This window comes from Caryophanon latum (assembly GCF_001700325.1).
In the GTDB taxonomy this organism is placed as follows: Bacteria; Bacillota; Bacilli; order Bacillales_A; family Planococcaceae; genus Caryophanon; species Caryophanon latum.
In genome coordinates this window covers 1-55,465 of sequence record NZ_MATO01000013.1, presented here as the reverse complement: position 1 = coordinate 55,465, position 55,465 = coordinate 1, and the positions used below count along the sequence as shown (strand labels likewise).

Sequence of the window (55,465 nt, the reverse complement as noted above, 5' to 3'; positions counted from 1 at the left end):
GCTAGCTCTTTTTCAAAATGTCCTTTACAAAGGGTACACTTTAAGCCTCAAATGGTTTTTAAATTAAAAGCGTAAACGCGCAATCATGCCTTCTTCATCATCAATATCCAGCTCAATGCCTGCTGATGAAGCGTTGCGCTGTAATACTTCATCAATGTATAAACGAATCGCCGCGATAAACGTTGGCGTGTTAAAGTAATCCGTTTGTCCTGCTACTTCCGCCTCTGCACCATAGCCTGTCGCATCGTCATACGTAAGCTCAACCGTTACGTTCGCTGGCTGCACGTTTTTATAGCGCGCATGAAAGCGACAAATGGCGTTTACTAAATCTTGCTCGAGTAATGTTACTTGCTCCATTCGTCTGCCTCTTTCGGTTGTTGTTTTTTGCGACCGATTAGCTTTTTCACGATGAAGACGATGATGCCAATTACAGCTACAATCGCAATTGCATTAATCATGAAGCCTAAAATTGAACCAATTACGCCTAAGTCACCGAATAAGCCGCCAAATAGTAAACCAGCTAAACCACCGATCATTAAGCCTTTCATTAATCCGCTTGACATGAAGCCACCTTTTTTCTCCTCGGGTGCTTTTTGAGCAGGTGTGCTATTTGTGTTGTTCGTCGTTGCGTTGTTGTTTGGCGTGCTGTTGTTGTTATTGTTTACAGCGCCGTTTGGATTCGTATCGTTATTTTGTGAATTGTCTTGTGTGTTGTTATTTCCGTTATAGTTTTTCTTTCCTGATTTGTATGACTTCGCCTCTACTTGAGACACATCATCAAACGTTAAAAAGCTTCCGACACTTGAGAAGATTAACGTCATCGCAAATAATGCCGCGATTAATTTTTTCATAATAGTTCCCTCCGACAAAAAGTAATAGTTACTTTTTCAGTATATCATCGTCGTCATGAAAAACAAAATAAATACAAAGCGCAAAAAACGAACGCCATCGTGCTGCGTTCGTTTCTTTTTAAGCGATACAACGTTACACTTTATCCGTTTCTGTCGTTTGCTGCTTCGCCTGCTCGTATTTCGCTAAAATGTCTTGCTGCAATGCGGCGATCGAATTAAAAACACCTGTAAAGTTGCTTGAAGCTGCAAACTTCGTGCTGTTCGTCAACGTGTTTTGCACATAGTTTTCAAGCGCTGATGCATTCGTGTTTAACTTCGCGATCCGCTCTTCTACTGCGCTCGTTTGCTCGCCTTGCTGTAAGCTTGCGATTTGCTCTTTATATTTGTTTTGTGCCGTTTGAATCGTTTGCATTTGCTTTGCCTCATACGTCGCCATTAGTACGTTCGCAAGCGTATTTGATGACGACGTATTTGATTGTCCACCGAACATTGACGTAATGTCCGCTTTATCGTTCGCGTTGTCTGATTGTGCTAAATATGTTTGCATCGCTTCTGTGCCTGTGCCGTTGCTGCCGCTTAACATCGAATTTAAATAGTACGAATACGTTGAGTTTGTGCCGAGTAAATTAGCAACGCCTGTTGACGACGTCGTATCGAGCCCCGCAATTAATTCATCTACATTTGAAGATGATGATTGCTGTAAATAGCTACTTAGTATGTCGTTAAAGTTCGTAGACGAAGATGTCGCTGTTTGTGATGTATTGCTGCCGCTTAGTAACGACAATAAATCCATTGAATAATTTGTATTAATCATGTAGTCACGTCCTTTGTTAAAATGTCACGCTACTTACATTATCGGTAAGAAGCTTTACACATGAAATAAAAAAAGCATGCGCTAGAAAATCTAACGCATGCTACCAATTATACGCGTACTAAATCGACTACAACGCCTGAGCGTGCGTCAGCTGTAAATTCAAATGCTTCCGTTTCACCTTCAACAACACGTGAAATACCACCACGATATACTGGTAATTCCCCTACTGTATGTTGAATTGTTTCTGGTTTAGAGTAAATCCACGTCGCATCAATCGGCGCTTCTTTACGGAACTCTTCTTTAATGCTTTGTAACACACGATCTGAAGACATGTATGGAGATACACGGTTCGTCGTTTCATTTACTAATACTGATACAGCAACACCTGTCGCCACGCCTAAAAGAAAATCACGTAAGTTCATTGTTTACGTCCCCCTTAACTCAATATACGTTCATTGTATCATATTAAAAATATTCTAAAAAGAACAAAGAATTTCGAATGACGAAATGACTATGATATAATGAGGCATACTATTGTGAAAAAGAGAGGCGACCGTCTTGAACGAGCAAACATTACAATTATTTAAAACATTAACGGAACTACCAGGCGCTCCTGGACAAGAGCATGCAGTGCGAGCGTTTATGCGCAGCGAACTTGAAAAATATTCAGATGAAATCGTGCAAGATAATTTAGGTGGCATTTTCGGCGTGCGTAAAGCAAAAGATGCCGACGCTCCAAAAATTTTAGTTGCAGGTCATATGGACGAGGTCGGCTTTATGGTAACGTCGATTACGAACAACGGCATGATTCGCTTCCAACCACTTGGCGGCTGGTGGAACCAAGTAATGCTTGCACAGCGCGTCACAGTTTATACGAAAAATGGTGAAATTCCAGGTGTCATCGCATCAATTCCGCCGCACTTATTATCAGATGCAGAACGCGCGAAACCGATGAATATGAAAAACATGCTCATCGACGTTGGTGCAGATTCAAAAGAGGACGCACAGCAAATGGGCATTCGTCCTGGTCAGCAAATTATTCCGATTTGCCCATTCACACCGATGGCAAACCCGAACAAAATTATGGCAAAAGCGTGGGATAACCGCTACGGCTGCGGCTTAGCGATTGAGCTGCTGCAAGAGCTACATGGCAAGGACGTATCATCACACATTTACTCTGGTGCAAATGTCATGGAGGAAGTCGGCTTACGTGGTGCACAAACGTCAGCGAACATGATTCAACCAGACATTTTCTTCGCGCTTGATGCCTCCCCTGCCAACGATACGTCAGGTGATGCGACACAGTTCGGTCAGCTTGGCAAAGGTCCGTTGCTGCGCATTTTCGACCGCACGATGGTAACACACCGCGGCATGCGTGAGTTCATTTTAGATACGGCGGAATCAAACAACATTCCGTACCAATATTTCGTTTCACCTGGTGGTACAGATGCAGGTCGCGTGCATACAGCAAACGACGGCATTCCATCAGCAGTAATTGGCATTTGCTCACGCTACATTCACACAGCCGCGTCAATTATTCACGTAGACGATTACGCAGCAGCAAAAGAGCTACTCGTGAAACTTGTAACGTCTTGTGACAAAACGACGATTGATTCGATTAAAGCGAACGTGTAACATTGCTGTTCGCGGGCGTGGAGGATAACACGATGTTCGTCATGAAGATGATGCTACATGGACGTGGCGTTTATCATCTTCCTTGAGCCTCCTCACTTCATTGCGGGATCTCACGCTTTTTCCGCAGGAGTCCGCCTAGCTGCTACGATCAATAAAACGCGTACGTACAAAATGGTAGAGCAACGAAAACTTGTCTCTACCATTTATTTTGTCTATTTTAAGGAGGAACATATATGAACATCGCAATTGGCACGACGAACCGCGCAAAAGTTGGCGCAGTCATTGATGCATTAACACCGCTTTATCCAGATGCAAACTTCATTCCAATACAAGTGGACTCAAACGTTGCGGACCAGCCATTTTCAGACGAGGAAACACGTCTCGGCGCGATGAACCGTGCGCGCGCAGCGAAGGAGCAAACGGGCGCAAACATCGCATTCGGCTTAGAAGGTGGCGTACGCGAACTTGACGGCATATTGTACTGCTGCAACTGGGGCGCAGTCGCAACCGACACAACCGTTTACGCAAGCAGCGGCGCACAATTTATGCTGCCAAATGAAGTTGCTGACGCCGTTCGAGCTGGCACGGAGCTTGGCCCAGTGATGGACGCGTACACGAAGCAGCACGACACGCGTCACCATTCGGGCGCAATCGGTATATTTACAGACGGCTTAATTGACCGAAAAGACATGTTCGTCCACATCGTTACGCTATTAATTGGACAAGTGCGTTACTATGAAGGCAAGTAGTTTGCATACGCCGCCGTCGATTGCGTACAATACATATAGCAGATGAACGGAGGATTACAATGGATTCAAAACAAATGGTACAGCAATTACAAACAAAGCTTGGTGACAATTTCACATACACATTTGATGAAAAATACGACAAGCTACGCCTTGAACATAAAACGCTTCAAAAAGGAATGGATATTTTAATTGGAGATTTAGTCGCAAAATACGAGCAAAAAAAAGAAGCGGCAATCAACGAAGTCATTTACACAGTTGAGCAAACATTTTTAGCGATGGAAAAGGAAGCAGCAAGTGGCTTTGGAGGCTTAACGAACGTTTACCCGGTCGTACGCTCGACATCGTTCCCGAAGGCATCAAAGGAAGGTCATGCGTTTGTGACGACGAAGCATACGGCCGAAACACGCATTTATTACGCACTTGACCTTGGCACGACGTATCGCTTAATCGATGAGGATATGCTACAAAAATTAAATGTTACAGCTACTCAAGTAACCGAAGCTGCAAAATTCCGCGCAAAAAGCTTATCGACGACGTACAAACAAGACGAAGTAGCCGGCAACGTGTTTTATTTCGTAAACGCAAACGACGGCTACGATGCTTCGCGCATTTTAAACGAGCCGTTTTTAGCGGACATGGAAGCACGTGTGGAAGGCGAAATGACGGTGTCGGTGCCGCATCAGGACGTTTTAATTATTGGGGATATTCGCAATGAAGTTGGGTATGATATACTAGCACAGATGACGATGCACTTCTTCACAGTCGGTATGGTGCCAATTACCTCGTTATCATTCGTCTACGAAGAAGGCAAACTCGAACCGATTTTCATTTTGGCCAAAAACAAAGTACAAGAGGAGCAAAAAAAATGATCGTATCATACAATAAAGCGCATGTTGGGGACGTATTACTTGTCAACTTCACGACAGAGCGTACAGCAACAGTTGAAATCGAACGCAAAGGTGACGTCGTATTATTACGCGAAGCTGGCACGACAGAAGTAAAAGGTTTCAATTTATTTAACGCAAGCAACTACATCGAGCTAGACGTTGCAGGTAACGTTGACGTAACGAAAGAAGTTGCTGAAAAATTAGAAGCAGCACTTGCTAAAAACAACGCAGACGTAAAGCTTGCAGTCGACTTCTCACCAAAATTCGTAGTCGGCTACGTAGAACAAAAAGAAAAGCACCCAAACGCGGATAAACTAAGCGTATGTCAAGTAAACGTAGGCGATGAAACGCTTCAAATCGTTTGTGGCGCACCGAACGTTGACGCCGGTCAAAAAGTAGTCGTTGCAAAAATCGGCGCAGTTATGCCATCAGGTTTAGTAATCAAAGCAGGTAACTTACGCGGTGAAGATTCATTCGGTATGCTTTGTGCAGCGCGCGAGTTAGATATTCCGAACGCACCACAAGAAAAAGGGATTTTAGTGTTAGAGGAAGATGCGGTAGTCGGCTCAGAGTTTATCGTGCCGAAGAACTAAATGATTCACCATCGATGAACCGCTTCATTCGGCTCGCGTTCCTGGGGCTCGGCTCAAGCCTCCGCACCGCTCCTACGTCGCGGCTTACGGGGTCTTGAGGCACGAGCTGTCCCCCTAGGAGTCTCGCCGATTACGCGGTCATCATCGAGCGTATTTAACACTAGTCAAATAGTTAAAGGGAAGTACAAAAGTCGCGCTGACTTTCGTACTTCCCTTTATTGTTTATCGTGCAACCGCGACTTCCTTCGAGCGTGGTAGCGAGTCGATTACTTCTTTACCTGTCGCGTCCCATTGCATCATGCGGAAATATGCGTCGTGGTAAAAGATGAAGCGGTAGCCATTTTCGTACGCTTCCTTCATAAGGCGATCTTTCGTAAACACCGACGTCATCGGATAGTCATCATACGCCATTACCCATAGCGGATTTTGGTGCGCGTGCGTTGGCATAATGTCCGCCATATGTAGTAGCACTTCATCTTGCTGCGTAATTTTAATGACCGCATGCCCGTCACTATGCCCACCTGTATGAATCATTTCGATGCCTGGTGCTACTTCAAGACGCTCGTCAAACGTGACAACTTGCGATTGAATTGGCTCCCAGTTTTCTTTCCAATACGTGTTTTTTGAGCGCATATTCGGATTACGCATTTCATCCCACTCTTTTTGTGACACGTAAATGTTCGCATTCGGGAATACTGAAATTAACTCGTCTCCCTCATAGCGCGTTAAGCCACCAGCGTGATCAAAGTGCAGATGCGTACATAACACACCGTCAATGTCCGCTGTTGATAAGCCAAGCTCTTCTAAGCTACCTTCTACGTTTCCTTCTTCCGTTACGCCGAAGTTACGCAGCTGCTTTTCTGTGAGCTTGCCATGCCCTACACCTGAATCGATGATGTAGTTTTTGCCTTCGAATTGAATTAAAATCGGCTCTGTCGACAGCTCGATTTGATTCGCCTCGTTTGCAGGATACTTACGTTGCCATAAAGGTTTTGGTACAACACCAAACATCGCACCACCATCGAGTGATGTTACCCCTCCGTTTAACCACGTAAGCGTCATGTCGTGAAATACATACTTGTCCATTCTACTTCTCCCCTTTTCGAATTGACTATTTTGTCACAAATTGTGACTCTAGACGGTAGATCGGTTGCCCTTTTGCCGAGAACTTCTCTTCATACTCCGTCATAATATTATTTTCCGGCATTTCGGCGTGTAAGTCTAGTGAAACATATTTTAATTTCATACCATATTCATTCATGCTCACTAAAGAAAACTCAAATAAGCCACGATTGTCCGTTTTGAAGTGAATTTCACCGTTGTCCGGTAAAAGACGCTCGTAAATCGATAAAAATGATGCGTGCGTTAAGCGGCGTTTTGCGTGACGCTTCTTCGGCCACGGATCTGAGAAGTTTAAGTAGACGCGGTCAATTTCGCCCTTCTCAAAATAGTTTTCTAGCTCTGCACCGTCCACTTTTAATAAACGTAAATTTTTTGGCGTTTCCGCTGCTAACACTTTTTCCACCGCACATACGATAACGCTTGGAAATAGCTCAATGCCGATGTAGTTAATGTCTGGATTTTGCAGTGCCATCCCTGTGATGAACTGTCCTTTCCCTGTACCTACCTCGATGTGTAACGGGTTGTCGTTACCAAATAACGCAGCCCATTTTCCTTTTTGCTCTTCCGGGTTCGGTACAACGATGTGTGCGTTTTCTGTAATAAATTCCTCTGCCCAAGGTTTATGTCGTAATCTCAATTTCATATCCTCATTTCTATTAGTTGTGTGCATTTTGCCAGCTACGATGCTGCGAATTGACATGCACATGCGATTGTTTCATTATAAATGCTTCACCGTCAACGTGACAATGCATCGGCTCATGCGTCGTAACTGTAAACGACTCACCTTGTAGCTGCGTCACTTCACGAAAGCGCGTATGCCCACCCCAAAAAACAGTGACAAATAACGCGAGTAGCTTTATACGTGATAGCTGATACACAATTGTACATTCTAACATACCATCGTCCGTTTTGGAATGTGGAGACAGCTTCATGCCGCCACCAAAATACGGCTGATTCGACATCGTTACAAACCATACGCGCTCATACGTTTGCTCATTTACTTCAACTGTAGTCGTCCTATATGTCAGTAAACCTTTCACTAAAAAATATACGTAGCTTAGCTTGCCTAAATGGATGCGATTGAGCCATTTTTTCAACTTCGAGCGATTGGCCAAATCAACCACGTACGCATCAAAGCCAAGCCCTGCATTGTTCATAAAGAAATGCTCGCCGTTAACGACGCCAATATCATGTGCTGACTTCCGTTCATGCGCTTGCCACGCTTTAATGTCAGCAACGCTCGTAAATGCTACATACGAACGTGCAAAATCATTGCCAGAGCCTGCACGGAACGCCGCAACGATTAAATGTCGCTGTCCGACCGCTCCTTGTACTACTTCATGAATTGTGCCATCCCCACCAACTGCAACGATGCATATCGGTTCATGTTCTTTAGCGAGCTGCTGGACGATTTCTGTCGCATGATGCGGATATTTCGTCTTGTATACATCGTACGTGCCGCAATATGTTCGTTCAAGCGATGCCCATGCCGTTTTCCCGTGACCAGATGCCTCGTTTACAATGAAGACGATTCGCATTTATTCACCCTTCTCATCTTCGTCTTTTTGTTGTAGCGGTTGGTCACTTAACTCCTGCGCTGCCGCATGCTCTGCCGCTTCCTCCTCCGACTTCCATAAATCACGCTGGAAGCTCGTCGTTTCCGTATGCTCAAGCAATACTGCTGCTGCTTTAATTTGCATATGCTTCATTGGTGATTTTGCACGCTTTAGCTGTAAAAACCATTGCTCGAACTTTCGCTTGTCGATAAATTGCGTATTAAATGATGCACCTGGATAATCGATGTAGCCGTTGCGAGACAGCACGATGCGTTTTACCGGCAGCTCAATATCGTTGTAATGCATCAAACTTGAAACGATCGTCTCCATACGGTTAAGCTGAATCATCGGACTTAAAATCTTTTTGCTCGACTTATCGATTTTTTGCGTCCAAAAACGTTCACCGTCTGCTACGTATACAGCTTGCTCTTGCACTTCCAGCGGCGTAATGCATAACACTTCTGTCGGCGTAATTAAAATAATGTCTACTTCAATCGGTGCCTTTTTCACTTGAAACACAGGGAAATAAAGCAAAAAGTAATTATCTGGTAACCCTTGCATAAACGTTCGTAGTAGCGTATCGCGCATGTAACGTGGATCGACATATGATTTATCTAACAATGTCGAGCTTGCCCATTTAATTTGAAAATGGAAAAACTGATCCAAGTACATACGCTTTAATTCTTCGATTGTTTTTGGCTCAAATACAATTTTTGACTCAAAATGCAGCGTTGACGTCTCCTCAGGAATGACCTCTTCCTCATCAAGCTCACTTTCTACCGATAATTCTTCTAAATCCATTTCCTCTTCCTCATCCTTCTTGCGACCGAACAGACGACGAAGCAACGTTGGTTTTTGTTTTTCTTCCTCCTCCGGCACTTGCATAACGGGCTCCCACGTTTGTGTCGGACCGCCATTTTCCCATTGCTCCTTCACACGCTCCCACTGCACACGCTTCAGTCGAACGTATTGCGTCGGGTATCGATTTAAGTCGATTTGGTAGCGTGAAATATAATCTTGTAATTTTATTAATTGCGCCATGCACTCATCACACTCCATATGTATAAAGTTCGTAATAGTTCATATTTTACATGACTAACTGATAAAAAAGAAGTAGCTCTGCCGTTCAGTCACGCCGATAAAAAGACATATAATCAAAAAACGCACGATGTGAACATTCACATCGTACGTTTTCGTTACAGTATATCGATTATGCTTTTACTGACTTTGGAATTTTCGTTTCGAATTGCGCTTGTAGCTTGCGTGTCCACTCACCTGGTGTACCGTTCCCGATTACTGTACCGTCGATTTCGATACATGGTGTTACTTCAGACGTTGTAGAAGAAATGATCACTTCGTCCATCGTAAGTAATTGCTCCACTGTGAACGCTTCTTCTTTCACTGGTAAACCAATTTCATTTGCACATTGTAAAATAACTGCGCGTGTAATACCGTGTAAAATTAAATTATCTGCTTGATGCGTGTATAATACGCCATCTTTAATACCGAATACGTTTGAAGATGAGCATTCCGTCACTGTGCCATCACGGTGTAAAATCGCTTCGTAGCACCCTTTTTCATACGCTTCTTGTTTTGCAAGTACCGCGCCTAAAAGGTTTAATGATTTAATGTCGCACATTAACCAACGACGGTCTTCTAACACTGTTGCTTTTACGCCTTTTTCGAAGTTTTCTACTGGGCGTGGGTTTTCTTTTACGTTCCCTGTTAATACTGGCAATACATCATCGCCAGGGAAAACGTGGTTACGTGGGCAAGCGCCGCGCGTAATTTGGAAGTATACGTGACCTGTGCCTAAGTTGTTTGCTTCTACTAATTTGTGTAAAAGCTCGTGTAATTTATCTTTTGTATACGGAATTGTTAAGCGGATTTTTTCAGCACTTGCGTAAAAACGATCCACGTGCTCTTCAGCTGTGAATAATTCACCGTCATATACTTTTACAACTTCATAAATGCCGTCACCAAATTGGTAGCCGCGGTCTTCTTTATCAATAATAATTTCTTCATTTTTTACGATTTGGTCATTGTATAAGCAGTAGCTCATGTCTCAACTCATCCTTTTCTCTTATAATTTTTCAAAATGTAAAAAATTACGCTCTACTACTCCATATCCTGCATTTGCGCTAGCCGCACGTTCCGCATGAGCCCGCAAAATGCACGCGGTCTCATTCTTCACGTTCATGCGGCATGCAAGGCGCAAATGCTTTGAATCTGTAGCGTAAACAATCCATTTATCAATCAGCTCGTCAATATGCGGCTCACCATCTAAAATTTCATACCGTAATTAAATCCATTTCATCATTCTCAATTTGCTGCTAAACGTTCAATGGCTGCGGCGTAAATGGCCACTGCTTTCATTAAATTCGCTATATCGACAAATTCATCTTGTTGATGGGCAAGCTCCACTTCTCCGGGAAATAACATCCCGAATGCGACGCCCTTCTTCAACTCTCGTGCGTACGTACCGCCACCTGTTGATAACGGCTTTTGCATGTCACCTGTATACTGACGATAAACGTCGAGCAATGTTGCGACAAGCGCATCGTCTTCAGGCACGTAATGCGGTGGTGAATAATCGGCTACGTCTAGTGCGACATAAAATGGCTGCACAGCTTCATGCACTAATCGCAGCTTGTCGTCAAACGGATACGTCACACTATGACGCATGCTCACCGCAATTTCTGCACGCTTCTCATCATACGTCATGACTCCTGCATTGAGTGTCGTCGGTCCTGATACGTCGTCCTCAAAGTCCAAGCTAAGTGCCGAACCGAATACGTCGTCCTTAAATACTTCGACAATAAACGTTAAAAAAGCTTGCTCGCGCGCACCGTGAAGCTCCTGCTGTAAAAACGTCGCAAGCAGTACGCCCGCATTGACGCCTTTATGCGGCTCCATCGCATGTGCCGATTTGCCTTTCATGTCGATTATATACTGATTACCGTCGATTAATAAAGACCCTATATACTGATTTTTCTGCAAATATGCTTCAAATCGGTGACAAAATGCTTCATCTTGTCCGGCAATGACCGCTGTCGCTCGCTCTGGCACCATATTTGTGCGCGTACCAGCTGTAAACGACACGAGCGATTCATTGCTTGATGCAGCGGTCATACTTGAAAAAATAAGCGTTGCGATGCCCTTTTCCGCGTTAATAAGCGGGAAATCGGCATCTGGCGCAAAGCCAATCGTCGGCATTTCCTCTTTCTCAAAATAACGCTTTACGCAGCGGAAACCACTTTCTTCGTCTGTCCCGATAATCATGCGCACACGTTTGTTGAGCGGAATGCCCGCGTCTTTCACAAGTTTCATCGCCATCCATGCGGCAATCGTCGGTCCTTTATCGTCGATCGTGCCGCGTCCGTACATTTTGCCGTCTACGATACGACCTTCAAATGGTGGATACGTCCAACCTTCTCCTGCTGGCACGACGTCTACGTGACATAAAATGCCGAGCGATTCGTCCCCGTCTCCCATTTCGATGTAGCCAGCCATGTTGTCGATATTTTTCGTGCGCATTCCTTGCTCGTCACCACGCGCAAGCAGCCACTCGAGCGCTTCAAGTGGCTTCTCACCAAATGGCATATCGTCATTGGCCGCTTCCTCATCTAGCACGCTTTCAATTTGAATGAGCTGTTGTAATTCGCTTAACAATTCGTCCTGACGCTTTAACGCTAACTGCTCCCAATTCATCGATGTATCACCTCGAAAATGTAATGTATTGCTATTGTACGCCTTTTTGACTAATTTACAATGCTTTCGGTTACTTCACATTCATGAAAAGGTAACAATGTTCGCTTCGTGCGATCGGATATTCAGTAAGTTACAGCGTGCGAACTGCTCGCAATAAACGATATGCTTTGTTTGTATCGCTATATAATAACTTGCTTCTTTTAGGCTCTTCACTATAACGTAATTTGCTTTTCACGTCGAGGCATGCTTTCCGCCGGTGCGGAGGCAAACACGATGTTTATCATGAAGGTGATGGCTCGTGTAGTGGCGTTGATCACCTTCCTGAAGTCTCCTCGTCGCAAAAGAAACTTTCTCTTTTCCCGCTGGAGTCCTCCTCTTGTTTCAAGCAACTTTTATGCGTCAACCTCAGCTTACGGTGATGAACCTTATTTTGTATTGTATAACAACTGTAAATGTATGTAGGTTATGTGAATTAATAATAAATTCAGCGAAAGTGCTAGAAAAAGTAATTATATTCCGCTATAATATAGGTGTCAGTATTTCACGACTGCTGATAAGTTGATAGATAAGGGAGATGTATGAGGCATAAACTTTTATATAAGCGCAGCCCGCACATCATGTCGTCCGCTAGTCTTTGCCAAGAGAATTAAGATGAAGGAGTGGTTCATTTATGAAACCAACTACTGATCGAATGCTTAATCGTATTAAAGATGTGTACATGTTCATCCTAGATAAAGGAGAGGTTTCTACACAAGATTTAGTCGAAGAGTTCAATATCACTCCTCGCACCATTCAAAGAGATTTGAATGTGTTAGCCTTTAACGATTTGGTTGTAAGTCCAAGTCGAGGCAAATGGACAACGACGAAGAAAAAAGTGAAATTATCTTCTTAATGTCGTACAAAACGGAAAGAATGACCTGTCAAAAGGTCGTTTTTTTCCGAGCATATAGAAAAAAAGAGACAATCACGCGGCATGTGATTGTCTCTTTTTATGCGTTATTCGCCGAGCATTTTTCTAAACTGCTCAAGCGTCGTGTTTTTCGTCACGCTATAGCGCGGCAACGTCATCGCATTGTAACCAATAACAACGTGCTCCGGCTGCTGCGTAAACGCCATCGTAAAGCCATATTCATCGAGTGCATTAATGACCTCTTCAGAATATTGACCAAACGGATACGCAAATGATGTGACCGTGCCGAGCGCTTTTACGAGCTGGCGTAGGTCATCTTTTACAACGCCGACGTCCGCTTGCACAAGAATGCTCTTTTTGCCGATTAATTGATGTAAATTAAACGTCTGTGCTTCGTGATCAAATACGTCTGATGTTTTGTTAATATCCGCAACGGTAATATACTGCTCCTTCGTTTCGTCAAACGTTTGCTCTCCACTTTCTCTCGTTACACGGCTTGCAATTACGTGCTGTACTGCTTTAAAACCGTGCTCCTTTAAAATCGGGTAAGCAAATTTACGAGCTGATAGTAAGCCACCATCAAATGTGATCAGTACAGCTTTTTGTGGGACGACGAAGCTACCTTTAATGTAATCCGCTAAGTTTTCCTTCGTAATCGTCGTATAGCCTTGTGAAGCTAAATACTCCATTTGCTGCTTAAATTGCTCCTCAGTCACAATTGTATGACTCGATTTAAAGCCGCTTGCGACTTCTTTCGGTAGCACGTGCTCATAATGTAGCACTGCAATACCTTTTTGCTGCTCATTTCGCTGTTGCTCAACGAAGCCGATACGTCCACCAATACGGACAATTGCCCAATCTTTCCAATAGCCAATTGTCGTATAGCGCATGCTTGGCTCTAAAATGGCTAGCACGTCTGATTCGACATTTACATCAACATATACAGGTGTGCTCGTCGTCAGCATAAAGCTGCCGACTACCTCTTTTACTAATGTAATGTCGCGTACTTCTACTTCGCCAATCTCCTCTGCATCCTCACGAGTTACGTAAGCCTCTCCTTGCCCAAATGACACGATGTAGTAGTAACGTGTCGTGCCAACAAGTTCCACTGGCTCCTTCGCACGTAATGTACCGATTACATGTCGACGCTGCGCACTATCGAATTGATACAACGGCGTTTCTTTCACCGCTTCAATCGCCTTATGCAGCACCGCCTTTGCTTCCGTTAACGTATATGTTAACGGCACGTAGCCTTCACCGTTTGGCATAATGACTTTTGCCCATTTGCCATCCATTGAACGTGCAATGTAACGTTCGTTTGCTTTGAGTGTCGCGAGTTGCTTGCTCTTTTCATTCTTGTCCTGAAATACGGGTGCTTCTTTTGCAACGCGTAGTGGCTGTGCGCCGACATCCTGTACTGCTTCACGCTCACTTACTTGCTCAAGCGATCCGATATTGTCAGATGCTTGAAACTTCGCTGCGGTTTCTCCCCACGTGATATAACACCAATCATCATCACATGCTTCGTCAAGCCAGATTGTTGTATCATCTGCTAATGTGCCAAGCACTCGTTCGTCCTCTGCTGCAACGACTGTAACCGATTGCGCGAGCGTTAAACGGTGATCTTGCTCTTGTAGACTGATGCCCCACATGACAAATAACAGTACAACGCCGATAAATACGCCGACTATGCGTAGTTTATTCATATGTACCCCACCTTTGATTCCATTCATCGATGCCAATAAAAACACGGCACTCCCTATAATTATATAGAAAGTCCCGTTTGAATACACTCACATTTATACTATTTTCCCTCATTATTTTGTAGCAATTCGAGTTCGTCGCGCGTTAATTCACGATATTCGCCTAGTTTTAGCGCTTTATCAAGCATAAGCGACCCCATTGATAAACGTTTCAAATATGTCACATTTTTGCCGACAGCCTCGAACATCCGCTTTACTTGATGGAATTTGCCCTCTGAAATCGTCAATTCGATCTTAGATGTGTCGCCAGCTTCTAAAATAACTAAATGCCCTGGCTTCGTTTTGTAACCATCATCTAATGTGACACCTTCCTTCATCGCCTCAATATCCGCTTCTGTGACGCAACCGTTAATGTGCGCGAAATACGTTTTTGGCACATGCTTTTTTGGTGACAATAAATTGTGTGCAAGCTGCCCATCATTCGTAATGAGCAGTAGCCCTTCTGTATCTTTATCTAAGCGCCCGACTGGAAACGGCTCAAAGTGCTGATATGTTGGGTCAAGTAAATCGATAACCGTTTGATCGTACTTATCCTCGGTTGCTGAAATGACGCCTGGTGGTTTGTGCATCATTAAATAAATGAACTCCGTATACTCGACGCGCTCGCCAAATACGGTAACGATTTGCTTGTCGACGTCCACTTTCATCGCAGCGTCCTTTACGACGATGTCATCAACGCGCACTGCTTTTTGCTTTAATAGCTGCTTTACTTCTTTTCGTGAGCCGTAGCCCATGTTTGCTAATAGTTTATCTAAACGCATATTTTCCTCCTGAATGATTCATTGACGCTCGTCATTTTGAACTTGTAGTCGTTATAAATTTTAATCACTGTCTATATAGCCGTCTAAACAAAACGAAATGCTAGAGGAAACAACATCGTTTTCTCTAGCATTTCCAATTGCTTATTTCTTGAAACGTAGCTTACGTAGCACGCGGTCTAATCGGTTGCCGAGTAGTTGCTGTGCTAAGCCAAGCTTGTACGATAACAAGCCGTATACGCACAGCCCTACGCAAACGGTTACCGTTAAATGAACGATTGCTTGCAGCTTCGTATCGTGCGCGAGCCAGCCGTTCATTAGGAAACTAGCACCGTACACGCTCAATGCCATCGCAGCTGTTAATATGATAATTGTTGAAATGCGCTTCAATAACTGTGCAGAGCGGTATTGTAGCACGCGAACGATGACGATAAAGTTAATTGTAATCGTCACCGCATAACCGATTGCCGTCGCTAAAATCGCACCATTTACTTCGAACAGTTCGATTAAATACGTGTTCAGTGCAAGCTTCGTTAACACCCCGATAATGAGTGATGACACGATCCACTTTTGGTAATCGATGCCTTGTAACAACGCTGCCGTTACTGAGAACAATGCAAATAAAATCGCTACAGGTGCGTAGTTTGCAAGCACTTGTGCACCCATGTCGCTTTTTGAATATAGCAGGTGATAAATATCGTCTGCTAGTAGCGAAATGCCGACAACAGCCGGTACGGTAATAAATAATAAAATCGACAACGTTTGGTCCATCGACTGGCGCACTTCGTCAAATTTACGCTGCGTATATAGCTTCGTAATAGCCGGCACGAGCGCCATTGAAAAGCCTGTTGCCAGCATGACCGGAATGACAACGATTTTATGCGTTAAAAACGTAAACATACCGAAATACGTATCGGTCACTGCCGCTAAGCCGATTGATGACATCGCCTTGTTAAACGTAAACATATCGACAAGTTGGAACAGCGAAATCGCTAAGCCAACGAACACGATTGGAATCGAGTACGTAATGACTTCTTTGTAAATGCTGCTGTACGACAATTCACCAGACGACACACTCGTTGCACGTAATGCGTCGAACTCCGGCTGATACTTTCGCCAATAAAAATACAGCACGACTAAGCCGCCAATTGCCCCAATCGTTGCCGCAAACACCGCAAAGTTAATCGCGAGTAACGGCTCTTGATCCATCAACACGACAACGACGAACGCACCACCAAGCAGCACGATAATGCGCACAATTTGCTCAATTAGCTGTGACACAGACGTCGGCATATAATGACCATAACCTTGGAAAAAGCCACGCGTTAAGCTCATGAATGGTACGAACAACAGCGCAAAACTTACCCAACGAATGACTTCCGCAATTTGTGCGACCGTGAAAATTTGTTCATCGTCGTTAATGACGATGCTTGCAATCGGTGTTGCCAATAAATACAGTGCGATAAATGATGCAATTCCCGTCACAATCATGACGAGCAAACCAGAGCGCACAAGTCGTCGTCCTGCATCATAATCCCCAAGCGCATTGTATTTCGAGACGAATTTTGACACCGCAATCGGCGCACCCGAAATCGCAATCGACAATAAAATGTTATACGGAATATATGCATATTGGTACAGTACGACATTTTCCTCGCCAACTAATGCGTAAAATGGGAAAATATAAATGAGCCCGAGCGCCTTTGATAAAAACAGCCCGATCGTTAAAATCGCTGTTCCTTTCATTAATGAAGACATAAAACGACCTACCTACTATTTAGTTTTGTGTTAGCTTATACGAACGAATATAAGCTGGAAAGGTTGCGACTTTCTTTTACATACATTGCACATGCGATTTGTTTTAAGCTGAATAAACACTTATGAATGTACCATACTCTATTTGAAAATCGATTTAACATTGTTCTGGCGTGTAGGCGGCGACTTCTGCGGGACAAGCGCTAGCCGAAAATCAAGGAACAAAGGCTAAGTTCGTCGCGTCCTTGCGACAACGCCTTTGTGACCGACATCGTGTCGCCCTCCGCGAAAAGCGTCCGCCGAAACAACAGAACAAACGTCGCAAACAAATTACATATGTACGAAAGCGCAAAAACCTATTCAATAGTTTACCTCTCCTCACCTATTTACTCAAATAATTTTTGCATTTCGTGTATACTAAAGCTTTGAACTAAAGAAAGTGAGCGAAAAAAATTATGTATGATGTCATTATTATTGGCGGCGGTCCTTCAGGGCTCATGGCTTCGATCGCCGCAGCAGAACAAAATAAGCGCGTGCTACTGCTTGAAAAAGGTGGCAAGCTCGGCAAAAAATTAGCGATTTCTGGCGGTGGGCGCTGCAACGTCACAAACCGCCTACCTGTTGAAGAAATCGTGAAGCATATTCCAGGAAACGGGCGCTTCATGTACAGCCCATTTACGGTGTACAACAACGAAGACATTATCGCCTTTTTTGAAGGGCTTGGCGTAAAGCTAAAAGAGGAAGACCACGGGCGCATGTTCCCCGTGTCTGACCGCGCACAAGACGTTGTCGATGCGCTGTTAAAGGAAATGAAACGTCTCGGCGTCGAAACGCGTCTGAACACACCGGTATCAAAGCTTGTCATGGACGAAAATAAAGTATTCGGCGTGCGCTTAGAAAACGGTGCAGAAATTCGTACGAACGCAGTTGTCGTAGCAGTTGGTGGTAAAGCTGTGCCACAAACAGGTTCAACAGGTGACGGCTACCCGTGGGCAGAGCGTGCAGGGCATACAGTAACACCTCTGTACCCTACCGAAGTGCCACTTACATCGAAGGAGGACTTCATTTTAGCACGAGAGCTTCAAGGTCTAGCGCTGCGTGACGTTGCTGTATCGGTATTAAATAAAAAAGGAAAGCCACTTATTACACACCAAATGGACATGCTGTTTACGCATTTTGGTTTAAGCGGTCCTGCCATTTTACGCTGTAGCCAGTTTGCGGTGAAAGAGTTCCGCAAAACGGGCGGCGAACCGATTCAAGTGCGCATTCAAACGCTTGTCGATTACAACGAAGAAACGTGCTTCCAAATGTTAAACAAAACGATTAAAGAAGATCCGAAAAAAGCGGTGAAAAACGTATGGAAGTCGCTGACGCAAGAGCGCTGGCTGCTGTTTTTACTACAGCGTGCAGGCATTGACGCAAGCTTAACGGGCGCAGAGCTATCGCAAGAAAAAATTCGTGCGTTCGCGCAGCAGCTTGTCGGCTTCACGATGCTTATTCACGGCTCACAATCGCTCGATAAAGCGTTCGTCACAGGCGGCGGCGTATCGGTAAAAGAAATCGAACCGAAAACGATGGCGTCGAAGAAAAAAGCAGGATTGTTTTTCTGCGGCGAAATTTTAGATATTCATGGCTACACAGGCGGCTACAACATTACGAGCGCGCTCGTTACTGGACGTATTGCGGGCATGAGTGCAGGTGCGCTGTCTATTTAAGCAAATTTATTCTTAAACGAGTAATGTCGTTCATATGTGAATGTGAAAAGCAGCATTTGAAAATTTCCCTTTCATATGCTGCTTTTTCTGTTGTCCTCACATTAAACTTCTTTTTTCTGTCAATTTAGAAACGCATTCCTTCTAAAACGAATATACTATACATATTAAAGAAGGGAGTTTTCACATTATGAAACAGTTATCAATCCGGTGGAAAATCATCAGCTTGGTTCTTTTTATTATGGTGATTGGCATTGGTGCGTTAACGTTTATTAACACACTGCGCGTAACATCAACGACTGAACATAGTATTATTACACAGACGGAGGCAATATCTGAAGGTGTCGAACAAACGGTGACAACCTTTTTAGAAAGCTACGAACAGCAGCTTCATCTATTATTATCAGAGCCCGCGTTATTACAATACACTGCGACAACTACCGCACAAGGCGACGAACCACAGCAAGCATATCGCCCACGTCTACAAGCTTTTATGAATAAAAATAAGGAAGCGCAAGCTATTTATGTCGCGACTCCTACATCCATTATTATTGAACCTCATACACCAAAAATTACTGAAATCGATTCGACCGAGCGCGTTTGGTATAAAGAAGCAATCGCCTCACCTGGAGAAATTATTTGGACTGCTCCGTATGCCGATAGCGTGACAGGTAATCTTATGGTAACAGGGGCGATTGCGTTACAAGACGGCAAAACGGTCATCGGGGCAGATATTTTATTATCGACGCTCGTTTCAATGATGAACGATTTACCGTTTGGCTACGAAGGATTCCCAATTATTTTTGATAGTACCGAAACGGCGATTGTGCACCCGAGCCGCAGCGGTGAGCAATTAAATGACACATCGTATGCATCGATGATTTTAAACGCCGATGCTGACCACGGCATGATGAACATTACGTATGACGGACAAGACGCCATTACGATTTACAATAAAATGAGCGCGATCGATTGGGTCATTAACATCGTCTATTTTGAAAAGAACATTTACGGTGATGTGTATGTACTGTTAAATTACATACTCGTTTTCACTGCGCTCATTTTAGTTATTATGAGCATCGTGCTGTACTTCGCCATTACGTACATGCTCAAGCCGCTTCATACAGTTGAGCGCTCGATTGCACAAATGGCACAAGGCGACTTAACGCAAGATGTACACATTACGACGAGAGACGAGTTTGCGACGCTCGGCAATTATTACAACGACATGAAGCAGCACGTTAGCCATATGATTGAAACAGCGCGTAACTCCGCAACACAAGTCGAAGCACGTTCGCATCATTTAAACTCGATGGCAGACCAAACAGCCGCTTCTAGTCAAGAAATGCTCGGTGTCATTACAGCTATTTCAACCGATGCGACGACGACAGCTGATACGAGCCGCCAAGCACTGCTTCATACGCAGCAGCTATCGGATCAAATGCTACAAATGAACGAAGCAACTGTCGCAATGCGCAGCTTAACGAGCGATGCGACAGCATTAAATACGCACGGTGAGCATACGATGCACGGCCTACAGCAAACGTTCGAGCAATCGACCACAACGTTAAACGACTTAACGCAAGCAGTCGGTGTGCTATCGACGAAAGTAAATGCCATCGATAGCGTCATGGATACGATTATGAGCATTTCTGCGCAAACGAATTTACTCGCGTTAAATGCATCCATTGAAGCAGCTCGTGCAGGCGAAGCAGGGAAAGGCTTTGCCGTCGTAGCTGACGAAGTGCGTAAATTAGCAGAGCAATCCGCAGCCGCAACTGTTGACGTGCGCGAAACGATTCAGCAATTGCAGCACGAAGCATATGCGGTGACGACGCAAATGACACAAATTGAAGCGGACGTTGCGTCACAGCGTCATGCGGTCGTTGAAACGGAGCACGTGTTCCAGCAAATTTCTGAAGTCATTACATCCATTGATAATCGCTTTTGCGACACTGTGTTAAAGCTTGAAGCAATGCTTACATTTAAAGATGCGATCGTCAAAGAAATTGAACTGACCGTGCAAGCAACTGCTTCGACTGCGGCGGCGTGTGAGGAAATGTCCGCAACGTCTGATGACCAGCTCATTGCGATTCGCTCTGTCGCAACAGCAGCCGAGCAGCTGAACGCATTAAGCGAAGAGCTTACAGCGAATATGAAGCATTTTAAACTATAAAAAAACGAAGCGGCGAAAATGCCGCTTCGTTTTATTTCATTTGACGCATTTCATCTAAACGTACGTAATTCGCCATACGCGCGGAAGAACGGAAGAAGTGGAAAATTAAACGGTCCACCCATAAAATCGCTTCCACTTTCGCTGTCGATTGCTCCACATCTACTTCATTCGTAATCGCACGCTCAAAATATTCTTCACGCTTCATACGTCGACGGTCTGCCATTTCTTTAGACGTATTTTCAAGCAACGTCGCTGTGCGAATGAACGCTTCTTTATGATCGATGCGCTCCATCACACGCTCTAGCACGCCGTTGAAGTTTTCCATCGTCTCGTTTTGTAAATATACTGCCTCCGCGTGCTGCTGATCGCGCAACACTTTAATTAAACGCGCTAAATGATCCGTTACGTGCATTAAGTTTAAATGCTTCTCACGGTCGCGCACGTTTGACGATTGAATCATCGCTAAAAATCTGCGCGTTTCCTCTAGTGCAATTTCTACTTCGACAATGCGCTTTTCATACGCATCAGTCGAACGCTTTTCACGAATGAGCAGCATCACGACTTGCGTTAGCTCCTTTAATAGCTGCTGCAACGTATCAAAGCCAACTTGCAATGCAATCGCTGGCATGTTCGTAATGCTGTCGTCTAAATGCTTCGTTAAGCGATTTTCCTTCTCTGGTACGATGCGCATAATAAATGCCGCAAACGGTTTAATGAGCGGCACGAAAATACATGCACCTAACACACTAAACAACGTATGGAACACCGCAATGGCGAGCGTTTCATCAAACGAACCGTTAATGAGCTCTGTTACATAATGCGTCAACGTGAGCATCGGCGCAATACATAGCACGACTAAAATCGCGGTTAACACGTTAAATAGCACATGTGTCATCGACGTACGCTTCGCCGCTACACTTGCCCCCATTGAAGCAATAAGCGCTGTCGCTGTCGTTCCGATATTTTGCCCAATTACTAAATAAATCGCTTGCTCATAATCAATCGCACCTGAAAATAGCGCAGTTAATGTTGCCGCCATCGCTGCAGAAGATGCTTGCATAATGACGGTCATCACAATCCCGATGACAATTAAAATCGCCTTGTTCACAAACGAATCGGCTACGAACGCTTCAAATGAAATCATATTTTGTGCGTTCGCCATACCTGTTTGTAAAAAATCAATTCCTAAAAATAAAAACCCGAAACCAGCTAACACGGTCCCGTACGTTTTATATTGGCGTGGTGCAATCATTTGTGCAAATACACCGATGCCGACCATTGGCAATGAAAACGCCGCTAAGCTTACTTTAAAGCCGATTAACGAGATGATCCACCCCGTACTCGTACTGCCAATGTTTGCCCCGATAATGACACCGATCGACTGCGCAAACGTCAATAACCCGGCACTTACAAAGCCAATCGTTAAAAGCGTCGTCGCTGTTGATGATTGTACAAGCACCGTCATGACAATACCTGAAAATAGTGAGCTAATTGCCCCGCCTGTAAATTTGTTGAGCCATTTTTTTAGTGCGTCGCCCGCAAGCTCCTTTAATCCGTTCGTTAGCATCGTCATGCCGAGCAAAAAGATCCCGATGCCTCCTATTACTGCTGCCACATACTCTCCTCCTTATTACGTCGTACAGCGTTTCACTGTACGTAAGATGCTCGTTCATTCAAGCAATCTTCTTTGTCCATGCCCAGTTGTCGGCGCGGATATACATATGCTTATCTTAACAAATTCTTTACAAATTAAAACAAATAAAAAATAGACAAAGCAATTTCACACTTTGTCTACGAAATGTTATACCGTTTGTTCAATTTTTTCAGCCAACCGATGCGCAAGCTTTTTCGTAACGCTCGGCAACGCAGCATGTAAAAGCGGATTAAGCAACACTGCACTCATTCCTTCTGCCCCACCTTTAATTTGTACAAACATATGCGTCCCTCGTTCGTTCGGCGTTAAAATAACTTGCCCTTGAATCGTGAAATGCTCATTTTTGCCGCGCAGCACAAACGCTAAAATTGTCGGGCGCTGCTCTTTGACAAACGTTACGTCCGCTTCGATTTTTTTCATCGGTAAAATGCCTGACATGACCCAGTGTGATGTGCGCGCGTCCATGTTTTCATGATGGTCGTAATTCGGTGCTAAGTGCGCCCAATAGTCCACATTGCGCAGCGTGTCGTATACGTGCTGCGGTGGTGCTACGATGTCGAGTTCGTATGTCGTTTGTTTCATGGAATGCCCCCCTTTTTAAATTGATTACATATCGGTTGATTTTCGCTCCATTTGGCTCGCTTTCCTAGGGCTCAGCGGCGAACACGATGTTTGTCATGAAGCACGAGCTGTTCCCCTAGGAGTCTCGCCGATTACGCTCACATCAGCACGCAATCAATTTATCTAATATAAGTGTACCGATTTCAAGCAAAAAATCATAATAAAACATCGTGCACATTAACGAAAAAACGGCAAAGCGCTCGCACGTACGCGAACTGCTTGCCGTCATTTCATATTATTTATATTCGCGCTCGAGTTCTTGATAGCGCGTTTGGTACGGGCCACTTTCAGATACGACGGCGTGGTACAGCGCACGCACCGCTAAGTTTTTTTCTAAGCCAGTGTCGCGCTTAATTTGCTTTAGCTCATCGTGAAGTGAGCGTGTTTCGTTAATTAGTTTTAGCATAATTTTTTGATTATATTTCATGTTTGTATTCTCCTTTTTCATTGCGTATTGTATTTGTTGTTTATCAGGAATGTTGATACGTTCATTTATTTATTGGCAGGTCACGTCTTGCGGCTCGCGGGTGCCTCTGCGGTTACTCGAGGCAGAAAAGATTTTGCTCCTGCGGTTACTCGTCGCAGATCCATCTCCTGGGGCTCGGGGGCGAACACGATGTTTGTTCTGAAGGTGGTGACTCGTATAGTGAGTGGCGTTCACCACCTTCCTCAAGCCTCCTCACCGCGAGCAGTTGCAGGGTGTTTCGTCACGAGCTTTTCCCCTAGGATTCTCGCCGCACGCTCCCTGCCACAACGATGTAATTCGAAAGCTAAACCAGCTATATAAAAGGCTTATCAACACATTTGATTTTTTATGTTACAGCAGACACTGCCTCGACGTGGAATGCAACGTCCATTAATCGCACCTTCACAAAAAAAGACCGCCTAAGCGACTAGACTTAGGCAGCCTTTTGTTAGTATACAATTAAATTGCTACGATGTTTACTAATTTACCTGGAATGACAACAACTTTTTTAATGTCTTTGCCTTCGATAAACTCTTGAACCTTTTCATCTGCTAATGCAATTTGCTCTAGCTCTTCTTTCGTTGCGTCTTTTGCAACTTTAATTTTCGCACGTACTTTACCTGCTACTTGTACAACTACTTCCACTTCGTCGTCTACAAGCTTCGATTCATCAAACGTTGGCCATGCAGCGTACGTTAATGATTCTGCATTGCCCATAATGCTCCAAATTTCTTCAGCAACGTGTGGCGCGATCGGTGCGATTAATTTAATGAAGCCTTGTGCGTACTCAGTTGGAATGACTTCTGCTTTGTAGCAATCGTTAATGAACACCATCATTTGTGAAATAGCAGTGTTGAAGCGAATGCCTTCGATATCTTCTGTTACTTTTTTCACTGTTTGGTGATATGACTTTTCAAGGTCTTTATTTTCAACGTTTTGTACTTTGTCCGCTAGCGTGCCTTCTTCTGTTATGAATAAGCGCCAAATGCGGTCTAAGAAGCGACGTGCACCGTCAAGACCGTTCGTTGACCAAGCAACTGAAGCTTCAAGTGGACCCATGAACATTTCGTATAAACGTAATGTGTCGGCACCGTGAGACTCGATAATGTCGTCAGGGTTTACAACGTTCCCTTTTGATTTCGACATTTTTTCGTTCCCTTCACCTAAAATCATCCCTTGGTTAAATAGCTTTTGGAATGGCTCTTTCGTGTGTACAACGCCTAGGTCATATAATACTTTATGCCAGAAGCGCGCGTACAGTAAGTGAAGGACAGCATGCTCTGCACCACCGATGTAAATGTCTACTGGTAACCAGCGCTTCAGTAGCTCTGGGTCTGCAATGGCATTTTCATTCGTCGGATCGATGTAGCGTAAGAAGTACCATGAAGAACCAGCCCACTGCGGCATCGTGTTCGTTTCGCGGCGACCTTTCTTCCCTGTTTCAGGGTCTACAACGTTTACCCACTCTTCAATGTTTGCAAGTGGTGACTCACCAGTACCTGAAGGACGAATGTTTGTCGTCTTCGGTAACTCAAGTGGTAATTGGTCTTCAGGAATTGTCGTCATTGTGCCATCTTCCCAGTGAATAACTGGAATTGGCTCACCCCAATAACGTTGACGAGAGAATAACCAGTCACGTAGGCGGTACGTTACTTTCTTCTCGCCGACACCGTTTTCTTCAAGCCAAGCGATTGCTTTTGCGATACCGTCAGCTTTGTTTAAGCCGTCTAAGAAACCTGAGTTAATGTGTACACCGTCGCCAGTGAACGCTTCTTTGTCGATGTCGCCACCTTCAAGTACTGCTTTAATCGGTAAGTTGAACTCTTTTGCGAATTCGTAGTCGCGCTCGTCATGTGCAGGAACGGCCATAATCGCACCTGAACCGTAAGAAACTAATACGTAGTCCGCAATCCAAATCGGCATTTTTTCGCCGTTAATTGGGTTGATTGCATATGCCCCTGTGAATACACCTGTTTTTTCTTTCGCTAAATCTGTACGCTCAAGGTCTGATTTTAACGATACTTTTTCAAGATATGCTTCGACCGCTTCTTTTTGCTCTGGCGTTGTAATGTCCGCTACTAGCTTATGCTCTGGTGCAAGCACTGCATACGTTGCACCGAATAACGTGTCAGGACGCGTCGTGAACACTTCAAACGTTTGCTCTGAGCCATCGATTGCAAAGCGTACTTGTGCACCTTCAGAACGACCGATCCAGTTGCGCTGCATATCTTTAATTGATTCTGGCCAATCTACTTCTTCTAAATCGTCAAGTAAACGGTCTGCGTACTTCGTAATGCGTAGCACCCATTGACGCATCGGCTTGCGCACAACTGGGTGGCTACCGCGCTCTGATAAACCGTCGATTACTTCTTCATTTGCTAATACTGTACCTAATGCTTCACACCAGTTCACGGCGATTTCGTCTACGTACGCTAAGTCCATTTCCACTAATTTCGTGAAAATCCACTGCGTCCATTTGTAATATTTCGGATCTGTCGTGTTAATTTCACGATCCCAGTCGTACGAGAAACCTAACTCGTTAATTTGACGTTTAAACGTCGCGATATTTTTTTCTGTAAATTCTGCAGGGTCATTCCCTGTATCTAGCGCGTATTGCTCTGCCGGTAAACCGAACGCATCCCAGCCCATTGGATGTAATACGTCGTAGCCGTTCATACGTTTGTAGCGAGATAAAATGTCCGTCGCTGTGTAGCCTTCTGGGTGACCTACGTGTAAGCCAGATCCTGACGGGTACGGGAACATATCAAGCGCGTAAAACTTTTTCTTTGAATCGTCGTTTAACGTTTTGAATGATTTGTTATCTTGCCAATAATTTTGCCATTTTTTTTCGATTTGCTTATGGTTAAAGCTCATGAAAAAACCTCCTCGTAATAAGTTCATATTAGTATGGATTTGGCTGTTCGCTTCATACGGCTCGCTTTCCTGGGGCTCGGCTCAAGCCTCCTCGACGCTCATACTTCGCGTCTGTGGGGTCTTGAGTCACGAGCTGTTCCCCTAGGAGTCTCGCCGCTTCGCTACCAGCCATGCAAACGCCTATGCATTCAACATAGCTGTTACAAAATAATCCATACCACTTAAAATAACTGAAAATTCGTGAAATAAAAAAATCCCGCCCCTCGCCTGCCATAACAGGAAAGGGACGAGAGCATAATGCGATTCTCCCGCGGTACCACCCAATTTAGTGTAACCACTCAACTTAAGCTCTTTAACGCAGAGAAAACGGCAATTCGTGTTTTATTCCACTACTTGCAGACTCCAAGGCGAGTTCACGTCATTGTTTTATTAGCTCGCACCAACCGCTAACTCTCTGAAAAAACGCCAATCGCTACTATTCCTCTTCATAGTCGTTGTGTATTGGCATTAATTTTAATCGAATCTACACAAAATCACAAGCGTTTGTTTTTTACGCATCAAAATTATGGACGTGTGCGCCTCACATGGTACAATAAAGCGTTAAGGAGTGAAGAACAATGACAGAAACAAACTTCCCTTTCCCATCAGATGGAAAGCGTTATTATACATGGAACCGTTATTTACGAAATGAATTTGGCAAGAAAGTATACAAAGTCGCACTCGATGCTGGCTTCGATTGCCCAAACCGTGACGGCACGGTCGCATTCGGCGGCTGTACGTTTTGTTCGGCAGCTGGCTCTGGTGACTTCGCCGGCAATAAAGTCGATCCGATTGCTGTGCAGTTCGAACAAATTAAAGAAAAAATGGAACACAAATGGAAAAACGGCTTAACGATGGCGTACTTCCAAGCGTATACGAACACGCACGCACCGCTCCCAGTCCTGAAAGAAAAATTCGAAGCGGCTCTTGCTTGCGAAGGGGTAATGGGCTTGTCGATTGCAACGCGCCCGGACTGCTTGCCAGACGATGTCGTGGAATATTTAGCTGAACTAAATGAGCGCACGTATTTGTGGGTCGAGCTCGGCTTACAAACGGTGCATGAAAAAACAGCGAGCTTAATTAACCGCGCGCACGACTACGCAACATACGTTGAAGGTGTCAACAAACTGCGCAAGCACGGCATTCGCGTCGTAACACATATCATTAACGGCTTGCCGCTAGAAGACTACGACATGATGATGGAAACAGCGCGCGAAGTTGCAAAGCTCGACGTTCAAGGCATTAAAATCCATCTGCTACACTTATTAAAAGGTACGCCGATGGTTAAGCAATACGAAAAAGGGATGCTCGAATTTATGGATCAAGGCGAGTACGTACAACTTGTGGCAGACCAGCTTGAAATTTTACCGCCCGACATGATCATCCACCGCATTACAGGCGACGGTCCGATTGATTTAATGATTGGTCCGATGTGGAGCGTCAACAAATGGGAAGTGCTAAACGGCATCGACGCAGAGCTTGAGCGTCGTGGCAGCTGGCAAGGAAAACGTTACAACGAGGTAGTAAATGATGAAGCTTAAACGTGTATTACAATACGCACAAGACTTGCTTGCAGATGCAATTGAAGAAGGTGCAACAGTCGTCGACGCCACAGCTGGCAATGGGCACGATACGCTTTTTTTAGCGAAGCTCGTCGGTGACAATGGACAAGTGTATGCGTTTGATGTGCAAAAGGAGGCGGTCGATGCGACACTTCTTCGCCTGCTCGATGAAGGGCTTGAGCACCGCGCACTCGTACTGAAAGACGGACACGAAAACGTCGCGAAATATGTGACGAAGCCAGTGAGCGCTGCCGTATTTAACTTAGGCTATTTACCAGGTAGCGACCACGACATCATTACGAAGCCGAACACGACAATTACCGCTATTGAGGAGCTACTAAAGTTGCTGACGATTGACGGCATAATCGTGCTCGTTATTTATCATGGGCATGAAGGCGGCAAGGAGGAGCGCGACGCTGTTATTGATTACGTGTCACGTCTGCCACAAAAGCATGTGCATGTGCTAAAATATCAATTTTTAAATCAGCAAAATGACCCACCGTTTGTTATCGCATTACAAAAGGTGAAGGAATTGCCTGAGCAATAAACACAAAAGGGGATGAGAAAGCCATCATGACTTTCTCATCCCCTTTCAGTTGCTTTTCACGTCGAGGCAAGCTTTCCGCGGGCGTAGCTTGAGCCGCCTCGCTACGCTGCCGGGTCTCAAGTCTCATGCTCCTGCGGTTACTCGTCGCAAAAAGAATTGCTCCTGCGGTTACTCGTCGCAAAAAGAATTTTCGCTTTTTCCGCGGGCGTCCGCCTCTTATTTCAAGCAACGTAATAACCAAACTGTAAAGACAAGCCTCAACACAGCTTAATCTTCATAACGTTCTGGGTGGTCTTTACGATACTCGTCCCAGAAATCTGCATTTTTAATGCCAAGCTTATGCGGGTCAAACACTGGGTCCTTACCAGCTTTCTTTTGTGCCTCGTAATCGCGCAATGCTGCAATCGCTGGCTTCGTTAAAATTAAACATGCAATGATGTTTACCCATACCATTAAGCCAAGCCCGACGTCACCGAACGCCCATGCTAAGTCACTCGTGCGCACCGTACCGTAAAATGCGGAAGCAAGCAGCACAATTTTTAAAATCCACATTGCAACGGTTGACGATCGATTACCTAATATATAAGTGACGTTCGTTTCTGCAATGTAGTAGTACGCAACGAGTGTTGTGAATGCAAAGAAAAATAGTGCAATTGCTACGAATGCCGAACCGAAGCCTTCAAACGCTGGGAATGCTGCATTTACTGCTGCTTGTGTAAAGCCATTTTGATCAACACCCGGTAGATGCTCAACAATTTGCTCGCCGTCTGCATCCATGACGTTCGTGTTATACGTGCCCATAAACAAAATCATTAACGCTGTTGCTGAACATACTAATAACGTGTCAATGTAAACTGAAGCTGCTTGCACAAGTCCTTGCTTTGCAGGGTGCGATACTTCCGCTGCCGCTGCTGGGTGAGGTCCTGTTCCTTGTCCTGCTTCATTTGAATAAATCGCACGCTTTACGCCCCACGCAATTGCGGCACCGAGCATCCCACCAAACGTTGCATCTACATTAAATGCACTGCGGAAAATCAATCCGAACACTGCTGGCACTTCGGAAATGTTCATAATAATTACGATGACCGCCATTAAAATGTACGCTAACGCCATAAACGGTACGACAAGCTGCGCGAAGTTCGCAATACGCTTAACACCACCGATAATGATAAAAGCAAGTAATACAACAAGAACTGTACCTGTTACCCAAGCTGGAATGTTAAACGCATTCGTTACCGCACCTGAAATCGCATTTGATTGCACGCCAGGCATTAAAAACGCCATCGCGACAATCGCACATACCGCAAACACAATCCCGAACCAACGAATGCCGATCCCTTTTTCGATATAAAACGCTGGACCGCCGCGATATAGCCCGTCTTTTTTCTCTTTATAAATTTGCGCAAGCGTTGACTCCACGTACGCTGTTGAAGCACCTATAAACGCTGTCGCCCACATCCAAAACACTGCTCCTGGACCACCAAATGCGATTGCTGAAGCGGTACCGACGATGTTACCTGTGCCGACACGACCAGACAACGCGATCGATAACGCCTGGAACGACGACACACCCGCTTCTGATTTTTCACCTTTAAACATAAGCTTTACCATATCTTTTACTAAACGAATTTGTACAAATTTCGTTAAAATCGAGAAAAATAGTCCAACAACTAAAATACCATAAATCATCCACGGTCCCCACAAAATGCCGTTCAACCAACTAATGAATGCTTCCATATTATAGCCCCCTTTATATAATTACTTTCTGACCGTCTCCTTTTTAAATTAAGTAGTCTTAAAATTCAATATATTACAAAAGCTACAACATTGCAATGCTTCAATTAGTACAGAACAAAAAAACAACTTGTCGCGCAATCGCTTAACAAGTTGTTTTTTATCGCAGCCTCACGTATGTGTGTCATCATAAAAGTTGCTTCTGTTATAGTACAAATTATTCTACAATATAGCCGAGCGAGCGAAGTGCATTCGCAAAGAAATCCGTCATATAACGTAAAATCTCTTCACGCTCCAATGCCATATGCAAATTGTGCGAGCTGTTTGCCCACCGCTTAAATTGAAACTCTGTAAGCGTTTGCCTTGTTAACCAACGTCTCGTCGCATCTGTATTCGTAATGCGGTCTAATCCCCCTGTCATTACTAACATCGGCTGGTCAGGCATTTCGTCAGCCGGCACCGTGTACATATCTCGCATTAACGACTGCAGCTCATGATACCAGCTAACGGTAATTGTTGTGCTATAAATAGAAGGATCCTCGAAGTTTTCATATCGATGTGGCTCCGTCGTCACATCCTTTAACGTAATGCCATGATTCAACCTCATATTACCTGCAATTTTGGACATGCTTGCAAGCGCACCGGATAATTTACTTGGCGTCGTTTCCAACTGTAGCCAAGGTGATATTAACACAGCGCCGGCGACTTCTACTTGCGTTTTATGTAATGCGTCCATAACAAGCGTTGCGCCAAGTCCTTGACCGATTACAAACACCGGTAGCTGCTCTTTTGCTGCGACTTGAAGCGTTTGCTGTACAAACACTTTATATTGCGTAAACTTCGCATAATGAACAAGCTCACGACGCATTGCATCACCATGCCCTGGTAAGTCCCCCATTACTACTTCATATCCTTGTGCACGTAATCGGTCGATTAGCCACATATACCAATAATGATATTCGTATGCGCTATGTATAATGGCAATTACCGCTTTTGGTGTTCCTTGTGCTTCCCATTTCCACATAATCAACCCTCCATTGCTTCCATTATACACTGTTCGAAAAATTTATTCTTTTGTTTCCTTTCAATGTATAGTTTGTTACGATGTACATACATATACTAATTGAAAAAGGAAGTGTTGGCGATGATTTACCCATACAAAGATAAAACTCCACAAATTGACCCATCAGCATTTATTGCAGACTACGTAACAATTACAGGCGATGTTACAATCGGTGCGGAATCAACAATTTGGTTTAACACGGTCATCCGTGGTGACGTAAACAAAACGATTATCGGCGAACGCGTAAGCATTCAAGATTTAAGTTGCTTACATCAAAGCCCACTTGCTCCACTTATTATTGAAGATGAAGTAACGGTAGGTCACCAAGTTACATTACATAGCTGTACAATTAAAAAACGCGCATTAATCGGCATGGGTTCAATCGTGTTAGACGGTGCTGAAATTGGTGAAGGTGCATTTATCGGTGCCGGTAGCTTAGTCCCACCAGGAAAAAAAATCCCACCGAACATGCTCGCAATGGGCTCACCAGTAAAGGTCATTCGTGAAATTACTGAAGAAGACCGTAAAGACATGGATCGCATCATTCGCGAATATGTGGAAAAAGGGCAATACTACAAATCACTTCAAACAGCGGAAGTGAAGTAATTCTGTTGTTCTTTACTGCGAGCAACAAATCTTTCGCAACAATTCTGTTGATTAGCCCTCTTTATACGGCTAAATCGCTTGTTTTCACGAACTACATACAACAAAAAAACGGCAGAGGGAACGAATCCTTCTGCCGTTTTTTCTATATTATTATAAACCTGCTTTTGCTCTTAAAATGTCCGCTTTATCTGTCGCTTCCCACGGCACATTTAAGTCCGTGCGACCGAAGTGACCGTACGCTGCAGTTTGCTTGTAAATTGGGCGGCGTAAATCTAACATTTTAATGATACCTGCTGGGCGTAAATCGAACTCTTCACGAATCCACTCAACGATTTGCTCTGAATCGACTTTGCCTGTACCGAACGTATCAACCGCAATTGATACCGGACGTGCTACACCAATTGCGTATGCAAGCTGAACTTCCGCGCGATCTGCTAAACCAGCCGCAACGATGTTTTTAGCCACGTAGCGTGCTGCGTATGCTGCTGAACGGTCAACCTTCGTTGCGTCCTTACCAGAGAATGCACCACCGCCGTGACGTGCGTAACCACCATACGTATCCACGATAATTTTACGTCCTGTTAAACCTGCATCCCCTTTAGGACCACCAATTACGAAGCGTCCTGTTGGGTTGATGAAGTATTTCGTATGTTCGTCAAGTAGCTCAGCTGGCACAACTGCTGCGATTACATGCTTTTTCATGTCCTCTTGAATTTGCTCTAATGTCGCTTCCTCATCGTGCTGTGTTGAAATAACAACTGTGTCTACGCGCACTGGTGTGTTATTTTCATCGTATTCAACGGTTACTTGCGTTTTACCATCTGGACGTAAATAATCCAGCGTACCGTTTTTACGTACTTCTGCTAAACGACGTGCTAATTTATGTGCTAATGAGATTGGCATTGGCATAAGCTCTGGTGTTTCGTTACATGCATAACCAAACATTAAACCTTGGTCGCCTGCACCAATTGCTTCTAATTCTTCATCTGTCATTGAACCTTCACGTGCTTCTAACGCTCGGTCAACACCTTGTGCGATATCAGGAGATTGCTCACCTACTGCTACAAGCACCGCTAAGTTTTCTGCATCGAAACCATATTTGCCACGCGTGTAGCCAATTTCCGCTACCGTGTCACGAATGATTCCTTTCATATCTACATACGTAGACGTTGTAATTTCTCCTGCTACTAATACGAGGCCAGTTGTTACCGTTGTTTCACAAGCTACGCGTGCATTTGGATCTGCTGCTAAAATCGCATCTAAAATCGCATCTGAAATTTGATCACAAATTTTATCTGGGTGCCCCTCTGTTACGCTTTCTGAAGTAAATAATCGACGTTGTGTCATGGAATGAATCCTCCTATATATCTTGACGGAATTGCCCGCCCGAATTTTGATACGGTACTCGTTACCCATGTTTAGTCCGCTCATCGTTTAGATTGGACGCCAAGCCACTGCCGCTTTTAACACGAGGAATTCGAAAGATATATAATAGAGAAAAACAAAAAACATTCTTCCCCTTTATACGCTACGATGTTAGAATGTGTTAACAATCGCAACTAAAATAAAAAATCCTTCCGCTCACATTACATGAGGAAAGGATTTCAATTCTCGTTTACCTTTCACTCTTATCGTTCAAGGAATGTCCTTGCATCAGGTTGGCACCAACACGCTATACGTAACGTATATTGCAGGTTGCCGGGTTTCATAGGGCCTGACCCTCCACCAGCTCGGGATAAGAGTATCCGTTCAATGTTTTATAGTACGAAAAAAAGCATGTACTGTCAACTATCGCGCTAAATTTTGTCAATTTTCTAACATTTTAGAGTTAGTAAAAAAAAAGGATAAAATAAATCCCATATTAGTATAGACTAATTGCATCAATGTGCTATACTAATTTTAATATTTCAATAACAAACCGACTTTCAAAGTTGGGAGCATATAAAAGGATGGTAGAATCGAATGAACTCAGTAGAAATTAAGAACGAACTGAATGAACTTTTAAACGGTCAAAATATCCGCACACAACTTTCAGTGCCTCAATTAGTTGAACGTGCAACAGCTCGCGGCGAAGCAACGTTAACAGTTGATGGTGCATTACGTGCTGAAACTGGTAAATACACTGGCCGCTCACCAAAAGATAAATTTATCGTAGAAGAAGAAAGCTCTAAAGGTCAAATTGATTGGGGTAAAGTAAACCAACCAATTTCTGCAGAAGTATTCGATAAGTTATATGTGAAAGTTGTCAACTACTTAAAACAACAAGACGAATTATTCGTATTCAACGGTTATGCTGGCGCAGATAAAGATTCTCGTTTAGCAATCCAAGTAGTAAACGAATTCGCTTGGCACAGCTTATTTGCACATCAATTATTTATCCGCCCAACTGAAGAAGAATTAGCTTCTCACGTTGCAGATTTCACAATCGTATCTGCACCATCATTTAAAGCAGACCCTGCTGTTGATGGCACAAACTCAGAAGCATTCATCATTACGTCTATGGAAAAGAAAATCATCTTAATCGGTGGTACTGAGTACGGCGGCGAAATGAAAAAATCGATTTTCGGTATTATGAACCACATTTTACCACAAAAAGACATCTTCCCAATGCACTGTTCTGCAAACGTTGGTGAAGAGGGCGATGTAACATTATTCTTCGGTTTATCAGGTACTGGTAAAACAACTTTATCAGCAGATCCTGCACGTAAATTAATCGGTGACGATGAACACGGCTGGTCAGACAATGGTGTATTCAATATGGAAGGCGGTTGCTACGCAAAAACGATCAACCTTTCTGCTGAAAACGAGCCAGAAATCTACAACGCAATTAAATTCGGTGCTGTATTAGAAAACGTAGTAATCGACGAAGAGACACGCGTTCCTAACTACGACGACGGATCATTAACAGAAAACACTCGTGTAGCGTACCCAATCGACTACATTGACAATATCGTATTACCATCAGTGGCAGGTCACCCAAATACGATCATCTTCTTAACTGCAGATGCATTTGGCGTATTACCTCCAATCTCTAAATTAACAAAAGAGCAAGCGATGTACCACTTCTTAAGCGGTTTCACATCAAAATTAGCAGGTACTGAGCGTGGCGTAACTGAGCCAGAGCCAGTATTCTCTACATGCTTCGGTTCTCCATTCTTACCACTTCCAGCGACAGTTTACGCTGACATGTTAGGTAAGAAAATCGACGAGCACGGCGCTCAAGTATTTTTAGTAAACACTGGCTGGTCTGGTGGTGGCTACGGCGTTGGTTCACGTATGAAGCTTTCTTACACTCGTGCAATGGTAACGGCTGCAATCGAAGGTAAATTAAACGACGTAGAAACAGTACAAGACGAAGTATTCGGCTTACACGTTCCTCAATTTGTTGAAGGTGTGCCATCAGAAGTATTAAACCCTCGCGATGTATGGGCTGACAAAGATGCTTATGATGCACAAGCTAACCACTTAGCAGGATTATTCAGCGAAAACTTCAAAAAATTCGCTAACGTATCTGAAGAAATTATTTCTAAAGGTGCACCAAAAGTAAAATAATTACACGCGATCTAAAAAACGCATTCGAGACATTATTGTTTCGAATGCGTTTTTATATTCCCCTCTCATTATTTCCATATAATAACTTTAAAAAAATCAACAAAATTACATGCTATTTTGTTTGAACATAATTGTTTTTTTCTTTATATTTTCACAAGTTTGTTAATACGCCATTTTTATACAGTTGAATTGGTTGTTTTCAGTAGCAAAACGGAAATGAATGGAGCGTGTGGAGAGACTACTTGGGGAATAGCTCGTGTCGAAACACCCCGTAAACCGCGACGCTCGACGTAGGAGAGGCGCGGAAGGTGGTGAACGCACGTCCGTGTGGCACAACGTTCATGACAAACATCGTATTCGCCGCCGAGCCCCAGGAATTGATCTGCCTCGAGTAACCGCCGAGGCAAAGCGAGCCGCAATACGCGAACTGCCAGTTGAATGGCGAATCAACACGCTTACTATTTTCATTTTTTTGGTTCATCACTGTAAGCTAGGGTTGACGCATAAAAGTTGCTTGAAACGAGAGGCGGACTCCAGCGGGAAAAGCGCGAGCATCGAGACCCCGCAGTCGTGAGGCACGAATGACGAGGAGGCTTGAGGAAGGTGATAAACGCCACGTCCATGTGGCATCACCTTCATGACAAACATCGTGTTCGCCTCCGCGCCCGCGGAAAGCCTGCCTCGACGTGAAAAGCAACCCCAAGTTATGGTGAAGAGCCATTTTTTTCACATAAAAATAATTATTTAAGATTGCTTCACTCATTCGATTCCTTTATAATATCAAAGCTATCATCTATTAGCTTATCATTATCACAAAATAACAATTAAGGTTATATTGTATGGGAGGTATTCATTTGTTTTTTAAAAAAGAACACGTAATTTCACTAACAGCTTTACTACAAGAAAGTGAACGTCAGCTTCAACTCGCTCAACAAGGGACATTTGATTATACTTACACATTAAAAACAGAAGATTCACAATTGCAACAAATCGTTACAAATTTAAATAAAATCAATGCACTTCGCGAAACATATGAGTGCAAACTGCGTCAAAAACTTCATAATTTAACGACGATTAATAATGTCGGTTTCTGGGAAGTCGAAATGCCAAACGCTACATTTGACGATGCAAAGGACCATTTTTACATCGATCCTACATTAAAACATTTGCTCGGCTTTAGTGAGGAAGAGTTACCAAATCATGTAGATTCGCTCACAAATCTTGTTCATCCTTCACACGGTTCAGAAATAATGGAGCGTATCCTTGCCCATTTGAATGACAAATCAGGCCGTACAAAATTTGATGTTAATCATTTAATGCGCTTTAAAGACGGCGAATATCGCTGGGTACATACATTCGGTACAGCCAAGCGTCATTCAGATGGCACACCGTATCGCATGATTGCGACAATTACAAACATTCACGAGCAACATATGATGGAAGAAAACTTACGCAACTTTGTGACACGCTATGATTTAATTAACGAAGCGTTAATTGAAGCACCTTGGGATATGACTGTAGAACAAGGTGACCCGATCAATCCGAAAAATGCTTTTTGGTGGAGCCCTCAGTTCCGTCAAACGCTCGGTTTCAACGATGAGCACGATTTCCCGAACGTCATGAGCTCTTGGAGTGACCGCTTACATCCAGATGATAAGGAGCGTGCATTACAAGCATTTAATGACCATTTAATGGACTTCTCTGGTCGCACGCCGTTTGATATCGATTACCGTTTACAGCTAAAATCAGGCGAATATCGCTGGTTCCATGCAACTGGTACGACACTTCGCGACGCAAAAGGTGCACCGTTACGTGTAGCTGGTACAATTCGTGACATTATGATAGAGCGCAGCAAAGAATTAATGGTTGAGGAAACGACATCGCGTATGGAAGAGCTATCCGCTTCGATTGCTGAAATGGTCGTTGGTATTAGCTCCATCACGAAACAAGCGCAGGAGCTAGCTTCGACACAGGAAGAAACGACAGGTGCCGCAAATGATGCAAAAAGCTTTGCCGATGAAACACAAGCCATTTCTAACTTTATTAAAGGCATTGCAGACCAAACGAATTTACTTGGCTTAAATGCAGCTATTGAAGCAGCACGAGCAGGTGAGCATGGCAAAGGCTTCGGCGTCGTAGCTGATGAAGTACGTAAGCTTGCGGTCAACTCAGCAGAAGCAACCGACAACATCGAGCAAACATTAATGCAGATGAAGCAATCGATCGACACAATTTTAAACCAAATGTCGAAAATTAGTGACCTTGCTCAAATGCAGGCGGCGCTCACAGAGCAAATGAACGCGTCGGTGGACGAAATTAATACGATGTCTCAAGAATTAGTGGAATTTGCTAAAAATCAATAATAACAGCTAGGGAGTGTCCAAGAATCATTTCTCGGACACTCCCTTTTTTTACTGTGCCTTCATCCATGTGCATAATGCACGCACCGTATCAATATTAACAATTGGTTTAAAATGATGCATTTCGTACTCAAATAGCCAAAGTGTCACGTCTTTACCGAGCGTTTGCGCGCAGCTTTGTAAAAAGTAGGCATGCTCTACATCAACGTGTGCATCCTGCTCTCCGTGAATGATGAGCAATGGTGCTTGTAGTCGATGCAATTGCATTAGCGGTGTACGTGCGTAGTAACGCTCTGTATATTTTTCCGGTGTGCCACCAATGATTCGCTTCAGCGTACGACGCATATCTAGACGCTCGTAATACATGTACATCACATCGCTCACACCTGCCCACGTTACAACAGATGTCACATCTTGTCGCATAATACCGAGCCATTGCGCCATCATTCCGCCGCGCGAAAAGCCGTAAACGTGAATTCGATCGCCTTTATAATATTGTTTTAGCACATCGACCGCATATAATGCATCATAGCGGTCGTCCCCTGCGAATTCATCGCGTCCTTGCCCACCACGATTGCCACGGTAATACGGTGCAAAGACGATGAAGCCTTGCTGTGCAAACTGTGCGATACGTGCGGCGCGCACCATGCCGACATGCTGCAATCCACCGCGCAAATAAATGAGCCCGTCATAGTCCCCTTCTTTCGTTGGTTGAGCGAGTAAGCCTTTTACCCGATATTCCCCCGACTGATACGTAATTTCGGTTAGCTTGACTACATTGCTCGGTGACGGGTATGGACGTGCAGCGATGATACTACCATTTTCGATCATGCTGCTTCACCTCTTGCAGCAACATTTTCATGCCGTCATCTTTCATATAAAAGCTAAGTGGTTCGCTGCGGAAAATATCGTCCTCTGCTAACCATGCTGTGCCGATTGTTTCGTATTCCTCTGGCAGCGGCTCCTGCGATAAAAAGCGCGCTGTAAACACCGTCTTGCTAAACAGCGGCTCCGCATGCACCGCATATTCCGCAAACCACGCGACGTCCGTAACGTGCACGCCGGTTTCCTCGTACACTTCACGAATGGCCGCTTCTGCTAATGTCTCACCTTCTTCTACTTTGCCACCTGGAAACTCGGTTCCGCGATTACGATGAATCGTCGTTAGCCACTTTCCTTCATGCTGCACTAAAATTAATACGTGCTTACTTGCGACAGCAAACGTGTTTGGTGTGAAGCTTAGCTCCACTTTACAACCATGTAAATCTTCAAATGTAAACATGTCTTCACCTCACTTCTATTGTAAATCGCGCGTAGTAAAAAACACAATGGCGACGTCTTTTTTCGTGAAGTGCGCTATAATAAAGCTAATTCTATCCACTTGAGGTGAACGTTATGACATTGTCATTGCCAGTCATTTTTATGATCGTCTTACTATTTTTCGTTGTAGGTGGTGCAGTTGCTTTTATCGCCTTCCAACAAGACGTTAAACGGCAACAAGAGCAGCAAGAATGTAAGGAATCGAACGACCGATGAAGAAGCTATCCATTTTACTCATTCGCTTTTATCAAAAGTTCATTTCGCCGATGCTGCCACCGTCTTGCCGCTTCCATCCAACGTGCTCGCATTACGGGCTTGAAGCATTTCAAAAGCACGGCTTCATAAAAGGTTTCCTACTAACGGCAGTGCGCATTTTAAAATGCCATCCATTTCATAAAGGCGGGTTTGACCCCGTACCAGATCGTCGGCCTTCGAAAAAATAACTTTCGAAGGCTTGCTTTTTTTTATGCCTTATTGTATAGTTATGAACGTCAAATAAAACGTAACGATTACTATTTAATGATTAGCTACTTTTATACAGCTGAATCGGTTGTTTTCAGCAGCAAAACGGAAATGATAGTGGCAAGGAGCGTGCGGCAAGACTCCTTCGGGAAAAGCGTGAGACTTGAGACGCCCCAGGAAAGCGAGCCGCCATACGCGAAATGCCAGTCGAATGGCGTATCAACACGCTTGATTTAAATTATATGAGGTGACATACATGAAAAAAAGATTTTTAGCAACGACGGCATTAGCGGCGATGCTACTTGCCGCATGTGGCGACAAAGAGCAACAAACGACGAACGATGATACAGCAGAGCAAACGGAAAAAGAGGAAGAAGCTGTTGAGGAAGCATTAACAGTGTATACGACGGTTTATCCGTTAAGCTACTTTACTGAACGCATCGGTGGCGACTACGTGAACGTACAATCCATTTACCCAACAGGAGCAAACGAGCATTCATTTGAGCCGACGCAACAAGATATGATGAAGCTTGCAGATGCAGATTTATTTTTCTATATCGGTTTAGGGCTTGAAGGATTCGTTGAAAATGCGGAAAAGACGCTTGCGAACGAAAATGTAGCACTTGTACCGACGTCGACGAATATTACAGAGGAGCAGCTGCATGTGAGCGAAGGACATTCGCATGACGAGCACGAACATGAGGAAGATGCGCACGACCATGGCCACGAAGGTGAAGAGGTGCATGAGGACGAGCATGACCCGCACGTATGGCTTTCACCAACGATTGCACAAACACTCGCAGCAACAGTAAAAGACAAACTAGTGGAAGTTATGCCTGAGCAAGAAGCGACGTTTACAGCAAACTACGACGCGCTCATCGCCGACTTACAGCAGTTAGATGCGGAATTTAAAGCGTTAAGCGAAGAAGTACCAAACAAAACATTCTTCGTATCACACGCAGCATTCGGTTACATTGCAGGTGCATACGGCTTTACGCAAGTGCCAATTGCCGGCTTAAACTCGCAATCAGAGCCATCTCAAAAAGAGCTCGCTACAATTGTCGACGCGGCAAAAGAACAAAACGTGAAATACATCTTATTTGAGCAAAACGTATCGTCAAACTTAGCTGAAGTGATTAAAAATGAAATCGGGGCACAGTCGTTAACACTTCATAACTTAAGTGTGTTAACGAAAGAAGACGTAGCAAACGATGCGGACTATTTATCAATTATGCGCGAAAACATTAAGACGTTGAAAACCGCTTTACAATAAATGATTACGACACACTCCTTTTGGGAACAGCTTTTATACAACTGTTCAAAAGGAGTGTTTTTTTATGTATTTACATGAAGGCTCTTTATTTTGGCCTACGACAATGCCGCGCGCACAGTATACTGCCCCCGCACAAGTTGAGCCCGTTTACGATGTTGTGCTCGTCGGTGCAGGCATGAGCGGCATTTTATGTGCACATGTGTTGCAGCAGCACGGCTATACGGTCGCATTAATTGAGCAACATGAGCCTGTTCATAATAGCACCGCTGCGAATACAGGCTTGTTGCAATATAGCAACGACATTATGCTGCATGAGCTCGCACAGCAAATTGGGCTCGAACAGGCGATTATTTTTTATAAACGATGCGTACAAGCGATTGATGAGCTTGCTGAAATTGCTAGTTCGTTACATGGCGATACGCAATTTGTGCGTCGACCGAGTGTATGCTTTGCTAGCAACTCCAGCGATGTCATGAAGCTACAGCGTGAGTATAAAATGCTGCACGAGTTCGGCTTTCCATGCGCATATTGGGATGAACGAAAGCTGCATGCGACGATGGGCTTTCAAAAAGATGGTGCGCTCGTCACATTCAATGATGCAGAAGTTAATCCGTATCAGTTTTCACGCCGCTTGCTTGATCATGTGTTAGTGCACGGTGGACACGTATTTCCACATACGCGTGTAACGACTGTGCATCACGGTGACATCCTCCACATTGAGACGACGAACGAAACGTTTGCAGCGCGCCATATTATTTATACGACCGGCTATTACGATCCTCCAACTGGTACGATCGCTGTAGCTGATATTCGTCGCTCGTATGCTGTCGTTACAAATGCTGTCGATACACTATGGCATGAGCGCGCACTCATTTGGGAAACGGCTCGTCCGTATTTGTATATACGCAGTACGCTCGACAATCGGCTCGTCATCGGCGGCTTAGACGAGCGCATCGCAAAACCGACTTCCGATATGCAAAAAATAACGCAGCACGCCGCACAACTGTTACAGCAAGCACAGCAGCTATTTCCTCATTACACATTAACAGCGGACTATATGTATTGTGCATCGTTTGGGGAATCGACCGACCATTTACCGGTCATCGGGCGCCATCCTCGCTACGACAATGAATTTTATTTAGCAGGCTACGGCGGGAATGGCACCGTCTACAGTATGATCGGTGCGTACGAGCTATTAGCGCAGCTTCGTGGTGAAACGACAGCGATTACCCCAATCATTCAAGCTTCTCGCAAAAACGGGGTACGTACAATATGAAAAGGCTGCTTGAACGTGGATTCAAACAGCCTCATACTGGATGTGCTAGCAATTAGCGCATCCTTTTTTATGATAGTAAGTCTGGTAGTTCACGGCGCAGCAGCTTATTCGCACCGTTGCGCGGCAATGCGTCCACGATGTAAATCGCAGTTGGCACTTTATATTTGGCGAGCTTTTGTTTGCAATATTCGTGTAGCTCCTCGACTGTAACGTCCTCTTTTACGACAACGAACGCAATTGGCACTTGCCCCCACAAAACGTCTGCTAAGCCGCATACACCCGCTTCTAGTACAGCTGGGTGGCTATGTAGCACCGATTCAATTTGCGCCGGGTAAATATTTTCACCACCCGAAATAATTAAATCGGCGCGGCGATCGACGACGAACAAATAGCCGTCCTCATCAATATAGCCGATGTCACCGGAATATAACCAACCGTCCGTCGTCGTTTGTCGCTCAGCAAAGCGTCCAATATAGCCCGGTGTCACATGCGGCCCTTGAATGCAAATTTCACCTTCTTCTCCTGGCTTCGTCGCTCCGTCAATACGAATGGCATTAAAAAATAATGGCTTCCCTGCTGAACCGAGCTTAACGAACGCTTCGTCCGCTTGTAGCGTCGTCGTTTGAGAAGAAGTTTCAGTCATGCCATACGTTTGCAATACGGGCATGTGCAGTGATTGTGCGCGCTGTAAATATGCATGTGGAATCGGCCCACCACCTGCTAAACATGCGACGAAACGTGAGTGTGCAACGAGTCGCTCCTCTTCCATTACGTTAAGCAGACGTCCGAGCGTTAACGCGACGACTGAAATCATCGTGACGCGACCACTCGCAATGCTTTTTGCTGCGGCTGTTGCATCAAACTTTTCATATAAATCAACAGTCATGCCATATATGAGTGATTTCGTTAACGTTGAAAAACCGCTAATATGAAAAATTGGCGTCGCACAAAGCCACGCATCGTCGTGACGCAGCCCTAAGTTGAGCGCCGATGCTAACGCCGATGCTTCGTGGTTGCGCACCGTTTGACGTACCCCTTTTGGATAACCTGTCGTACCAGACGTATACATAATCGTCATCGTCGCATCGTGATGCCACAGCGGTGAAATGTGAACGTCCGCTTCGTCTGCTTGCTCCACGTCAGAAAACGTCAGCACTGAGCTATGCACAACGCTTGATGCAAATCGCTCATCGACGAGAACAACTGTCGCCTCACTATCGTCTAGCTGGTATTGCAATTCCTCGGCACTTAGTCGGTTGTTTAACATGACCATTTCAAGCTGCAAATGCATGCTTGCGTAAATGATTTGAACAAGCTGTGCTGTCGAGTAGCCAAGAATAGCAACGCGCGTCTGTTGTTGCACGCCGCAATGCGTTAGTTTGCGCGCGAGCTGTAGCGCCTCGTCGTATAGCTGCTGAAACGTCCAGCTGTTTCCTTCAAAGCGTAACGCCTCGCGCTGTGGTGTTAAGTGTGCGCGCTGCATGAGCCAGTTTGGTATTTGTTCCATTGTGCTTCCTCCTTGTAAAAGGTTTTTTACTATATATACTAAATATCAAACGTGTTGATTAGCCAATGATGCAGCTGTTTGCTTCACGCGGCTTCGCTTTTTTGGGGCTCGGCTCAAGCCTCCTCATCGTTCGTACCTCACGATTGCGGGGTCTTGAGTCACGAGCTTTTCCCCAAGAAGTCTCGCCGCGGCGCTCACAGCCAACTAAATAACGCTCGCCATTTCAATTTTGGGCTGAAAACAGCGATGCCGCTGTAGAAAAGGGGCTAATCAACATACGTGATCAAATACGTTAAATAGTATGTGGTATTCGGCATGTTGCTTTGAACGAGAGGCGGACTCCAGCGGGAAAAGCGAAAATTCTTTTTGCGACGAGTAACTACAGGAGCAACGCGAGCCGCAAAATACGTCTGCCAATTGAATCGTTAATCAACATGCTTGTAATTCCCCACCTAAAACATAAAAAAAGCCGCCCGAAAATCGCTTCTCGGACAGCTTTCATTGCTACGTCGTATAAATCAAGGGAAACGTGGGAATTGACCGAAGTCAGGTTGGCGTTTCTCTTTGAATGCGTCGCGACCTTCTTTTGCTTCATCAGTTGTGTAGTAAAGAAGTGTTGCGTCACCAGCTAATTGCTGAATACCAGCTAAGCCGTCTGTATCTGCGTTCATTGCAGCTTTTAAGAAGCGTAGAGCAGTTGGTGACATTTGAAGCATTTCTTCACACCATTTTACTGTTTCATCTTCTAACTGAGCGTAAGGAACAACTGTGTTTACTAAGCCCATATCAAGTGCTTCTTGTGCACCGTATTGACGGCATAAGTACCAAATTTCACGCGCTTTTTTATGACCGACGATGCGAGCTAAGTAGCCTGAGCCGTAACCTGCGTCGAATGAGCCAACTTTTGGTCCAGTTTGACCGAACTTCGCGTTTTCCGCTGCGATTGTTAAGTCACATACTACGTGTAATACGTGACCGCCACCGATTGCGTAACCTGCAACCATTGCGACAACTGGCTTTGGAATTTTACGAATTAACGTTTGTAAATCTAATACGTTTAAACGAGGAATTTGGTCGTCGCCTACATAACCGCCGTGACCGCGTACTTTTTGGTCGCCGCCAGAACAGAATGCGTGCTCACCTTCACCTGTTAAAATAATTACGCCAACTTTTTCGTTGTCGCGTGCACGTGTAAATGCGTCAATTAATTCCGCTGTCGTTTTCGGGCGGAATGCGTTGCGTACTTCTGGACGGTTGATCGTAATTTTCGCGATGCCGTTGTAGTACTCGTACTTAATATCTTCATATGTATGAAGTGTAGTCCATTCACGAGTCATGAATTGTTCCTCCTAAATAATCAAGTTTTTTGTTTCTGTCAGCTGAAGCGCTTCCTTTACTATTGTAGCAAATTGTGTGAGATTTTCCACATGAATTGCATGACCGACGTTTGGCACGACGATATGCGCACTTTCTGCTAAAAATGCTTGCATCTTTTCAGCTAGTAAACAAAACTTTTCGTCAAGCTCACCTGTCAATAAAATGACCGGCATTGTGAGCTCGTCTAAGCGATGCCAGTTTGAAGGCTGCACGCCCGTTCCTATGCCGCGTAAACTATTTGCTAAGCCGATTTCACGCTGGCTTAAACGCTCATTGCGAATTGCTTGCTGTACGTTTAACGGCAATGACGCCTGCGAATGGAATAACGGCACGCGCTCCCATTCGTTAACGAACGCTTCGACGCCGTACTGCTCAATGCGTGCGGCTAATGCATCGTCTGCTTTTTTACGTGCTGCGCGCTCGTGCTCATGCGCTAAGCCTGGTGATGCGCTTTCAAGTAACAACACCTCGACTTGCTCCGGATAAGCGAGCGCATAGCTAAGTGCGATGCGCCCACCCATTGAATAACCGAGCAGCGTAAATTGCTGTACGTCTAATTGCTTCAGTACGTCATGCAATAGCGATACTTGTGCTTCCATACTGTAGTTAAATGCGTCCACTGGGGCAGACGTTTCACCATGTCCAATTAAATCAATTCCAATAATGCGGTAGTCAGGCAGTTGCTGTGCTACATGTTCCCACGTTGCACTAGAGCTTGTAAAACCGTGTAAACAAACGACGGTACGTGATTTATGTTCATGCCATTGACGGACTGCAACATCGTAACCATTACTCTTTAACTTTGCCATATTTTGACCCCCTGTATAATTTGCTGCCAAAGCGCTCGGTGTGCAAAAGTATTATCCTCGCGATTTGTAAACACTTCTATTAGACGAATGCGCTGACGCTTTTGTTGCATGACATCATATAGCTGTGAAACGTCGTGGATCGGCACGTATTCAAATGCATACATGTTCGCTACTTGCTCCATTGTCAGCCCAGTCGGTGTACCAAATAACTGCTCGTAATGCTGCGGCACGCTCGCCTGTGGTAAATATGAGAAAATGCCCCCGCCGTCATTGTTCATAACAACGATATCAATGTCGCATTGCTGATAGCGTGTTGCGAGTAACCCGCTCGTATCGTGTAAAAACGCAAGATCACCAATAACGAGTACCGTATTACGCTTGTTTCCTTGACTAAAGCCGAGCGCTGTTGACACGACGCCATCAATGCCGTTTGCGCCGCGATTTGCAAAAATGCGCACATCACATGTCGTCGGTAAGAAAAACGTATCAATATCACGAATCGGCATACTGCTGCTCACAAATACGTCCGTTGCTTCTGGAATGCCTGCAAGTAAATGACACATCGCAGCCCCTTCATCCTCTGCACCGCTCATATAGTTTTCAATGTATTCCATCGCTAGTTCATTAACGTCGCGCCATTCATGCACGTACGCCTCTTCAATATTCGGTTCAAGCTGCAATTCCGTTAGCCATGCGCCAAGCTGTGCGTGCACAATCATTGAAGCCATCGCCGTTGCATCACGGAACATTGGATCCTCATCAACAACGATGTAATGCATAGGATTTGCATGTGTAATAAACTGCTGCACGAATTTTGAAACAGGCTGTGCCCCAATCCGCATTACCGTCTGTGGTGCAACGACGCTTGTAAACGCTTCACTTTTTAGCGTCGCATCATACGTCGCAATGACATAATCACGACAATCAAGCGGAATGTTGCCGCGCAAGTTCGATAAGCTCTCGACTAGCACCGGCCACTTCAGCGCGCGAATAAACGCCCACACATGCGATAAATCCGTTTGAAGCGGCAGCTCACCGACAATGAGTATGCCGCGCTTTGTGTCGTTTAAAATCGTCGCTAATACGTGTTGTGTGTCTACTGACGGCACAAGCTCCCCTCGATGAAGCAAAACGTCTACATCATCAAGCTGCTCGCGAAAATCAATTGTTAACGGCTCACGAAACGGTACATTTATGTGCACTGGACCAAATGGCGCTGTCGTCGCAATCATAACTGCACGTGCCGTATGACGTGTAATAAACGGCAATGTTTGTGGCGCATTATCTGGAATCGGAAAATCAACGGACCATTTCACGTGCTCGCCGTACAGTTGCACTTGGTTAATCGCTTGCGGTGCGCCGACTTCACGTAGCTCATGCGGACGATCCGCCGTCAAAATAATTAATGGTACACGCGCATATTTCGCCTCAATAATTGCCGGGAAATAGTTCGCCGCTGCTGTACCAGATGTGCATAGTAATACGACTGGCTCATTCGTTGCTTTCGCTAAACCGAGCGCATAAAACGCCGCTGCACGCTCGTCTACTTGGCGATGCAGCGTTAGCTCCTTCGTCGATGCGAACGCATATGCAAGCGGTGTTGAACGCGAGCCAGGGCTGACGACAACGTGACGTACTCCCCCAGCATAAAGCGCGCTCGTTAAACGATACACATACGACGTTAATAATTCACGCTCACTCATGTATATTCCCTCCTAATGCACGTAGCATCGGTCTAAATTTCACTAACGTTTCCTCATACTCTGATTGCGCCGTTGAATCCCCGACAATGCCGCCCCCTGCATATAAGTACGCATCTTGTCCGACAATCGCAGCAGAACGAATCGCCACTGCAAATTCGCCGTTTCCTTCTGCGTCCATCCAGCCAATCGGTGCTGCATATAAGCCACGGTTCATCGGCTCGTTTTCACGAATAATAGCCATCGCTGCCTCACGCGGAACCCCACCGAGCGCAGGCGTTGGATGTAAATATTTCACTAAGCTTAAAATTGTCGCATCGTCCTTTAAATCACCTTCTACTGGTGTAAATAAATGCTGAATGTCACGAATTTTTAATAGCTGTGGTTTGTTCGGGAACGTGACGTTGTAACAACTTTGCTCAAATGTTTGTGCAATCATGTCGACAACGTATTGATGCTCCTCTAAATTTTTCGTATCGGCAAGCAGTGATGCGCCGAGCTGTTCGTCCTGCTCTACCGTCTCACCTCGTCTAATTGAGCCTGCCACGCATGATGAATACGCTTTATGCGCATCGACCTTCACTAAACGCTCCGGTGACGCACCGAAGAAAAATAGCTCCTCATGCTCCAAACCGAATAAATAGCTGCTCGGCTGCTCCTCAACAATTTGAGATAACGCCTGTTCTGCTTTAATATGGTTTGCAAACGTTAGCGCAAGCGGTCGTGCAATAACAACCTTTTGCGCTTGCTTTTGTTGAATGAGTGCTGTGACACGATCAATCGATGCTAAATAATCAATTTTATGCGGCTCAAAATAACTCATTGCAACAGGTTTCGTATATAGTTCCCCACGTCTTGCTGCTTCAACGAGTGCATCTCGCTCATGTCGCATCGTTTGCCATACAGCATCGTCTAGCGGTGCACTTGACACAACATGCATTGATAAAAAACAACAATCATTCTGTTCAATAATTTGATACGTTGCGAGCGCAAAAAAAGCATCTGGAAATGACGCCCACTCACTTTGTATTGTATTTGACGGGTCAAACGTAAAACCACCAAACAGCATCGGCTGCACGTGCGTGATTCCTTCTTTATGCATCGTAGCTGTTAGTTGCTGCCATTGTTTTTCCACATGATCGAAGCGTCCTTGCTCGCCTTCAAATGTCATTGTATATGCATGACCAAGACCAACAAGCGTAAATGTTTTCTCTCGATTTTGCCAATAAAATCGTTGTTGTGCGAACTGCTCTTTCCCTGCCGCAAAAAACGATAATGCAGAAAGATGCGGGACTTTGATCGTTTCCATATATAAAACGGGTGTCGTCTCTGCATTTTCTGTAGTGGCTTGTAACCACTTAGCTTGCATAAAAAATAACCTCCAATAAAATGATGCAAAACACATCATGTTCGTCCAATCGTTCGCATTCTATTTTAACACAACTTCTGTAGGAAACACTGTGTTGATGTTTCTAAACGTGATTAAAATGATACCGCTTTTATGTCGCTTATACAACGAAAAAAGCATCATTCGAAACAATGCTGCTTCGAATGATGCTTTTGGCTATTTATGAAATATACGACGTGCAGTAAGTATCCTATCACTTACAACGGATTGGTTTCACATCGAGGCAAGCTTTAGTAAACACACGATCTATTGCGCTTTGCGACTCGCGTTTCTGGGGCTCGCCGCAGCGCTCACAGCCATTCATATCTCACATTTTATATAAATACATACACTAATCAACAGATGCAATTAAATGTATTTCTTCTCTTGTAAAATCGCGATTAATTGCTCCGCGCATTCCTCTACAGAATACTTTTCTGTGTTTAACGTCACTTCTGGCTTTACCGGTGCTTCGTACGGCGCTGAAATGCCTGTGAAGTTCGGAATTTGACCGGCGCGCGCTTTTTCGTATAAACCTTTTGGATCGCGGCGCTCGCATTCTTCTAATGAGCAATCAACGAACACTTCAAAAAATTCATCTTCTGCTAATAATGCGCGCACTGTATCGCGGTCTGCCTGGTACGGCGAAATAAATGCCGTCACGACAATTTGACCTGCTTCTACAAATAACTTTGACACTTCACCGACGCGACGAATATTTTCTTTGCGGCTATCCTCATCAAAGCCTAAATCTTTATTTAAACCGTGACGCACATTGTCACCGTCAAGAACTGTTACTTGGTTGCCAAGGTCAAACAACTTGCGCGCAAATGCGTTTGCCACTGTTGATTTCCCTGCACCCGATAAACCTGTGAACCATAATACTAAGCTATGCTGTTTGTTTTGCTCGCGACGCTCTGCTGTTGTAATTGAAGCGTCATGCCATGTAATGTTTGTGCTCATCATTTCCTCCTACACCGTTGCTTCTTCGCGTAAGCCACGAATTAATACTTCTACTACTTCTTTACGGCTAAATGTTGACGGTGGAATTTCACCAGCACGTAACATTTCGCGCACTTTTGTACCTGATAAAATAACGCGTGATTCCGCACCGTGTGCACATGTTTTTGTCGTCGCCATGCCTTCGCATTCCGTGCAGTAGAAGCTATGCTCGAATTTCAGCGGGAAGATGCCGATTTCCTCTTGTGTGAAGCGCTCGAATAACTCTTGTGCTTCGTACGTGCCGTAGTAGTCACCTACACCTGCGTGGTCGCGCCCTACGATGAAGTGCGTGCAGCCATAGTTTTTACGTACTAATGCGTGGAAAATCGCCTCACGTGGACCTGCATAACGCATTGCCGCTAAAAATACGCCAAGTTGTACGCGGTCTTGTGGGTAATACTTCTCCAGTAATACTTCATAGCTTTCCATGCGAATCTCCGCTGAAATATCATCTGATTTCGTTTCGCCTACTAATGGATTTAAGAACAGACCGTCTACAATTTCAAGCGCTACTTTTTGAATGTATTCGTGTGCGCGGTGAACTGGGTTACGTGTTTGGAAGCCTACGATTGTTTTCCACCCTTTTTCCGCAAAGCGAGCGCGCGTTTCAGCTGGTTCGAACGTGTACGCTGGGAACGGCTTATCTGCTTTTTTCGTTAACGTAATTTTTCCGCCTACGTATGTATTTGGACGCTCAAACATTTTCGCTACACCTGGGTGTGCTTGATCGTCTGTGCCGTATACGTTAACCGCTTCTGCATCTTTATCTGGTGTGTAAATGTCGCCTACTTCAAGCGTACCGTACACAACGCCTTCGTATGCAAGCGCAACTTCTTCACCTGCAACAAGTGTCGCTGCTGTTGCTTCGTCTACTGGTAACGTAATTGGAATGCTCCACACCGTACCGTTTGCTAAGCGCATATCTTTTACGACTGCTTTATAGTCTGCTTCATTTAAGAAACCTTCTAACGGGCTATATGCACCGATTCCGATTAATTCTAAGTCACTTAATGAGATGTTGTCGATCTCGATTGTTTTTGTAATTGATGAAAAATCCTTGTTTTCGTTAAAGCGTTGTACTAAAACGCCACCATGTGGTTGTAAGCTCATTTTTTATTTCCTCCTCAAATTTAACCGTGTAGGCCACACTCTGTTTTGCCTTGACCAGACCAGCGACCTGCGCGTAAGTCTTCCTCTGTAAATGCTGGGTTTGTGCATGGTGCGCACCCGATTGACGGATAGCCGCGATCATGCAAAACGTTATAATCCAATTCATTGCGACTGACGTAGCGCCATACATCTTTCCACGTCCAATGAATAAGCGGACAAATTTTCACTGACTCAAAGCGTGTATCTAAATTGATGAAGTTCGTATTCGCACGCGTTGGACCTTGCTCACGTCGCAGCCCCGAAATCCACGCAATCGCCTCGCTTAACGATTCATCAAGCGGCTCGATTTTGCGCACTTTACAGCATTGGTTAGGCTCTGTTTCCCAAAGCTTGTCGCCGTACTTCTCCGCCTGCTCCTCAAGTGTAAGTTTCGGTTGCTTTAGCTCGATGCGCAGTTGCGGATAACGCTTTTTCACTTTTTCAATGACTTCATACGTTTCGTCAAAATGCTTGTTTGTATCTAAAAAGACAATTTTTGCGTCACGCTTTACTTTCGCAATTAAATCAATTAGCACAATGCCTTCGATCCCAAAGCTACATGCATACACAACCTCATCTCCATAAGTGTCGTATGCCCATTCCAGCGTACTCAGTGCACCTTTATACGTGTCATCCACCTCAAAGTCATGCGCTGGTTCTTGCCAAGTCTCAAACGTTAGCATAGTGCTTCCCCTCCTTCTAATGGCTCTCCAATAGACGCCAACTATTCTTATTAATTAAGTATGTTTTAATTTGAATAGAAGGACTCTCGTCAATTTGTTCGAGAGCCTCTAATTGTTCTAGTCAGCTTTTAATTCATACTATTTCAGTAAGTTTAGTATAAGTAATAAGCGACGTGATGTCAACGCATATTCTGAAAATATTCAGTTTTTTCTAAATTGCATGTGTAATACACGTACGCGTCGTGGGCAATGCTTCTAATCGCTCATACGTAATCACTTCTCCACAAACGGTGCAAATGCCATACGTGCTTGCTGCTAATGCCGCGTCAATCTTCTTTAATTCTTCGTCACGCTGCTCCTCTAACGCTTGCTCAACATATTCCTCTGCAAGCTCCGTTCCTTGATCGGCTGGGTGATGATCAACACCTTCTAATTCTTCAAGTTCTTCTTCTCCTTCATGAAGTGCGTTGCTTGCAAGGATCGATTCCTTTTCCCCTACTAATCGCGCTTGCAATGCTTGTAATTGTTGTTCTGTCATTCGTCATTTCCCCCTTCGTTGTATTACGAATAAAATCCTGCTTTTCATTCGTTTTACACATCGCAAAAAAACGACTACCTCGCAAAAGGTAATCGCTATTTTTCTATGTGTTTGTATACTGTTGAATCGCTTTATACAGGAGTTGTGTTGCCCCTTCGCCTGCACGCTTGTCGTAATACTGTGTAAAGCGCTCATCGGCTATATACATCTCGCTTAAACCGCGATGGGCTTGCTTCGTATATTTTGGCCAGTACATGCTTAACCAACGCTTATGTAGCTCCGCGATTTCAAGCATCGTCTCTTCCTCTTCGTGCACCAACATATCCGCTAGCAGCGCAAAAAGTTGATTTTCTAATTGCGTCGCTCCTTCATATTGCTCCGGTGTCATTTGTTTAAATTGACCATATGCAGACATGACCGATTGTTCCCCGTATTTTCCGCGAATTTCTTCACCATATAGCGCCTCGTTTTCAGCGACTTTTTGTTGCTTAAAACCTTCAAACTGTTCATTTGTTGTCATCGTAATTTCTCCTTTTACATAACGTAATGTGCGCTGCAACGTCTCCATTTGTTGTGCGAGTATTTGCTGTTGCTGCTGCAGCTGTTTTAAATGCTGTGCTAACGCTTCTTGTACATCGAAGGACGGATTGTACAATAGCTCTTGAATAGCAGGTAGCGACAGCCCCATTTGCTTATACAGCATAATTTGCTGTAGCACGAGCGTTTGCGACTCCTCGTACATACGATAACCTGCGTCACTGTACGCAGCTGGCTGCAATAAACCAATGGCATCGTAATGGCGCAATGTACGCGTCGAAACCCCTGACATGCTCGCAAGCGCCGTAATTGATAACATGCACTCACCTCCACGGACTTATGATACACATTGACGTAACGTAAAGGTCAAGCGTTTATTCGTATTTTTTGCGGCGATATTTACGTCCAAACGTTTGCAGTCCTCGGTAGGCTGTACGGCCAACGATTGTGAATGATAGTACAATACCCGTAATGCCGAGCACCCACGCAATCCATTCAAACACCGTATATCCTGCAAGCTTGCCCCAATCAATCGACCCTTTCCAGTCATCAATGACCACATTCATACCGTAAATGCCCGACACGACCGTGTACACCGTTAAAATGAATAAAAACGTACTTTGTCGCTCATCCTCTTGATCTTCCTGTAACCTATAGAGCTCCTCTAACGTCGCCTTAATTTCTTTATATTGTTCCGTGATGCGAAAATGCTTCCGCAGCAACGCCGACACTTCTTGACCTTCCGAGCGCACAATGACTTCATCAAAATAATAGCGCGATGAAAACTTCGTAATGCGCTCAATTAATTCATCAACGACAAACTTTTCCTTTCCCCAACGAATTTCGCTATGCTCAAACGTCAACTTGAGCAACATCATTTTATAAAAATAATGTAGCAGCACCGTATAATAATCGATGCTATAAAATTCACATACGCGCGCGTACGCATCACGCTCTGACTGATTCGTCACTTCCATATGCGCCCGATTCGACGTTACACGATACGTCTGTGGTGCCCAACGTGTTAACACGTGCTCGCTCACATATTCTTTAATATAAGCTTCATTACTCGCAGATACAAACGGCTCATTTTGCGCATCTGTACCGTCTAGCTGCCCTAAGCGAAACAATAACATATCATCAATTACCGCATCTTCTTCAGTTCGTACAAAGCCGCTTACAAACATTCGCTCATCTTCAAAATATGGCATATGGGAGTACGCATCGCCAAGCTTTTCGTAATCTACAAAAAACTGCGCCAAAAAAGGAAAATACGTTTCGTGAATTAATCGGTCCGTGTGATTATAATGCGCGCCATTTTTTACAATCGTCGCCCCACGCTCACTTTCCACATGCGGCACGAGCACACGAAAAAAATGCGCAAAATCAAGCACATCGCTCGCTGCCATCTGTGTACGAATTGCGGTTTTCATTACGATAAATGCAATGCCAAAAGGACAAATGACTAAATCAGTACTACTAATCAAAAATGGAATCGTTCGCCCACGTATTTGCATGTTCGCTTCTTCATTCCAAACTTTCGAAAACCGCGAAAACCCTCTTTCACGCCAATGCTTTGGGAATAATTTATCCTCTATAAATGGATAAAAAAATTGCTTTAGCCCTTCATGTGAAATATCATGCCCTGCATAATCATTTTTATTCGGTCGCTCCTCCACTTGAAAAAACGAAAATCCGTGCTCCTTCGTCGTCGCAATAAGCTCATCTCGTTTCGCGATGCTATATGTAATCGGATAGTAGAAAATAAGCTCTGCTGATGCAATATCGGTTCGTGTTACCTCCATCATCTCATCACCTCTTTTTCTACCTTTCTCCCTTTCCAACGATGTTTAAACTAACTAGCAAAATTACTTGAATTAGCTTTCTTCTAATTCAAAATGACATTACACACTTCAAACATCTCATATAATTCAGTGATTCTCGAATACATATAACGCCATTCAAAAAATGAAAGACGTAACATTGAATCATACTAGTTGATCAAAGCTATAGAGATTGAACTTTTGTATCTAACATGAGGAAAGAAAGCATCGTTCTGACGTGGAGGCGGCGACTTCGGTGGGACAAGCCTGCACCAAAAATCGTGGAACAAAGGCTAAATGCGTCGCGTCCATGCGACAACGCCTTTGTGACCAACATCATGTTGCTCTCTGCGAAAAGTATCCGCTGAAACAAAAGAACGGTTACCTTCTTAAGTTCAATTTATATCACTAGCGTCGCATAAATGTTAACCGAATTTTAAATTTACTTATTTTTCCACCTGAGAAGAAAAATAAAGACACTTAAACAGAGGTAGTAAACATCCATTTTTTTACTATAACCTGTGACGGGTGCGACAGACAGGTGAAAATAAT

At 44.4% G+C, this 55,465-nt stretch carries 49 protein-coding genes, 1 riboswitch and 1 other annotated feature; of the genes, 16 read left to right on the top strand and 33 right to left on the bottom strand.

The window, feature by feature from the left end:
- Positions 1–63 precede the first annotated feature (63 nt).
- From A6K76_RS03565 to A6K76_RS03550, 4 genes are all read right to left on the bottom strand, one after another.
- Positions 64–357, bottom strand: a complete 294-nt coding sequence (locus A6K76_RS03565) for a DUF2653 family protein (RefSeq protein WP_066462185.1) — start codon at positions 355–357, stop codon at positions 64–66.
- Positions 345–851 carry a hypothetical protein gene (locus A6K76_RS03560; protein WP_066462181.1) on the bottom strand — a complete coding sequence of 169 codons (507 nt, stop codon included), beginning with the start codon at positions 849–851 and terminating at the stop codon, positions 345–347. The genes A6K76_RS03565 and A6K76_RS03560 overlap by 13 nt, the downstream gene beginning before the upstream one ends.
- Before the next feature lie 133 nt (positions 852–984).
- Positions 985–1,665, bottom strand: coding sequence for a hypothetical protein (locus tag A6K76_RS03555; RefSeq protein WP_066462179.1), 681 nt, complete (start codon positions 1,663–1,665; stop codon positions 985–987).
- Between the two features lie 107 nt (positions 1,666–1,772).
- On the bottom strand, positions 1,773–2,087 hold the full coding sequence (locus A6K76_RS03550) for a peptidase M4 (RefSeq protein WP_066462177.1): 315 nt from the start codon (positions 2,085–2,087) through the stop codon (positions 1,773–1,775).
- A 136-nt stretch (positions 2,088–2,223) separates the two neighbouring features.
- Between A6K76_RS03550 and A6K76_RS03545 the strand changes: the two genes are divergently transcribed.
- From A6K76_RS03545 to ytpR, 4 genes are all read left to right on the top strand, one after another.
- Positions 2,224–3,300, top strand: coding sequence for a M42 family metallopeptidase (locus tag A6K76_RS03545; protein WP_066462171.1), 1,077 nt, complete (start codon positions 2,224–2,226; stop codon positions 3,298–3,300).
- A 233-nt stretch (positions 3,301–3,533) separates the two neighbouring features.
- Positions 3,534–4,049 carry a DUF84 family protein gene (locus A6K76_RS03535; RefSeq protein WP_066462167.1) on the top strand — a complete coding sequence of 172 codons (516 nt, stop codon included), beginning with the start codon at positions 3,534–3,536 and terminating at the stop codon, positions 4,047–4,049.
- 59 nt (positions 4,050–4,108) lie between these two features.
- The gene (locus A6K76_RS03530; protein WP_066462165.1) at positions 4,109–4,918 is read left to right on the top strand and encodes a DUF1444 domain-containing protein; all 810 of its coding nucleotides are present in this window, start codon (positions 4,109–4,111) and stop codon (positions 4,916–4,918) included.
- Positions 4,915–5,529, top strand: coding sequence for a YtpR family tRNA-binding protein (ytpR, locus tag A6K76_RS03525; RefSeq protein WP_066462163.1), 615 nt, complete (start codon positions 4,915–4,917; stop codon positions 5,527–5,529). Before A6K76_RS03530 ends, ytpR begins: the two co-directional genes overlap by 4 nt.
- 222 nt (positions 5,530–5,751) lie before the next feature.
- Here ytpR and A6K76_RS03520 read toward each other — a convergent pair whose 3' ends face one another.
- The 6 genes from A6K76_RS03520 to pepV form a co-directional block, all read right to left on the bottom strand.
- Positions 5,752–6,615 (bottom strand): YtnP family quorum-quenching lactonase, encoded by an 864-nt coding sequence (locus A6K76_RS03520; RefSeq protein ID WP_066462161.1) that lies wholly within the window; start codon positions 6,613–6,615, stop codon positions 5,752–5,754.
- A 25-nt stretch (positions 6,616–6,640) separates the two neighbouring features.
- Complete coding sequence (trmB, locus tag A6K76_RS03515) at positions 6,641–7,288, bottom strand: tRNA (guanosine(46)-N7)-methyltransferase TrmB (protein ID WP_066462159.1); 648 nt, start codon at positions 7,286–7,288, stop codon at positions 6,641–6,643.
- Between the two features lie 19 nt (positions 7,289–7,307).
- Complete coding sequence (locus A6K76_RS03510; RefSeq protein ID WP_066462157.1) at positions 7,308–8,189, bottom strand: diacylglycerol/lipid kinase family protein; 882 nt, start codon at positions 8,187–8,189, stop codon at positions 7,308–7,310.
- On the bottom strand, positions 8,190–9,248 hold the full coding sequence (locus A6K76_RS03505) for a nuclease-related domain-containing protein (protein WP_066462156.1): 1,059 nt from the start codon (positions 9,246–9,248) through the stop codon (positions 8,190–8,192).
- A gap of 169 nt (positions 9,249–9,417) precedes the next feature.
- The gene (gene dat, locus A6K76_RS03500; RefSeq protein ID WP_066462154.1) at positions 9,418–10,269 is read right to left on the bottom strand and encodes a D-amino-acid transaminase; all 852 of its coding nucleotides are present in this window, start codon (positions 10,267–10,269) and stop codon (positions 9,418–9,420) included.
- A 260-nt stretch (positions 10,270–10,529) separates the two neighbouring features.
- Entirely contained in the window at positions 10,530–11,918 is a 1,389-nt protein-coding gene (gene pepV / locus A6K76_RS03495; RefSeq protein WP_066462152.1) for a dipeptidase PepV, read from the bottom strand.
- 670 nt (positions 11,919–12,588) lie between these two features.
- Between pepV and A6K76_RS03490 the strand changes: the two genes are divergently transcribed.
- Positions 12,589–12,810 (top strand): DeoR family transcriptional regulator, encoded by a 222-nt coding sequence (locus A6K76_RS03490; RefSeq protein ID WP_066462151.1) that lies wholly within the window; start codon positions 12,589–12,591, stop codon positions 12,808–12,810.
- Positions 12,811–12,914: 104 nt separating this feature from the next.
- Here the strand turns inward: A6K76_RS03490 and A6K76_RS03485 are convergent, their stop codons facing one another.
- The 3 genes from A6K76_RS03485 to A6K76_RS03475 all read right to left on the bottom strand — a co-directional run bounded on the left by A6K76_RS03485 (position 12,915) and on the right by A6K76_RS03475 (position 17,107).
- Positions 12,915–14,534 (bottom strand): polysaccharide deacetylase family protein, encoded by a 1,620-nt coding sequence (locus A6K76_RS03485; RefSeq protein WP_066462150.1) that lies wholly within the window; start codon positions 14,532–14,534, stop codon positions 12,915–12,917.
- 98 nt (positions 14,535–14,632) lie between these two features.
- Entirely contained in the window at positions 14,633–15,352 is a 720-nt protein-coding gene (locus A6K76_RS03480) for a pseudouridine synthase (RefSeq protein ID WP_066462148.1), read from the bottom strand.
- A 141-nt stretch (positions 15,353–15,493) separates the two neighbouring features.
- On the bottom strand, positions 15,494–17,107 hold the full coding sequence (locus A6K76_RS03475; protein WP_066462146.1) for a putative polysaccharide biosynthesis protein: 1,614 nt from the start codon (positions 17,105–17,107) through the stop codon (positions 15,494–15,496).
- Positions 17,108–17,559: 452 nt separating this feature from the next.
- On the opposite strand from A6K76_RS03475, the gene A6K76_RS03470 reads away from it, so the two are divergent.
- Together A6K76_RS03470 and A6K76_RS03465 are read left to right on the top strand one after the other, a co-directional pair.
- Positions 17,560–18,819 (top strand): BaiN/RdsA family NAD(P)/FAD-dependent oxidoreductase, encoded by a 1,260-nt coding sequence (locus A6K76_RS03470; protein ID WP_066462144.1) that lies wholly within the window; start codon positions 17,560–17,562, stop codon positions 18,817–18,819.
- A gap of 238 nt (positions 18,820–19,057) precedes the next feature.
- Positions 19,058–20,992, top strand: a complete 1,935-nt coding sequence (locus A6K76_RS03465) for a methyl-accepting chemotaxis protein (protein WP_169817979.1) — start codon at positions 19,058–19,060, stop codon at positions 20,990–20,992.
- A 31-nt stretch (positions 20,993–21,023) separates the two neighbouring features.
- Here the strand turns inward: A6K76_RS03465 and A6K76_RS03460 are convergent, their stop codons facing one another.
- The 4 genes from A6K76_RS03460 to leuS form a co-directional block, all read right to left on the bottom strand.
- The gene (locus A6K76_RS03460; protein WP_139108639.1) at positions 21,024–22,607 is read right to left on the bottom strand and encodes a Na/Pi cotransporter family protein; all 1,584 of its coding nucleotides are present in this window, start codon (positions 22,605–22,607) and stop codon (positions 21,024–21,026) included.
- A gap of 186 nt (positions 22,608–22,793) precedes the next feature.
- Positions 22,794–23,228 (bottom strand): SRPBCC family protein, encoded by a 435-nt coding sequence (locus A6K76_RS03455; RefSeq protein WP_066462141.1) that lies wholly within the window; start codon positions 23,226–23,228, stop codon positions 22,794–22,796.
- 274 nt (positions 23,229–23,502) lie between these two features.
- Positions 23,503–23,694 carry a hypothetical protein gene (locus A6K76_RS03450; RefSeq protein ID WP_066462140.1) on the bottom strand — a complete coding sequence of 64 codons (192 nt, stop codon included), beginning with the start codon at positions 23,692–23,694 and terminating at the stop codon, positions 23,503–23,505.
- Between the two features lie 498 nt (positions 23,695–24,192).
- On the bottom strand, positions 24,193–26,607 hold the full coding sequence (leuS, locus tag A6K76_RS03445; RefSeq protein WP_066462139.1) for a leucine--tRNA ligase: 2,415 nt from the start codon (positions 26,605–26,607) through the stop codon (positions 24,193–24,195).
- A gap of 279 nt (positions 26,608–26,886) precedes the next feature.
- Positions 26,887–27,105 (bottom strand) — a binding site (T-box leader).
- A 119-nt stretch (positions 27,106–27,224) separates the two neighbouring features.
- On the opposite strand from leuS, the gene mnmL reads away from it, so the two are divergent.
- Entirely contained in the window at positions 27,225–28,187 is a 963-nt protein-coding gene (mnmL, locus tag A6K76_RS03440) for a tRNA modification radical SAM protein MnmL/YtqA (RefSeq protein WP_066462138.1), read from the top strand.
- Positions 28,177–28,755: a tRNA 5-(aminomethyl)-2-thiouridylate-methyltransferase MnmM gene (gene mnmM / locus A6K76_RS03435; RefSeq protein ID WP_066462188.1), complete on the top strand. Its 579-nt coding sequence runs from the start codon at positions 28,177–28,179 to the stop codon at positions 28,753–28,755. Before mnmL ends, mnmM begins: the two co-directional genes overlap by 11 nt.
- Positions 28,756–29,022: 267 nt before the next feature.
- On the opposite strand, the gene A6K76_RS03430 is transcribed toward mnmM, so the two are convergent.
- Complete coding sequence (locus A6K76_RS03430; protein ID WP_066462136.1) at positions 29,023–30,492, bottom strand: alanine/glycine:cation symporter family protein; 1,470 nt, start codon at positions 30,490–30,492, stop codon at positions 29,023–29,025.
- 214 nt (positions 30,493–30,706) lie between these two features.
- Positions 30,707–31,513: an alpha/beta hydrolase gene (locus A6K76_RS03425; RefSeq protein WP_066462134.1), complete on the bottom strand. Its 807-nt coding sequence runs from the start codon at positions 31,511–31,513 to the stop codon at positions 30,707–30,709.
- Between the two features lie 120 nt (positions 31,514–31,633).
- Between A6K76_RS03425 and A6K76_RS03420 the strand changes: the two genes are divergently transcribed.
- The gene (locus A6K76_RS03420) at positions 31,634–32,158 is read left to right on the top strand and encodes a gamma carbonic anhydrase (RefSeq protein ID WP_066462132.1); all 525 of its coding nucleotides are present in this window, start codon (positions 31,634–31,636) and stop codon (positions 32,156–32,158) included.
- 150 nt (positions 32,159–32,308) lie between these two features.
- Here A6K76_RS03420 and metK read toward each other — a convergent pair whose 3' ends face one another.
- A complete protein-coding gene (gene metK / locus A6K76_RS03415) occupies positions 32,309–33,505 on the bottom strand; it encodes a methionine adenosyltransferase (protein ID WP_066462130.1) in 1,197 nt (398 codons plus the stop codon).
- A 278-nt stretch (positions 33,506–33,783) separates the two neighbouring features.
- A riboswitch (SAM riboswitch) is annotated at positions 33,784–33,900 on the bottom strand.
- Positions 33,901–34,120: 220 nt separating this feature from the next.
- Here metK and pckA point away from each other — a divergent pair.
- Both pckA and A6K76_RS17170 read left to right on the top strand, forming a co-directional pair.
- Positions 34,121–35,710 carry a phosphoenolpyruvate carboxykinase (ATP) gene (gene pckA / locus A6K76_RS03410; protein ID WP_066462128.1) on the top strand — a complete coding sequence of 530 codons (1,590 nt, stop codon included), beginning with the start codon at positions 34,121–34,123 and terminating at the stop codon, positions 35,708–35,710.
- Between the two features lie 854 nt (positions 35,711–36,564).
- Entirely contained in the window at positions 36,565–38,073 is a 1,509-nt protein-coding gene (locus tag A6K76_RS17170; protein WP_066462126.1) for a methyl-accepting chemotaxis protein, read from the top strand.
- A gap of 48 nt (positions 38,074–38,121) precedes the next feature.
- On the opposite strand, the gene A6K76_RS03400 is transcribed toward A6K76_RS17170, so the two are convergent.
- Together A6K76_RS03400 and A6K76_RS03395 are read right to left on the bottom strand one after the other, a co-directional pair.
- On the bottom strand, positions 38,122–38,901 hold the full coding sequence (locus A6K76_RS03400; protein WP_066462124.1) for an alpha/beta hydrolase family protein: 780 nt from the start codon (positions 38,899–38,901) through the stop codon (positions 38,122–38,124).
- The gene (locus tag A6K76_RS03395) at positions 38,885–39,352 is read right to left on the bottom strand and encodes an NUDIX domain-containing protein (RefSeq protein WP_066462122.1); all 468 of its coding nucleotides are present in this window, start codon (positions 39,350–39,352) and stop codon (positions 38,885–38,887) included. Before A6K76_RS03395 ends, A6K76_RS03400 begins: the two co-directional genes overlap by 17 nt.
- Before the next feature lie 113 nt (positions 39,353–39,465).
- Between A6K76_RS03395 and A6K76_RS16720 the strand changes: the two genes are divergently transcribed.
- The 4 genes from A6K76_RS16720 (at position 39,466) to A6K76_RS03380 (ending at position 42,401) form a co-directional block, all read left to right on the top strand.
- Positions 39,466–39,606, top strand: coding sequence for a hypothetical protein (locus A6K76_RS16720; RefSeq protein ID WP_169817977.1), 141 nt, complete (start codon positions 39,466–39,468; stop codon positions 39,604–39,606).
- Positions 39,603–39,833, top strand: a complete 231-nt coding sequence (yidD, locus tag A6K76_RS03390; protein ID WP_066462121.1) for a membrane protein insertion efficiency factor YidD — start codon at positions 39,603–39,605, stop codon at positions 39,831–39,833. The genes A6K76_RS16720 and yidD overlap by 4 nt, the downstream gene beginning before the upstream one ends.
- A gap of 275 nt (positions 39,834–40,108) precedes the next feature.
- Positions 40,109–41,125 (top strand): metal ABC transporter solute-binding protein, Zn/Mn family, encoded by a 1,017-nt coding sequence (locus A6K76_RS03385; RefSeq protein WP_066462117.1) that lies wholly within the window; start codon positions 40,109–40,111, stop codon positions 41,123–41,125.
- Between the two features lie 64 nt (positions 41,126–41,189).
- A complete protein-coding gene (locus A6K76_RS03380) occupies positions 41,190–42,401 on the top strand; it encodes an NAD(P)/FAD-dependent oxidoreductase (protein WP_066462113.1) in 1,212 nt (403 codons plus the stop codon).
- A gap of 67 nt (positions 42,402–42,468) precedes the next feature.
- On the opposite strand, the gene A6K76_RS03375 is transcribed toward A6K76_RS03380, so the two are convergent.
- The 11 genes from A6K76_RS03375 to A6K76_RS03325 form a co-directional block, all read right to left on the bottom strand.
- Positions 42,469–43,908, bottom strand: coding sequence for an o-succinylbenzoate--CoA ligase (locus tag A6K76_RS03375; protein ID WP_066462111.1), 1,440 nt, complete (start codon positions 43,906–43,908; stop codon positions 42,469–42,471).
- A gap of 518 nt (positions 43,909–44,426) precedes the next feature.
- The gene (menB, locus tag A6K76_RS03370) at positions 44,427–45,245 is read right to left on the bottom strand and encodes a 1,4-dihydroxy-2-naphthoyl-CoA synthase (RefSeq protein WP_066462109.1); all 819 of its coding nucleotides are present in this window, start codon (positions 45,243–45,245) and stop codon (positions 44,427–44,429) included.
- Between the two features lie 12 nt (positions 45,246–45,257).
- Positions 45,258–46,094, bottom strand: coding sequence for a 2-succinyl-6-hydroxy-2,4-cyclohexadiene-1-carboxylate synthase (menH, locus tag A6K76_RS03365; protein WP_066462107.1), 837 nt, complete (start codon positions 46,092–46,094; stop codon positions 45,258–45,260).
- Positions 46,082–47,797, bottom strand: coding sequence for a 2-succinyl-5-enolpyruvyl-6-hydroxy-3-cyclohexene-1-carboxylic-acid synthase (gene menD, locus A6K76_RS03360; protein WP_066462105.1), 1,716 nt, complete (start codon positions 47,795–47,797; stop codon positions 46,082–46,084). The genes menH and menD overlap by 13 nt, the downstream gene beginning before the upstream one ends.
- Positions 47,790–49,163, bottom strand: coding sequence for an isochorismate synthase (locus A6K76_RS03355; protein WP_066462102.1), 1,374 nt, complete (start codon positions 49,161–49,163; stop codon positions 47,790–47,792). The genes menD and A6K76_RS03355 overlap by 8 nt, the downstream gene beginning before the upstream one ends.
- 387 nt (positions 49,164–49,550) lie before the next feature.
- Positions 49,551–50,144: an adenylyl-sulfate kinase gene (gene cysC, locus A6K76_RS03350; protein ID WP_066462100.1), complete on the bottom strand. Its 594-nt coding sequence runs from the start codon at positions 50,142–50,144 to the stop codon at positions 49,551–49,553.
- A gap of 9 nt (positions 50,145–50,153) precedes the next feature.
- Complete coding sequence (gene sat / locus A6K76_RS03345; RefSeq protein WP_066462098.1) at positions 50,154–51,293, bottom strand: sulfate adenylyltransferase; 1,140 nt, start codon at positions 51,291–51,293, stop codon at positions 50,154–50,156.
- A gap of 20 nt (positions 51,294–51,313) precedes the next feature.
- A complete protein-coding gene (locus tag A6K76_RS03340) occupies positions 51,314–52,015 on the bottom strand; it encodes a phosphoadenylyl-sulfate reductase (protein WP_066462096.1) in 702 nt (233 codons plus the stop codon).
- A gap of 211 nt (positions 52,016–52,226) precedes the next feature.
- On the bottom strand, positions 52,227–52,553 hold the full coding sequence (locus tag A6K76_RS03335; RefSeq protein ID WP_066462094.1) for a TraR/DksA family transcriptional regulator: 327 nt from the start codon (positions 52,551–52,553) through the stop codon (positions 52,227–52,229).
- A 103-nt stretch (positions 52,554–52,656) separates the two neighbouring features.
- Entirely contained in the window at positions 52,657–53,409 is a 753-nt protein-coding gene (locus A6K76_RS03330) for a MerR family transcriptional regulator (RefSeq protein WP_066462092.1), read from the bottom strand.
- 55 nt (positions 53,410–53,464) lie between these two features.
- A complete protein-coding gene (locus A6K76_RS03325; RefSeq protein WP_083995258.1) occupies positions 53,465–54,898 on the bottom strand; it encodes a magnesium transporter CorA family protein in 1,434 nt (477 codons plus the stop codon).
- Between the last annotated feature and the right edge of the window lie 567 nt (positions 54,899–55,465).

Bases quoted from the DNA above. Each gene is read 5' to 3' on its own strand.
- A6K76_RS03455 (WP_066462141.1), bottom strand. From the start codon at position 23,228: ATGAAACAAACGACATACGAACTCGACATCGTAGCACCACCGCAGCAC.
- A6K76_RS03395 (WP_066462122.1), bottom strand. From the start codon at position 39,352: ATGTTTACATTTGAAGATTTACATGGTTGTAAAGTGGAGCTAAGCTTC.
- A6K76_RS03505 (WP_066462156.1), bottom strand. From the start codon at position 9,248: ATGGCGCAATTAATAAAATTACAAGATTATATTTCACGCTACCAAATC.
- A6K76_RS03380 (WP_066462113.1), top strand. From the start codon at position 41,190: ATGTATTTACATGAAGGCTCTTTATTTTGGCCTACGACAATGCCGCGC.
- A6K76_RS16720 (WP_169817977.1), top strand. From the start codon at position 39,466: ATGACATTGTCATTGCCAGTCATTTTTATGATCGTCTTACTATTTTTC.
- A6K76_RS03385 (WP_066462117.1), top strand. From the start codon at position 40,109: ATGAAAAAAAGATTTTTAGCAACGACGGCATTAGCGGCGATGCTACTT.
- A6K76_RS03425 (WP_066462134.1), bottom strand. From the start codon at position 31,513: ATGTGGAAATGGGAAGCACAAGGAACACCAAAAGCGGTAATTGCCATT.
- A6K76_RS03560 (WP_066462181.1), bottom strand. From the start codon at position 851: ATGAAAAAATTAATCGCGGCATTATTTGCGATGACGTTAATCTTCTCA.
- A6K76_RS03470 (WP_066462144.1), top strand. From the start codon at position 17,560: ATGTATGATGTCATTATTATTGGCGGCGGTCCTTCAGGGCTCATGGCT.
- leuS (WP_066462139.1), bottom strand. From the start codon at position 26,607: ATGAGCTTTAACCATAAGCAAATCGAAAAAAAATGGCAAAATTATTGG.
- pckA (WP_066462128.1), top strand. From the start codon at position 34,121: ATGAACTCAGTAGAAATTAAGAACGAACTGAATGAACTTTTAAACGGT.
- A6K76_RS03450 (WP_066462140.1), bottom strand. From the start codon at position 23,694: ATGAAATATAATCAAAAAATTATGCTAAAACTAATTAACGAAACACGC.
- A6K76_RS03555 (WP_066462179.1), bottom strand. From the start codon at position 1,665: ATGATTAATACAAATTATTCAATGGATTTATTGTCGTTACTAAGCGGC.
- metK (WP_066462130.1), bottom strand. From the start codon at position 33,505: ATGACACAACGTCGATTATTTACTTCAGAAAGCGTAACAGAGGGGCAC.
- A6K76_RS03490 (WP_066462151.1), top strand. From the start codon at position 12,589: ATGAAACCAACTACTGATCGAATGCTTAATCGTATTAAAGATGTGTAC.
- A6K76_RS03465 (WP_169817979.1), top strand. From the start codon at position 19,058: ATGGTGATTGGCATTGGTGCGTTAACGTTTATTAACACACTGCGCGTA.
- A6K76_RS03430 (WP_066462136.1), bottom strand. From the start codon at position 30,492: ATGGAAGCATTCATTAGTTGGTTGAACGGCATTTTGTGGGGACCGTGG.
- A6K76_RS03535 (WP_066462167.1), top strand. From the start codon at position 3,534: ATGAACATCGCAATTGGCACGACGAACCGCGCAAAAGTTGGCGCAGTC.
- menD (WP_066462105.1), bottom strand. From the start codon at position 47,797: ATGAGTGAGCGTGAATTATTAACGTCGTATGTGTATCGTTTAACGAGC.
- A6K76_RS03375 (WP_066462111.1), bottom strand. From the start codon at position 43,908: ATGGAACAAATACCAAACTGGCTCATGCAGCGCGCACACTTAACACCA.
- A6K76_RS03400 (WP_066462124.1), bottom strand. From the start codon at position 38,901: ATGATCGAAAATGGTAGTATCATCGCTGCACGTCCATACCCGTCACCG.
- A6K76_RS03420 (WP_066462132.1), top strand. From the start codon at position 31,634: ATGATTTACCCATACAAAGATAAAACTCCACAAATTGACCCATCAGCA.
- sat (WP_066462098.1), bottom strand. From the start codon at position 51,293: ATGAGCTTACAACCACATGGTGGCGTTTTAGTACAACGCTTTAACGAA.
- A6K76_RS03565 (WP_066462185.1), bottom strand. From the start codon at position 357: ATGGAGCAAGTAACATTACTCGAGCAAGATTTAGTAAACGCCATTTGT.
- menB (WP_066462109.1), bottom strand. From the start codon at position 45,245: ATGACTCGTGAATGGACTACACTTCATACATATGAAGATATTAAGTAC.
- A6K76_RS03485 (WP_066462150.1), bottom strand. From the start codon at position 14,534: ATGAATAAACTACGCATAGTCGGCGTATTTATCGGCGTTGTACTGTTA.
- menH (WP_066462107.1), bottom strand. From the start codon at position 46,094: ATGGCAAAGTTAAAGAGTAATGGTTACGATGTTGCAGTCCGTCAATGG.
- dat (WP_066462154.1), bottom strand. From the start codon at position 10,269: ATGAGCTACTGCTTATACAATGACCAAATCGTAAAAAATGAAGAAATT.
- A6K76_RS03325 (WP_083995258.1), bottom strand. From the start codon at position 54,898: ATGATGGAGGTAACACGAACCGATATTGCATCAGCAGAGCTTATTTTC.
- A6K76_RS03355 (WP_066462102.1), bottom strand. From the start codon at position 49,163: ATGCAAGCTAAGTGGTTACAAGCCACTACAGAAAATGCAGAGACGACA.
- A6K76_RS03480 (WP_066462148.1), bottom strand. From the start codon at position 15,352: ATGCGTTTAGATAAACTATTAGCAAACATGGGCTACGGCTCACGAAAA.
- mnmM (WP_066462188.1), top strand. From the start codon at position 28,177: ATGAAGCTTAAACGTGTATTACAATACGCACAAGACTTGCTTGCAGAT.
- yidD (WP_066462121.1), top strand. From the start codon at position 39,603: ATGAAGAAGCTATCCATTTTACTCATTCGCTTTTATCAAAAGTTCATT.
- cysC (WP_066462100.1), bottom strand. From the start codon at position 50,144: ATGAGCACAAACATTACATGGCATGACGCTTCAATTACAACAGCAGAG.
- ytpR (WP_066462163.1), top strand. From the start codon at position 4,915: ATGATCGTATCATACAATAAAGCGCATGTTGGGGACGTATTACTTGTC.
- A6K76_RS03520 (WP_066462161.1), bottom strand. From the start codon at position 6,615: ATGGACAAGTATGTATTTCACGACATGACGCTTACGTGGTTAAACGGA.
- A6K76_RS03550 (WP_066462177.1), bottom strand. From the start codon at position 2,087: ATGAACTTACGTGATTTTCTTTTAGGCGTGGCGACAGGTGTTGCTGTA.
- A6K76_RS03335 (WP_066462094.1), bottom strand. From the start codon at position 52,553: ATGACAGAACAACAATTACAAGCATTGCAAGCGCGATTAGTAGGGGAA.
- pepV (WP_066462152.1), bottom strand. From the start codon at position 11,918: ATGAATTGGGAGCAGTTAGCGTTAAAGCGTCAGGACGAATTGTTAAGC.
- A6K76_RS03340 (WP_066462096.1), bottom strand. From the start codon at position 52,015: ATGCTAACGTTTGAGACTTGGCAAGAACCAGCGCATGACTTTGAGGTG.
- A6K76_RS03530 (WP_066462165.1), top strand. From the start codon at position 4,109: ATGGATTCAAAACAAATGGTACAGCAATTACAAACAAAGCTTGGTGAC.
- mnmL (WP_066462138.1), top strand. From the start codon at position 27,225: ATGACAGAAACAAACTTCCCTTTCCCATCAGATGGAAAGCGTTATTAT.
- A6K76_RS03475 (WP_066462146.1), bottom strand. From the start codon at position 17,107: ATGTCTTCATTAATGAAAGGAACAGCGATTTTAACGATCGGGCTGTTT.
- A6K76_RS03510 (WP_066462157.1), bottom strand. From the start codon at position 8,189: ATGCGAATCGTCTTCATTGTAAACGAGGCATCTGGTCACGGGAAAACG.
- A6K76_RS03330 (WP_066462092.1), bottom strand. From the start codon at position 53,409: ATGTTATCAATTACGGCGCTTGCGAGCATGTCAGGGGTTTCGACGCGT.